This is a genomic window from Sporosarcina siberiensis, from assembly GCF_042681925.1.
Lineage (GTDB): Bacteria > Bacillota > Bacilli > Bacillales_A > Planococcaceae > Sporosarcina > Sporosarcina siberiensis.
Genome location: NZ_JBHUGI010000035.1, coordinates 1 through 57,671 on the forward strand (window position 1 = coordinate 1; position 57,671 = coordinate 57,671).

Annotated in this window: 50 protein-coding genes and 1 riboswitch (1 of these 51 running past the window's edge); of the genes, 14 read left to right on the top strand and 36 right to left on the bottom strand. The window is 38.1% G+C overall.

Features of this window, described 5'->3' with window-relative positions:
- Positions 1–705: 705 nt before the first annotated feature.
- The 8 genes from ACFSFY_RS15645 to ACFSFY_RS15680 all read right to left on the bottom strand — a co-directional run bounded on the left by ACFSFY_RS15645 (position 706) and on the right by ACFSFY_RS15680 (position 11,716).
- Positions 706–2,043, bottom strand: a complete 1,338-nt coding sequence (locus ACFSFY_RS15645) for an NCS2 family permease (RefSeq protein ID WP_381539657.1) — start codon at positions 2,041–2,043, stop codon at positions 706–708.
- Between the two features lie 121 nt (positions 2,044–2,164).
- Positions 2,165–2,266, bottom strand: a riboswitch (purine riboswitch).
- 17 nt (positions 2,267–2,283) lie between these two features.
- Positions 2,284–3,837, bottom strand: a complete 1,554-nt coding sequence (guaA, locus tag ACFSFY_RS15650) for a glutamine-hydrolyzing GMP synthase (protein ID WP_381539659.1) — start codon at positions 3,835–3,837, stop codon at positions 2,284–2,286.
- Between the two features lie 227 nt (positions 3,838–4,064).
- Positions 4,065–6,254, bottom strand: a complete 2,190-nt coding sequence (locus ACFSFY_RS15655) for a DUF4129 domain-containing transglutaminase family protein (protein ID WP_381539660.1) — start codon at positions 6,252–6,254, stop codon at positions 4,065–4,067.
- Positions 6,251–7,465: a DUF58 domain-containing protein gene (locus ACFSFY_RS15660; RefSeq protein WP_381539662.1), complete on the bottom strand. Its 1,215-nt coding sequence runs from the start codon at positions 7,463–7,465 to the stop codon at positions 6,251–6,253. The genes ACFSFY_RS15655 and ACFSFY_RS15660 overlap by 4 nt, the downstream gene beginning before the upstream one ends.
- Entirely contained in the window at positions 7,466–8,410 is a 945-nt protein-coding gene (locus tag ACFSFY_RS15665; RefSeq protein WP_381539918.1) for an AAA family ATPase, read from the bottom strand. It lies immediately after the preceding gene.
- 152 nt (positions 8,411–8,562) lie between these two features.
- Entirely contained in the window at positions 8,563–9,390 is an 828-nt protein-coding gene (gene nadE, locus ACFSFY_RS15670) for an ammonia-dependent NAD(+) synthetase (protein WP_381539664.1), read from the bottom strand.
- A 12-nt stretch (positions 9,391–9,402) separates the two neighbouring features.
- A complete protein-coding gene (locus tag ACFSFY_RS15675) occupies positions 9,403–10,872 on the bottom strand; it encodes a nicotinate phosphoribosyltransferase (RefSeq protein ID WP_381539666.1) in 1,470 nt (489 codons plus the stop codon).
- 82 nt (positions 10,873–10,954) lie between these two features.
- A complete protein-coding gene (locus ACFSFY_RS15680; protein ID WP_381539668.1) occupies positions 10,955–11,716 on the bottom strand; it encodes an exodeoxyribonuclease III in 762 nt (253 codons plus the stop codon).
- Between the two features lie 90 nt (positions 11,717–11,806).
- Here ACFSFY_RS15680 and ACFSFY_RS15685 point away from each other — a divergent pair, with 90 nt between their 5' ends.
- The gene (locus tag ACFSFY_RS15685) at positions 11,807–12,616 is read left to right on the top strand and encodes a CPBP family intramembrane glutamic endopeptidase (RefSeq protein ID WP_381539670.1); all 810 of its coding nucleotides are present in this window, start codon (positions 11,807–11,809) and stop codon (positions 12,614–12,616) included.
- Here ACFSFY_RS15685 and ACFSFY_RS15690 read toward each other — a convergent pair.
- The 4 genes from ACFSFY_RS15690 to ACFSFY_RS15705 all read right to left on the bottom strand — a co-directional run bounded on the left by ACFSFY_RS15690 (position 12,613) and on the right by ACFSFY_RS15705 (position 15,152).
- Complete coding sequence (locus ACFSFY_RS15690) at positions 12,613–13,131, bottom strand: methylated-DNA--[protein]-cysteine S-methyltransferase (RefSeq protein WP_381539672.1); 519 nt, start codon at positions 13,129–13,131, stop codon at positions 12,613–12,615. The two genes, ACFSFY_RS15685 and ACFSFY_RS15690, sit on opposite strands and share 4 nt — an antisense overlap.
- Before the next feature lie 25 nt (positions 13,132–13,156).
- A complete protein-coding gene (locus ACFSFY_RS15695) occupies positions 13,157–13,471 on the bottom strand; it encodes a DMT family transporter (RefSeq protein WP_381539674.1) in 315 nt (104 codons plus the stop codon).
- Between the two features lies 1 nt (position 13,472).
- Positions 13,473–13,817 carry a DMT family transporter gene (locus ACFSFY_RS15700; RefSeq protein ID WP_381539676.1) on the bottom strand — a complete coding sequence of 115 codons (345 nt, stop codon included), beginning with the start codon at positions 13,815–13,817 and terminating at the stop codon, positions 13,473–13,475.
- 201 nt (positions 13,818–14,018) lie between these two features.
- Entirely contained in the window at positions 14,019–15,152 is a 1,134-nt protein-coding gene (locus ACFSFY_RS15705; RefSeq protein ID WP_381539678.1) for a glycerate kinase, read from the bottom strand.
- A gap of 280 nt (positions 15,153–15,432) precedes the next feature.
- Between ACFSFY_RS15705 and ACFSFY_RS15710 the strand changes: the two genes are divergently transcribed.
- A complete protein-coding gene (locus tag ACFSFY_RS15710; RefSeq protein ID WP_381539680.1) occupies positions 15,433–15,858 on the top strand; it encodes a hypothetical protein in 426 nt (141 codons plus the stop codon).
- A gap of 81 nt (positions 15,859–15,939) precedes the next feature.
- Here ACFSFY_RS15710 and ACFSFY_RS15715 read toward each other — a convergent pair whose 3' ends face one another.
- Positions 15,940–17,517 carry an FAD-dependent oxidoreductase gene (locus ACFSFY_RS15715; RefSeq protein WP_381539682.1) on the bottom strand — a complete coding sequence of 526 codons (1,578 nt, stop codon included), beginning with the start codon at positions 17,515–17,517 and terminating at the stop codon, positions 15,940–15,942.
- A gap of 138 nt (positions 17,518–17,655) precedes the next feature.
- Here ACFSFY_RS15715 and ACFSFY_RS15720 point away from each other — a divergent pair, with 138 nt between their 5' ends.
- On the top strand, positions 17,656–18,627 hold the full coding sequence (locus tag ACFSFY_RS15720) for a polysaccharide deacetylase family protein (protein WP_381539683.1): 972 nt from the start codon (positions 17,656–17,658) through the stop codon (positions 18,625–18,627).
- A gap of 78 nt (positions 18,628–18,705) precedes the next feature.
- Entirely contained in the window at positions 18,706–18,876 is a 171-nt protein-coding gene (locus ACFSFY_RS15725; protein WP_381539685.1) for a hypothetical protein, read from the top strand.
- A gap of 174 nt (positions 18,877–19,050) precedes the next feature.
- On the opposite strand, the gene ACFSFY_RS15730 is transcribed toward ACFSFY_RS15725, so the two are convergent.
- Entirely contained in the window at positions 19,051–19,269 is a 219-nt protein-coding gene (locus tag ACFSFY_RS15730; RefSeq protein WP_381539686.1) for a hypothetical protein, read from the bottom strand.
- Between the two features lie 180 nt (positions 19,270–19,449).
- Here ACFSFY_RS15730 and ACFSFY_RS15735 point away from each other — a divergent pair, with 180 nt between their 5' ends.
- Positions 19,450–19,824 (top strand): carboxymuconolactone decarboxylase family protein, encoded by a 375-nt coding sequence (locus ACFSFY_RS15735; RefSeq protein WP_381539688.1) that lies wholly within the window; start codon positions 19,450–19,452, stop codon positions 19,822–19,824.
- 92 nt (positions 19,825–19,916) lie between these two features.
- Here the strand turns inward: ACFSFY_RS15735 and ACFSFY_RS15740 are convergent, their stop codons facing one another.
- Complete coding sequence (locus ACFSFY_RS15740; protein WP_381539690.1) at positions 19,917–20,999, bottom strand: hypothetical protein; 1,083 nt, start codon at positions 20,997–20,999, stop codon at positions 19,917–19,919.
- Positions 21,000–21,439: 440 nt separating this feature from the next.
- Between ACFSFY_RS15740 and ACFSFY_RS15745 the strand changes: the two genes are divergently transcribed.
- Positions 21,440–21,850, top strand: a complete 411-nt coding sequence (locus tag ACFSFY_RS15745; protein WP_381539692.1) for a DUF5412 domain-containing protein — start codon at positions 21,440–21,442, stop codon at positions 21,848–21,850.
- Positions 21,851–22,039: 189 nt separating this feature from the next.
- Here the strand turns inward: ACFSFY_RS15745 and ACFSFY_RS15750 are convergent, their stop codons facing one another.
- The 7 genes from ACFSFY_RS15750 to ACFSFY_RS15780 all read right to left on the bottom strand — a co-directional run bounded on the left by ACFSFY_RS15750 (position 22,040) and on the right by ACFSFY_RS15780 (position 31,997).
- Positions 22,040–23,341, bottom strand: a complete 1,302-nt coding sequence (locus ACFSFY_RS15750; protein ID WP_381539694.1) for a protoglobin domain-containing protein — start codon at positions 23,339–23,341, stop codon at positions 22,040–22,042.
- Between the two features lie 213 nt (positions 23,342–23,554).
- On the bottom strand, positions 23,555–25,297 hold the full coding sequence (locus ACFSFY_RS15755) for a sulfate adenylyltransferase (RefSeq protein WP_381539696.1): 1,743 nt from the start codon (positions 25,295–25,297) through the stop codon (positions 23,555–23,557).
- Between the two features lie 205 nt (positions 25,298–25,502).
- Positions 25,503–26,654 (bottom strand): Ger(x)C family spore germination protein, encoded by a 1,152-nt coding sequence (locus ACFSFY_RS15760; RefSeq protein WP_381539698.1) that lies wholly within the window; start codon positions 26,652–26,654, stop codon positions 25,503–25,505.
- A complete protein-coding gene (locus tag ACFSFY_RS15765; RefSeq protein ID WP_381539700.1) occupies positions 26,644–28,104 on the bottom strand; it encodes a spore germination protein in 1,461 nt (486 codons plus the stop codon). The genes ACFSFY_RS15760 and ACFSFY_RS15765 overlap by 11 nt, the downstream gene beginning before the upstream one ends.
- Positions 28,105–28,136: 32 nt before the next feature.
- Positions 28,137–29,225 carry a GerAB/ArcD/ProY family transporter gene (locus ACFSFY_RS15770; RefSeq protein WP_381539702.1) on the bottom strand — a complete coding sequence of 363 codons (1,089 nt, stop codon included), beginning with the start codon at positions 29,223–29,225 and terminating at the stop codon, positions 28,137–28,139.
- 141 nt (positions 29,226–29,366) lie between these two features.
- Positions 29,367–31,052, bottom strand: a complete 1,686-nt coding sequence (locus tag ACFSFY_RS15775) for a methyl-accepting chemotaxis protein (protein ID WP_381539704.1) — start codon at positions 31,050–31,052, stop codon at positions 29,367–29,369.
- Between the two features lie 234 nt (positions 31,053–31,286).
- Entirely contained in the window at positions 31,287–31,997 is a 711-nt protein-coding gene (locus tag ACFSFY_RS15780) for a ZIP family metal transporter (protein WP_381539705.1), read from the bottom strand.
- Positions 31,998–32,168: 171 nt separating this feature from the next.
- Between ACFSFY_RS15780 and ACFSFY_RS15785 the strand changes: the two genes are divergently transcribed.
- Positions 32,169–33,329: a PstS family phosphate ABC transporter substrate-binding protein gene (locus tag ACFSFY_RS15785; protein WP_381539707.1), complete on the top strand. Its 1,161-nt coding sequence runs from the start codon at positions 32,169–32,171 to the stop codon at positions 33,327–33,329.
- Between the two features lie 321 nt (positions 33,330–33,650).
- Here the strand turns inward: ACFSFY_RS15785 and ACFSFY_RS15790 are convergent, their stop codons facing one another.
- Positions 33,651–35,384 carry an ABC transporter ATP-binding protein gene (locus ACFSFY_RS15790; protein WP_381539709.1) on the bottom strand — a complete coding sequence of 578 codons (1,734 nt, stop codon included), beginning with the start codon at positions 35,382–35,384 and terminating at the stop codon, positions 33,651–33,653.
- Positions 35,385–35,530: 146 nt separating this feature from the next.
- On the opposite strand from ACFSFY_RS15790, the gene hpaB reads away from it, so the two are divergent.
- Positions 35,531–36,964 (top strand): 4-hydroxyphenylacetate 3-monooxygenase, oxygenase component, encoded by a 1,434-nt coding sequence (gene hpaB, locus ACFSFY_RS15795; RefSeq protein ID WP_381539711.1) that lies wholly within the window; start codon positions 35,531–35,533, stop codon positions 36,962–36,964.
- A gap of 74 nt (positions 36,965–37,038) precedes the next feature.
- Here the strand turns inward: hpaB and ACFSFY_RS15800 are convergent, their stop codons facing one another.
- Positions 37,039–37,656 carry an NAD(P)-dependent oxidoreductase gene (locus ACFSFY_RS15800; protein ID WP_381539713.1) on the bottom strand — a complete coding sequence of 206 codons (618 nt, stop codon included), beginning with the start codon at positions 37,654–37,656 and terminating at the stop codon, positions 37,039–37,041.
- Between the two features lie 373 nt (positions 37,657–38,029).
- Here ACFSFY_RS15800 and ACFSFY_RS15805 point away from each other — a divergent pair, with 373 nt between their 5' ends.
- From ACFSFY_RS15805 to ACFSFY_RS15815, 3 genes are read left to right on the top strand one after another with little or no spacing between them, the layout of a single operon-like run.
- Positions 38,030–39,592, top strand: coding sequence for a spore germination protein (locus tag ACFSFY_RS15805; RefSeq protein ID WP_381539715.1), 1,563 nt, complete (start codon positions 38,030–38,032; stop codon positions 39,590–39,592).
- Positions 39,585–40,664 (top strand): GerAB/ArcD/ProY family transporter, encoded by a 1,080-nt coding sequence (locus ACFSFY_RS15810; RefSeq protein ID WP_381539717.1) that lies wholly within the window; start codon positions 39,585–39,587, stop codon positions 40,662–40,664. The genes ACFSFY_RS15805 and ACFSFY_RS15810 overlap by 8 nt, the downstream gene beginning before the upstream one ends.
- A 3-nt stretch (positions 40,665–40,667) precedes the next feature.
- On the top strand, positions 40,668–41,882 hold the full coding sequence (locus ACFSFY_RS15815; RefSeq protein ID WP_381539719.1) for a Ger(x)C family spore germination protein: 1,215 nt from the start codon (positions 40,668–40,670) through the stop codon (positions 41,880–41,882).
- Positions 41,883–42,355: 473 nt separating this feature from the next.
- On the opposite strand, the gene ACFSFY_RS15820 is transcribed toward ACFSFY_RS15815, so the two are convergent.
- From ACFSFY_RS15820 to ACFSFY_RS15830, 3 genes are all read right to left on the bottom strand, one after another.
- Positions 42,356–43,498 (bottom strand): MFS transporter, encoded by a 1,143-nt coding sequence (locus ACFSFY_RS15820; RefSeq protein WP_381539721.1) that lies wholly within the window; start codon positions 43,496–43,498, stop codon positions 42,356–42,358.
- 130 nt (positions 43,499–43,628) lie between these two features.
- Positions 43,629–44,042 carry a universal stress protein gene (locus ACFSFY_RS15825; protein WP_381539723.1) on the bottom strand — a complete coding sequence of 138 codons (414 nt, stop codon included), beginning with the start codon at positions 44,040–44,042 and terminating at the stop codon, positions 43,629–43,631.
- Between the two features lie 13 nt (positions 44,043–44,055).
- Entirely contained in the window at positions 44,056–45,465 is a 1,410-nt protein-coding gene (locus tag ACFSFY_RS15830) for a SulP family inorganic anion transporter (RefSeq protein WP_381539725.1), read from the bottom strand.
- Positions 45,466–45,583: 118 nt separating this feature from the next.
- On the opposite strand from ACFSFY_RS15830, the gene ACFSFY_RS15835 reads away from it, so the two are divergent.
- Positions 45,584–46,126, top strand: a complete 543-nt coding sequence (locus ACFSFY_RS15835) for a recombinase family protein (protein ID WP_381539727.1) — start codon at positions 45,584–45,586, stop codon at positions 46,124–46,126.
- A gap of 32 nt (positions 46,127–46,158) precedes the next feature.
- Here ACFSFY_RS15835 and nadX read toward each other — a convergent pair whose 3' ends face one another.
- The 7 genes from nadX to ACFSFY_RS15870 all read right to left on the bottom strand — a co-directional run bounded on the left by nadX (position 46,159) and on the right by ACFSFY_RS15870 (position 54,271).
- Positions 46,159–46,941, bottom strand: coding sequence for an aspartate dehydrogenase (nadX, locus tag ACFSFY_RS15840; protein WP_381539729.1), 783 nt, complete (start codon positions 46,939–46,941; stop codon positions 46,159–46,161).
- Positions 46,942–47,121: 180 nt separating this feature from the next.
- The gene (locus ACFSFY_RS15845) at positions 47,122–48,084 is read right to left on the bottom strand and encodes an MBL fold metallo-hydrolase (protein ID WP_381539920.1); all 963 of its coding nucleotides are present in this window, start codon (positions 48,082–48,084) and stop codon (positions 47,122–47,124) included.
- Between the two features lie 242 nt (positions 48,085–48,326).
- On the bottom strand, positions 48,327–50,081 hold the full coding sequence (locus ACFSFY_RS15850; RefSeq protein ID WP_381539731.1) for a GMC family oxidoreductase: 1,755 nt from the start codon (positions 50,079–50,081) through the stop codon (positions 48,327–48,329).
- A gap of 26 nt (positions 50,082–50,107) precedes the next feature.
- Positions 50,108–50,911 (bottom strand): gluconate 2-dehydrogenase subunit 3 family protein, encoded by an 804-nt coding sequence (locus ACFSFY_RS15855; RefSeq protein ID WP_381539733.1) that lies wholly within the window; start codon positions 50,909–50,911, stop codon positions 50,108–50,110.
- 321 nt (positions 50,912–51,232) lie between these two features.
- Entirely contained in the window at positions 51,233–52,138 is a 906-nt protein-coding gene (locus ACFSFY_RS15860) for a DUF5996 family protein (protein ID WP_381539735.1), read from the bottom strand.
- A 126-nt stretch (positions 52,139–52,264) separates the two neighbouring features.
- On the bottom strand, positions 52,265–52,999 hold the full coding sequence (locus ACFSFY_RS15865) for an alpha/beta hydrolase (protein ID WP_381539737.1): 735 nt from the start codon (positions 52,997–52,999) through the stop codon (positions 52,265–52,267).
- Positions 53,000–53,179: 180 nt separating this feature from the next.
- Positions 53,180–54,271, bottom strand: coding sequence for a low temperature requirement protein A (locus tag ACFSFY_RS15870; RefSeq protein ID WP_381539739.1), 1,092 nt, complete (start codon positions 54,269–54,271; stop codon positions 53,180–53,182).
- A 287-nt stretch (positions 54,272–54,558) separates the two neighbouring features.
- Between ACFSFY_RS15870 and ACFSFY_RS15875 the strand changes: the two genes are divergently transcribed.
- A complete protein-coding gene (locus tag ACFSFY_RS15875) occupies positions 54,559–55,182 on the top strand; it encodes a cache domain-containing protein (RefSeq protein WP_381539741.1) in 624 nt (207 codons plus the stop codon).
- Positions 55,183–56,301, top strand: a complete 1,119-nt coding sequence (locus ACFSFY_RS15880; protein WP_381539743.1) for a methyl-accepting chemotaxis protein — start codon at positions 55,183–55,185, stop codon at positions 56,299–56,301. It begins immediately after the preceding gene.
- A gap of 507 nt (positions 56,302–56,808) precedes the next feature.
- On the opposite strand, the gene ACFSFY_RS15885 is transcribed toward ACFSFY_RS15880, so the two are convergent.
- The gene (locus ACFSFY_RS15885) at positions 56,809–57,009 is read right to left on the bottom strand and encodes a cold-shock protein (protein ID WP_381539745.1); all 201 of its coding nucleotides are present in this window, start codon (positions 57,007–57,009) and stop codon (positions 56,809–56,811) included.
- Positions 57,010–57,217: 208 nt separating this feature from the next.
- A protein-coding gene (locus tag ACFSFY_RS15890) for an SLC13 family permease (protein WP_381539747.1) crosses the window boundary here: on the bottom strand, positions 57,218–57,671 show its final stretch. Its footprint extends 974 nt past the window's final position; the window shows 454 of its 1,428 coding nt (coding positions 975–1,428); the start codon falls outside the window, past its right edge; it ends in the stop codon at positions 57,218–57,220.

Sequence of the window (57,671 nt, forward strand, 5' to 3'; positions counted from 1 at the left end):
CGTCCTGAGCCAGGATCAAACTCTCCATAATATCTGAAGTCTGATATGCAGCGCATTGCGTTGTCAACTTCGCTTACTCAGTCGGTCACGTACCCAAAAGTACGTGACCTCCTTCGTGCGCTCGTTTCCTAGCACTACACTACATCTCAGCCATCAGAGAAATTACAGAAACTTGAATAGCTCTAGTTTCTATGCTGGCATTAATGAAGAATGCGAACATTCTTCAATGATGTCATGTCGAAGGATTGAATTTCAATCCTTCTGGTTGTTTCTGTTCTCCTGACGGAAATCAGCTTACTTAGAAACGTTTATACTCCCTACACCGAAGTGTATTGAGTTTAAAAATTCTATCGACGTTTTGCTGTTCAGTTTTCAAGGTTCATTTACTTATTGTCTTATCTTGTCGCAAAACATAATTTGTTAAGTTGTTTTGGCTACTCACTAAATATAACAAGTCTTAGTTCTAATGTCAACACTTTTGAACAAGTTCTTTAAAAACAGAGTGAACCTTTATTATATCTCATTACTCCAAAATTTCAAGTAATAATACAAACTTCTTACCTGTAGGTTTTTCGCTCTTCATTTCAAATGTAAAGACGCCTAATCTATTAAACTCTGACCTTAATATGATTTCATCATTTACGTGCAGTTTATTATAAAAAACGACCTTTCTCCTAATTTACAAGAGAAAGGTCGTTTTAAGTATTACTTTTTGACAAATATAAAATACGCTAAGAAAATAAACCACATTCCATACATGATTGGATGAACTTCTTTTCTTCTACCACTTAAGATCATTGTAATCGGATAGAAGATGAAGCCCATCGCAATACCTGTAGCGATACTATACGTCAGCGGCATTGCAATAATTGTAAGAAACGCCGGTACCGCTATTTCAAATTGCTTCCATTCAATATTACCAAGTGTAGAAACCATTAATACACCTACGATTACGAGTGCGGGAGCAGTGACATGCGGAGTTATCACCATTAATAGAGGCGAAAAGAATAAAGCCAATAAGAAAAGTAATCCTGTAACTACCGCAGCAAACCCTGTTCGTGCTCCTGCAGCTACTCCTGCTGTCGACTCAATATATGAAGTCGTTGTCGAAGTTCCGAAAACAGCGCCAGTTACTGTTGCTATTGAATCTGAAAGAAGAGCCTTACCAGCACGTGGTAATTTGTTATCCTTCATTAAACCAGCCTGATTTGCAACGGCGACCAAAGTACCCGCTGTATCAAAGAAGTCAACGAATAGAAATGTAATAACAACTATGAGAAACGGAACTGTAAATAAAGATGCTGGATCATTGAATATCGGTTCGAAAGCAACACCAAATGTTGGTGCTACACTCGGAATTTTACCAATGACTTGTCCGGGTATATTAATCAGACCCGCAAACATACCAACAATCGTTGTTGCAATCATTCCATAAAAGATTGCTCCTTTTACTTTACGAACCATCATTATAACGGTTAGGACGAGCCCGAAAATGGCAAGTAGTGTTGGCCCTTGCGATAAGTCTCCGAGTGTTACGAGTGTAGCAGGATCCGCCACGATAATTCCTGCATTTTGAAACCCTAGAAATGTTATAAAGAGACCAATACCTGCTCCGACTGCATATTTAAGCTGTGCAGGGATTGCATTGATAATAATTTCTCGTATTCCGGTAAGAGATAAGATAATGAATATAAGTCCTGAAAATAGCACACCTGTTAAAGCGGTCTGCCAAGGGATACCATAAGTAAGGACAACTGTGTACGCAAAAAATGCATTCAACCCCATACCTGGCGCAAGCCCTATCGGATATCTTGCAATAATACCCATTACTAGTGAACCAACTGCAGCTGCTAATGCGGTTGCAACGAAGACCGCTCCTTTATCCATACGCATTGCTTCCGGTAAATCAGCGACGGAATCGAGTGACAGCATAAGTGGATTCACGACTAGAATATACGCCATTGCAAGGAATGTCGTAAGTCCTCCGATAATTTCTTGCCTATAGCTTGTACCTAGCTTCTCAAACTCAAAATACTTTTTCATAATTACCTTCCTTTAATTCGAATTTTAAGCACTAAAAAAACATACGACACTTCATCGTATGCTTCCCAACTACAAATCCAAATAGAAGGGATATCCCTTCTATTCTAAATTAAAGAAGAATTAAAATTCATCCTTCTTTCGTAGTCGGAACATTTAAGGTGTTCCGGTAGAGACTTCTACGCCATATCCGTAGACTTATACGATTTATTCAATTGTCATAGAGCTTAACGGAATTAGTAATTACTCCCACTCGATTGTTGAAGGTGGCTTGCTCGTTATGTCATAGAGTACCCGGTTAATTTGCGGTACTTCGGTCGTTATTCGAGAACTAATTTTTTGTAGAACTTCCCAAGGGATTTTCGCCCAATCTGAAGTCATACCGTCAACTGAATTCACTGCACGAACACCTATTGCATAGTCATACGTACGTTTACCATCTGTGACTCCAACACTTCGAATATCAGGAAGCACGGTAAAGTACTGCCAAATTGAACTTTCTAATCCTGCTTTTTTAATTTCATCGCGTAAAACCCAATCGGATTCACGAACAATCTCCAGTTTCTCTTCTGTTATTTCCCCTAATACGCGAATCCCAAGACCCGGTCCAGGAAACGGCTGACGTCTTACAATTTCTTCTGGAAGACCAAGTTCCGCACCGACCGCTCGTACTTCATCTTTAAATAATGCTGCTAGAGGTTCGATTAATTCGAACTCAAGGTCTTCTGGAAGACCACCCACATTATGATGAGATTTAATGGTCTGCGAAGTAACCGTTCCACTTTCAATAATGTCAGCGTAAATCGTACCTTGTGCTAGGAAATCAATGCCTTCAAGTTTTTTTGATTCATCATCAAAAACTGCTATAAACTCGTTGCCTATAATTTTCCGTTTTTGCTCAGGCTCTGAAACACCTGCAAGTTTGCTTAGGAAGCGTTCGCTTGCATCTACTTTAATGAAGTTCATATGGAACTTGTTGCTAAACGTTTCAACGACTCCGTCCGCTTCGCCTTTACGAAGGAGACCGTGGTCTACAAATATACAAGTGAGTTGGTCGCCGATTGCGCGGTGAATTAATGCCGCCACGACTGAAGAGTCCACGCCGCCACTAAGTGCACATAAAACTTTACGATCGCCAACTGTTGCACGAATTCTATCTATTTCAAGAGCTACAAAGCCAGACATTGTCCAATTATTTTCCGCTTTACATATGTTGAAAATGAATTTTTCAAGGAAGTCTCTGCCGTGCTCTGATTGCTGAACTTCTGGTTGGAATTGAATTCCGTATATTTTCCGGTCATCATCGCCAATTGCAGCGATTTCAGATGCTTCACTACTCGCGTACGATGAAAAACCTTCTGGAAGCGCCGTTACTTTATCACCCAGACTCAAGAGTACTTCTTGCGATTCAGACTGACCTTCGAATAATTTGGAAGAAGTATTTAAAGAAATCTTTTCAATTTCATACGCACGTTTAGAAACCTTTTCCAACTGACCACCAAAATGATTTACAGCCAAGTGCATTCCGTAACAAATACCAAGAATAGGAATACCTGATGTGAAAATTTCAGGGTCTATACTGTAAGCACCTTCGTCTCCAACCGAAAATGGACCGCCCGATAAAATAATTCCGACAGCATTCATTTTCTTAATCTCTTCAGCAGTTGTTGTATGCTGGTGTAATTCACTATACACACCGAATTCACGAATCGTCCGTGTCAATTGCGTATTATACGGACTACCAAAATCAAGTACTACAATCTTTTCTTGTTCGACCAACAAAGGAACTGTTGACAATGAATCCACCTCTTCCAATTTTATTCTAGTACCATTCGAAAAGAGAAAAACGCGTCAGAAAGGCCAACTCTCTGCGCGCCACTCTATCTACTTAATGGTGAAGTCAACCCTATAACGAACTGAATTCACCTTCATCATAAAAGTAATTTCTAGTGACATTGTAGATTTCACAATGAGGATATACTAGGTTATTCTTGTTTTCATTTTACTTCTAAAAACAATAAAAATCAACCTGAAGTCCTATTGATTAAATCTTCCCAAATTTCCTTCAAATGCAACCAGTCATGATCCAAAGTGTCGTCGCCGTATAATCCCTCTTCATACGTATTCGTTAATTGCTTCATTAAGTTGCCTCCAAAATAGGCATCTACTTTATCCGCGTATGCAGTTAAGGTTTCGTTATTCTTCCGTTTCATTCCAAAACGATCTAACTGCTTTAAAAGACTCATGTATCGTTTGGAATAATTTTCCCAATCTTGTTTGCCGGATCGATATGCCGGAACCAGAAGCTTTGGCAGCCATTTCCTTCTTGCAGCATATACTTTCCATCCAATGAACAAGACCACAGCTGTGACAATTAGAAGTACGAGCGCATTCGCCTTAAACCACTTACCTACATCACCAAATATGTCTACAACTGAGAAATTTTTCTTAGAGTCTTTCACTTTTTCTATTTCCTTTTTTTTCGGTTTTTCTTGTTCTTTCTTTTCTGGAATTTCCGGATCACTTAAATCTAACTCAATATCGTAATCAATTGTTGCAGGTCCTCCAAATCCGATTGTCGGCTCGAATGGCATCCAACCGATATCCGGCATATAAGCTTCTACCCAAGAGTGAGCCTCATTATTTGTAATTTGATACACTCGGTCCCCATCAGCGTTTCTGCCGGTTTCACCTGGTGCAAATCCTTTCACCCATCGGGCAGGAATTCCAACTGAACGCAACATAACGACCATTGAAGTAGAAAAATTGTCGCAATACCCTCTTTTCGTATCAAAAAGAAATTGGTCCACATAATCTTCGTCCTCTGTGGGTGTTGCGATATCGCTTTGATTGTAAACAAATCCATTTTTCGAAAAATATCTTTCAATTGATTTTGTCTTATCATAAACGCTTTCGTTCTCCTTAGTTATTGTTTCGGCAAGATCTCTAACTCTCTCGGGAAGCTCATCAGGTAATTGTAGGAATTCGGTAAATTCACTTGCTACTATCGAATCCATCCTGGTATCCCGTAATTCCTTCAAGCTAAAATCATGCTCTACAAATTGCATGCCATAAGAGTCAAGGGAACTTTCGCTTTCCCCAATTTTTGTACGGTACTGACCCGTATCATTTAAACGGACGAATAAAACATCATCGCTTGCAAAGGCCATTGTCATTCCATACGGATAAATTAAAAACGGATACTTCTCGGACATCTCCAATTCCGCAATAGACACCTCATCCTCAGAACCCTGATTCGGCGGTATCATTTCCATACCCGGAAAGAAAACCTCTTGTGTTTCATTGGTTGTTCGCTGTTCCCATCCTTTAGAAGTATACGTATTCTTAGTTTCGATTTTCCAATATTGTTTCCGCTCAACTTCCGCTTCAAAAACAAGTGTATTGTCTTTTGTAAAATCTCCACCTAGGACTGAATCATCCAGACCATATCCACTCTTTGCAATACCACTACCCGAACCACTGCTTCTTTCTTCACTACTATCAACAGCAGCTTTTAAAAAAGGAACAGGATCTGCCCAAATCGGGCCTTTGACTGGTAGAAGATTTGCAACAGCTCCACTCCCTACGACTACAAATAATAGAGGCACTGCAATGATCGCAAACGTTCCTGCTGAAATCGCAGTATTATGCCTTTCAGCAAGTTTCGAAATGTAGAGCAACCCAAGTAATAACAGTCCCGTTATCATAATTCTGAAAATAACACCGTCTGCCGAATACATACTAAATGTATCTATAAACGCAATATAGAGAACAGTTAGTGCGTAAAATAGGAAGATGTTTTTCCTAACTTCAATCCAGTAACGAATTAAATAAGTAGTCATCCATAGCAATATAAAAAACAGAACTGTTCGAAACGGGTCTGTGATACTTTCCCAGTTCCCATTGATGAGTACAGGAATATTCGAACTCATATTTGCAAATAAAACTTGAATAGAATCTTTTGACAGGAACACCTTGCCTAAATAGATGTAATGAATAGCTCCAAACACATATAAGACTTTAATAGGAGCAGATATCCACCAACTTACCTTTGCTAGCGAAAAAACAAAAGAGAGTAAAATGAAAAGCAGAAAAAGCGATAAATGATTAGTATTACTAAGCTCCATAACCGGTAAGAGCCATTCTCTTAAAAGAATAAATGCAAGTATATATAAGATTCCAAGCAACCATTTAGATGTTCGGATGCCTTTCATAAATGAGTCACCTCTTTAAATGCTTCTGGAAATTGTTTTTGAGTTAATGTTCTTACCGTTACCCCATGTAGCTTCGCAATTCGAATATCCTCTAGTAAATGTCCATTTTTTTCACCGTTTTCCTTCAAAACTGTTAAACAAGTAAAAGAACGTACATTTCCGGCATTTTCCAAAATTGATTGGATGAATGCCCAATTGGGATTCGCAGTTATCAAGATAATACTTCCCCCATGCTTAAGCTCACTTGCCTGATGAGAAGACATGCCTGTAGTTGAATCTCCAGATGGTTTCAATTTTGCCAAATGAATAAGTGCGTGTTGCAATTGTCCATCCGATTGAATAAATGGAGTTAACAGGCGTTCATTACCTGTCGTTACAAAACCCAGTCCCGCTTGATGAGCAGATGCTTCCATTACGATTGAAGCTGCAAGTTCAACTTGTTCTTCGAAAACTTCGGAAGGCCTACTATCGAGTACGACAATCAATTCTTGTGATCTTCGGTCTTCAAACTCTTTAGTCATCAACGTTTGAGTGCGCGCAAAAGACTTCCAATGGATCCACGATACACGGTCCCCAGACTGGTAATCTCGTATTCCAGTTGCCATTGTTGTATCTTTCACAAGATTTAATGGAGAAGCCATGGTCCCACGATCGTATTGTGTATCCATGGGAATATAGTTAACATCAGAAATCTTAGGATAAACGAGAACGATTTGCTTCAGAGGAATGAAATGCTTTTTACGAATCCATCCAAAAAAGTCGGACAGTTCTATTTCGACGCCTTCCAAAATATGCTCACCGCGAGGCATCTGTTCAATTTCATAATCCCATTCGACTTTGTTTTTCATACCAAAGATAAAAAGATGCTTCTGTTTTCCGTCTGTAAGTTCCGCAGTACCTGGATCTGCGAATTTATCCGTTGCTACCATATAGAGTAAAGGGAAACGAAACCTTCTATTTATTGATATTGAAACAGCGAGTCGTCCACCGTATTTAACAATGGGTGTACGAATAATCCTCTCCGCAGCAATGCTGGATAAAGGATAGAAAAACAATGCACCCGAATAAAGGATGAAAGGTAAGATCATATAAAACACCGTCCAACTTACTTTTCCTCCTTGGAACATTGCATACAAAAATGCAGAGACTAAAATAATGATTAGAAATAAGAACCGACTGAGAGCAACCAAAATACCGAGTGCATTTTTCATTTAATTTAATACCTTGTCTACGGGTACACGCACCTTCGTCATGATACGGTCAATGATTTCTTCTGTAGAAATTCCTTCGTACTTAGCTTCCGGTTTCAAGATCATTCGATGACCAAATACAAACGGTGCCAAGTATTGAACATCATCCGGCTTAACAAAACTCCTACCCTTCAACATTGCGTATGCTTGACAGGATCTCATAAGCGCAAGCGAACCCCTGGGACTTACACCCAAATACACATAAGGATTCGTTCTCGTTGCTGATGTACAATCTACAATATAAGATTTTATTGTCTCATCGACTCTGACATCCTTTACAGCTTTTTGAAGTCCGATGAGCTCCTCTAGTGAGATAGCTGGTTCTAAATTATCAATTGGAACTTCCTTTTCCGCTCGGCGTAAAACTTCCATTTCTTCAGTATGCGTTGGATAGCCCATTTTTAATTTGAATAAAAACCGATCGAGCTGAGCTTCTGGCAAAGGATAGGTTCCTTCATATTCTATTGGATTTTGAGTTGCCATAACAAAGAATGGTTGTGGAATAAGCATTGTTTCTCCATCGATTGTAACTGAGGATTCTTCCATTCCTTCTAGAAGAGCAGATTGCGTTTTAGGAGAGGTTCTATTGATTTCATCTGCAAGAATGATATTACCCATTATCGGCCCGGGTCTAAATTCAAACTCCATTTCTTTAGGATTATAAATTGAAACACCTAGAACATCAGACGGCAATAAATCTGGCGTAAATTGAATCCTTTTAAAGTTTGCGCCTATTGATTTAGCCAAAGCTTTGACCATCATCGTTTTTCCTACACCCGGGACATCTTCCAGTAATACGTGTCCACCAGCAAGAAGCGCCGTCATGCTGAGCTCAGCAATGTCACGTTTTCCGATCATTACTTTATCTATATTATTTAAAACCTGTTCAATTAGCTTTTTATGAATCACTCAAATTCCCCCAATTCACACATAATTAAATTTAACCGAAAATTAACAAAACACACTTTTATAATACAGGATAACCTTCCCAGCTACAACTTAAGCAGAAACACCCATAGAATTGAATGTAAAAAAAGAGCCCCAATTAATGGGACTACTCATTTCCAATATTCGTCAAATACCGTAATCGGCATATGCCTTTTATGTTGTGATCTTAAAAAGTGGCTTTCAATTCTTTCTTGCGCAGCTTCCGGTACATACTTACCCTCGAGATAATCATCTATTTGCTCATAACTTACGCCGAGTGCAACTTCATCAGGAAGTGCGGGTTTATCTTCTTCCAAGTCGGCAGTGGGAACTTTCATATAAAGATGTTCAGGGCAGCCAAGTTCCTTTAAGATTTCCTTACCTTGTCTTTTATTCAAACGGTAAATGGGCATTAAATCAGCTGCACCATCTCCGAACTTTGTGTAAAATCCAGTTACTGCCTCTGCCGCATGATCGGATCCAAGAACAACACAACTACTCATCGCAGCAATGGAATACTGAACCTTCATACGTTCCCTTGCTTTTTCATTCCCTTTTGCATAATCCGATAAAAGCACTCCCGCTTTTAACAGTTCCGCAACACTAGCGTCTACAGACTCTTTTATATTAACTGTGAAGATTTTGGATGGGTTGATAAAATCAAGTGCATCTTGACAGTCATCCTCATCAAATTGCTTACCATAGGGCAATCTAACTGCATTAAACTGATAGCGGTCCGTGTTGACTTCTATGTTTAACTCGTCGATGGCTTGCTGAGCAAGTTTACCGACGAGTGTAGAATCTTGACCTCCGGAAATACCTAAAACAAATCCATTTAAAAATGGATGTTTTCTTAAATAGTCCTTCATAAAATCGACAGATGTGCGAATTTCCTCTTGAGGTTGAATAACAGGACGCACTTTAAGTTCCGCAATAACCTTCTCTTGTAATTTGATCAATGTCAAACCCCCTTAGTTATTTATGAAGTCCTCCACCATTTCTTGCACTTCTTCGATGTTTCTCATTTTGTTTTCCCAACACTTCTGACTTAAATCGACTGGATATTCTTCTGGATTAAGCGAACGTTTATATTCATCCCATAAAAGGTTTAAATTCTCTTTTGCATACTCGCGCATTTCTTGAAGTGGCGGATTTTTATAAATGACTGTTCCGTCTTCGATTACTTTTACATGCAAATCTTTCGCTTCAAAATTCGTTACAAATTTTGAAATGAATGTATGAACGGGATGGAACATTTTAAGTCGCTTTTCAGAGGAAGGGTCTTCATCATGCATCGTTATATAATCACCTTCAGCTTTACCATTTTCACGATCGATAATGCGATACAGTTTCTTCCGGCCAGGTGTCGTTACCTTTTCCGTTGTTGATGAAATTTTAATCGTATCCACCATTTCACCGGATTCATTTTCAATGGAAACAATTTTATACACTCCACCAAGGGCAGGCTGATCGTATGCGGTTATCAGTTTTGTACCGATTCCCCATATATCTACTTTTGCGCCTTGTGATTTTAAGTTTAAAATTGTGTACTCATCCAAATCATTTGAAACAACAACCTTTGCATCTGTGAAACCCGCTTCGTCTAGCATTCGACGTGCTTCTTTCGAAAGAAATGCAATATCTCCACTATCGAGACGAATCCCGTTAAAGTTAATCTTGTCGCCAAGTTCCTTCGCTACTTTAATAGCAGTTGGAATACCAATTTTAAGCGTATTATATGTATCCACAAGAAACACACAGTCTTTATGACGTTTCGCATAAGAATGGAATGCTTCATATTCACTTTTATACGCTTGGATCATTGAATGAGCATGAGTTCCGGCTACAGGTATTCCGAAACGTTTACCTGCACGAACATTACTCGTCGCTTCTACTCCGCCAATAATTGTCGCACGCGCTCCCCAAACTGCCGCATCCATTTCGTGTGCTCGACGTGTTCCGAATTCCATAACGATTTCATCCTTAACAACTTGTTTGATACGACTTGCCTTCGTTGCAATTAAAGTCTGATAGTTAACAATATTAAGCAATGCAGATTCAATGAGTTGCGCCTCTATTAGCGGAGCTTCAATCCTTAGAATGGGTTCATTTGCAAATACAAGTTCGCCTTCTTTCATAGAATAGACATCTCCTGTAAAACGCAAATCCTTTATATATGAAAGAAAGTCTTCCTTATACCCAAGTTCTTCTCTCAAATACTCCAAATCAGATTCGCTAAAATGAAAATCTTTCAAATAATCAAGAACACGTTCTAATCCAGCAAATATTGCATAACCATTACCGAAGGGTAACCTTCTGAAAAACAATTCAAATACCGCTTTCCGATTTTGGATACCGTCTGCCCAATAAGATTCTGCCATGTTTATTTGATAGAGATCCGTATGTAATGCTAAGCTGTCATCTGCGAACTTCGTACTCATGTTATTCTCCTTCTTCCACTCAATTAGTTATCTATAGTATACACCATTCAGCCATTTTTCGACGAAATGCAACAAGTTTTACTTAAAACCCTTCATTCAATTCCAACACGATTGGGCAATGATCACTGCCAAGTATATCCGCATGTATTGCGGCATTCTTTAATAAGGGTTCCATTCTTTTAGATGTAATAAAGTAATCAATTCTCCACCCAATATTTCGTTCCCGGACTTTGCTCATATAAGACCACCAAGAATAGGCGCCCTCTAGCTCGGGATAAAAGTACCGAAATGTATCGGTAAATCCTTCATTCAAAAGAGTTGTCATCTTGCCTCGTTCTTCTATTGTAAAACCAGAGTTCCCCATATTCGGCTTGGCGTTTCGAAGGTCAATTTCAGCATGTGCCACATTCAAATCTCCACAATAAACAACGGGCTTCATTTCATCCAAACGTTTTAAATGCACTAGCAAATCTTCTTCCCATTCCAAACGATAGGGAAGTCTAGCTAAGTCGCGCTGCGAGTTCGGTGTGTAGACATTTACTAAGTAAAAGTCTTCGAATTCGAGCGTAATGATTCTACCTTCTGGCTCAACTTCTAAATCACCTACACCGTATTTAACCGACAACGGTTTTTCTTTAGTAATTACAGCTGTACCCGAATATCCTTTTTTCAAAGCATAATTCCAATATTGGTAGTAGCCTTCTAACTCTAAATCGATTTGCCCAGCTTGTAATTTTATTTCTTGTAAACAAAAGATATCCGCATCCATTTGTTCAAAATATTCAAGAAAACCTTTACGCACACACGCTCTTAAACCGTTTACATTCCACGATATTAATTTCATTTATGTATAACCCCTTTATGATTGTGAACATTTTGAAACCTTTCCCATCGCTCTTCGTAATAGTAAGCAAGATAGATAGGAGTTGTTCATATGTTTTCGGAAATGAGAATTCGTCATTTAATCGGTATTTCGCTTATATCTGTTCTTTTTGGAATTGTGTTTTTCATTTTACCAGTAAGTGTAGACTTTTCAATTACAATCCCAGGTCTATTGTTTTATATTTCGTTTATTTTTTATTTCAACTACCAACTTAAACAACAACATGTTCCTGTTCGCAAAGTAGTTTACACAAAAGGTATAGCCAGATGGATTCCTACGATTTTCGGAATCGTTATTGTTTGTATAGTATTTTCTTTAAGTACGTTTTGGCTTTTTATGTTTTCGTTAAATTCGGTTTTCCCAGCGATCGTAGACTTAATTCTAACTACGGATCCCCTTCCTTCGAGCCCTATATTTCTAGGTATCGAAATCATTGTAATCGTAATTCTTGCACCTATAATTGAAGAGTTCATATTCCGTGGCGTTATTTTGCATAGGTTAATTAAGAAGACATCCATTACCGGAGGCATCCTAATTTCCAGTATTCTTTTTGGAGTTTTGCATGCAGATATGATTGGTGCTTTTTTCTTTGGCGTTATTACTTCCTTGCTCTTTCTTAAAACCGGAAACTTGCTCATTCCTATTTTGGTTCATATGATCAATAACGCAATCGCTGTCGTCCTTAGCTTCATCACACCAACTTGGCCAGATTGGATTCATATTATCGACAAAACTGATATTATCGATAATGCTGTTCCGAATTTAATTATGCTTGCAATTAGTTCCGTTTTTATCGGATTAATTGTTTTCCGCTTAGCCAAAGGATTGGATCCTATGCGAATTAAACAATTAGAAGATTAACGAGAGGAGTTTACCTTCTCTAATTCCAGCAACTGTTCTTTCATATTTAAACCTGCGCGAAAGCCTGTTAAGGCACCACTTTTTGCGATGACACGATGACAGGGAACGGACATTAATACCGGATTTGCTCCAATTGCCGTTCCAACTGCACGTACGGATTTCGGTTTTCCAATGCGGTTTGCAATGTCTGTATAGGATACTGTTTGGCCATACGGTATTTCTTGCAATGCTTTCCATACGGATTGTTGAAAAGGGGTACCGTGCAAATCCATCTTCAATGTGAATTCTATACAATCCCCATTCAAGTACTCTATTAACTCCGATGTATATGGGGATAATTTTGATGCATCTTCTACTAATGTGTATTTGGGCAATCGTTTCTTCGCCCATTTTTCAAGCTCTTCGAATTCTGCATTTGGCGTACCTATATAAGAAAGTCCGTCTTTCGTTGCTGCAATATACATACTCCACTTTTTGTCGCTGAAGATCGACCAGTAAATTACTTCACCTTCCATTTCGTACACCTCCAAATTTGAATCGTTATCCGAACACTTTCAATCCAACAGCTCCCGCAATGATTAAAGCTAGGAATGAAAGCCGTTTCCAACCCGCCGATTCTTTAAAAAACAATATCCCCATTAATACAGCTCCCGCAGCACCAAGCCCTGTCCAAATCGCATAGGCTGTACCCATCGGTATTTCCTTCATTGCAAGAGCTAAAAACAGGAAACCAAAACCAAATGTTCCAACAATCATAAACAGTCTAATTGGAGATTTTTTTTGTAAAAACAAATTAATACTCATAACGCCAAATATTTCCCCTAGACTTGCAATAACCAGATAGATCCACGCCATATTATTCTCCTCCTTCATAAACAGAGGTCGTTTGTTTATCGTCTGTCGTCATTTTAATTCCGATGACACCTACAATAATTACCCCAATGAAGAACACTTTAGTATATGAAAAGTCCGCATTAAACACTAGGAAGTCTATAAAAACAATAGCCGCAGCTCCTGAACCGGTAAACACTGCGTATACAGTACCCGCTGGAATTTTCTCACATGCTTTTATAATCAAAAAGAAACTAAATATAATCATTATAATCGTTCCAGTCCATTCCAACACGGAATCGGAATAGCGTAATCCAATAACCCAAAAGACTTCGACAATTGCAGCAAATAAAACATAAAGCCAAGCCACGAAACATTCATCCTTTCGTAAATACAACGTACACATACATCTTATCTTAGCAGAAAAACAATTCTATATAAGGTTTCACATTTAATGTAACGACAAATCAACTAACTTGAAGTAGAATGAACCAGCATTTAGTTAGCTTTCTACATACGATTGCGACTCCATTTAGAGTTCAACAATACTAAAAAGCTCTCTACAGTCCGTTCATTTACCTTTGAAATATTCTTCCATGACGTACCATGTTTTCATTCGCAAAAGACGGTAAGCATCATTCATTGACTCCTCGCTTGAAATTTGTTCATCCGTTATTGAATGGAGCTCGGTAAAAATATGTGATAAGTCTTTTTTGCAACTCTTTTCTAGAGTTCCCGAAATTAGAATTACGGGTATCTCCTTTTCCTTGGCAACTTTAGCAATACCAAAAGGTGTTTTCCCTGATAAGGTTTGAATATCTGTCTTTCCTTCACCCGTTAGTATTAAATCCGCATTTTGGATATGTTTTTCAAATGAGATTGCATCCAAAACAACTTCTATTCCCTGTTTCATTTGTCCTTGAAAGAAAGCCTGAAACGCGCCACCCGCTCCCCCTGCAGCTCCTGCACCTTTTTTATTATGAAGCGAAATTCCAGTACAGTCCTTTACAAGATTCGCAAACTTCCTTAGGTTACCATCCAGTGTTTCCACCATTTCTGGTGTTGCCCCTTTTTGAGGTCCGAAAACCGCTGAAGCTCCGTCTGGACCCACAAAAGGATTTTCCACATCACAGGCGATGATGAATTCACTCGTTAAAATTCGTTTATCAAATTCAGTACTGTCTATTTCCATTAACTCCGAAAGTGCACCGCCGCCCCCAGGGATTTCAAACCCTTCTTTGTTCCTGAACTTCATACCAAGCGCACGTAACATTCCCATTCCACCATCATTTGTCGCACTTCCACCGAGACCGATTATGAATTTCCGAAAACCCGCGTCAAGGGCATCAAGAATCAGTTCGCCCGTTCCAAAGGATGTAGTCATTAATGGATTTCTTTCAGTTTCACTTAATAACAATAAGCCCGATGCCTCGGCAAGTTCAATCACACATGTTTCCCCGTCACCAAGAACCCCATATTCCGCTTCTCTTTTTCGCCCCAGTGGATCTAGCACTAATACAGACTTTGTATGTCCATCTGTTGCTTCAACCAAACTTTTCATCGTTCCCTCACCGCCGTCCGCTCCTGATAATAAAACCGTGGTGATGGAGGGATCATATTCACAAAGCCCTTCGGCCATAGCCTTTGCCGCTTGAGATGCTGTTAAACTTCCTTTAAAAGAGTCTGGAATGATAATTACTTTCAAAAAAATCTCTCCTTAAAATCGGGAGCCCGTTGACCAGGACCCAATTATTTTTCGAATAGATTATATGAATAAAATATTTAAAAATCATTATACTAAGTATATCGTTTTTCGGCTTCCTATTCACAGGAATTGTTCATAAAAGAGATGCACCGGTTACAATATTTCCATTGTCCATGATGACCTTGTTTAAAAAATCGCATAACTTCTTATTTAATGTCCCTGATTGTGCACAAACTATTTTCTGTAGTATATTAATAAGAAGTACGGTAGGAGGAAGTATATGAAGTTTTTAAAATTTCTTATTGCATTAGCAATCGTTGTCGGTGGACTTGGTTATGGTCTATATTATTTTGGAACGAATATTGCTTCTGAAAAGATAATGGGTGTTGTATCCAGTGAATTGGAAAACAGTGGCCAAATTGATACCCTGAAAAAGGAGCTGAATCAGAACCCTGAACTCAACAAACTTGTTGAAGAAGGTGCAAACATTGACGAAAGCCAACTCCCTTTTACAACAAAAGAGCAAGCAACCCGTGTTTTAATTAAGAAAATAGGTCTAAGCGAATTACAAAATTTACAGTCGCAAGCTCAAAATGGACTGTCAGAAAATCAATTGCTTGAACTTATAAATAAGATGACTGAAAAACTAACAGATGAAGAAGTTTTAGCACTCAAAGTGATTGCCTATAAAGAACTCAATAAATAAAACAGAGCCCGCAAAGGCTCTGTTTTTCTGTTCTTATGAAAACCACCCGCTCCTCACTATATGCTGCAAATAGGTGCTAACTTAATAGCCGGAGTCTTTTGAAGTTAGATTATCAATCATTTTATAATCGTATTTTTGTAACGGCTTTTCTGCAGGGCCCTCAATTACTTCACCAGTATACGAAAATCTTGATCCGTGACACGGACAATCCCACGTCCGATCCCCATTATTCCACTCCACTTCACACCCAATATGTGTACATGTAGTATCTACGATATGCAACTCACCATCATCGTCCTTATAAGCACCTTTTCTATGGCCATCCAAAGTTACAACGGCACCTTGCCCTATTTCTAATTCTTCGGGATTTGTTCTCGAAGACTCTAGTTTCCCCTTAATTAATTGCCCAACAACATTTGCATTTTGCACTAAAAAGTTTTTCAAACTCGGATTGGCGTAGAATCTGGAAGGCTTATATAGTTTCTGAAACTTATTTTCTTTTCCCAAAACCATATCACGAAATAGTAATGCAGCTGCTGTCCCATTAGACATACCCCATTTTCGAAAGCCTGTCGCTATCAAGATTTTTGGTTGCCCCGGAGTGATTTCTCCTATATATGGAAGTTTATCTAAAGTCACCAAATCCTGTGCCGACCATCTATACAGAATTTTTTCAAGACCAAAAACCTGTTCTCCGAATTCCTCCAACGCATTATAATGTTCCATCGTCTCGACCCCTTGACCGGTTTTATGATTTTCCCCAACAATCAGGACTATCTCTTCACCGTTCATCATTACAGACCGAAAAGACCGTGTTGGCTCATCGGCACTTATATAAATGCCAGGCGGAAACTTCTTTTTCGCTTTGACAGCAAGAGCATATGAACGATCTGCATGCATTCTTGCCGAATAAAGCCCAGCACCTTCGTAAAACGGAAAATGCGTACAAGCGAGAACGTAATTTGCGGTGATGCGATGATCTCCACGCGTGAGAACGGTAGGTCGATCACCCGTTTCAACATTGACTGCTGTTGTATTTTCAAAGACTTTCCCTCCTTTGTCCATAAACAACTGAATAAGATGAACCAAGTATTTAGTTGGGTGAAACTGTGCTTGATTTTTCATAACTAATGCATTTTCAACTTCAATATCGAATGGAATCGTGTCTAGTAAGCCCCCCTCAATATGAAGCTTTTCATATGCCTCAGCTTCTTTCTCAATTTTTCTTTTGAATTCCTCACTGGTCGAATAAATAATTGCATCTTGTGTAGTAAAATCACAGTCGATTGTATGCTTTCCCACAGTTTCCGCAATAAAATTTAGCGCTTCCGTATTCGCTTCGTAATACATTCTTGCGTTGCTTCTCCCAATATTTCGTATGAATTCATCGTAAATCAGATCATGTTGAGCAGTAATTTTGGCCGTTGTATGACCCGTTGTTCCATTCAATACTTTGTCCGCTTCTAACACAACAACCTTCAAGCCTTCATTTGCCAAAAGGTAAGCGGATGTAATACCTGTTATACCCGCACCAACAATAACAACGTCCACATCAAGATTTTCATTTAAACTTGGGAAATCAGGGAAATCCATATCTGCTCTCCAATAGGATGCTGTATCCTTCGGCAACAAACTATCTTCATTCGTATTACGAATCATATAAAATCCTCCAATTCAGACTTTTCCTTACTAGGATTCCCATAGAACCTTCACTTAATCAAAAACAGTATAGTCTTTTGCTGAAAGGGAACGCTACGATTACAAGCATCATTAAAATATTATGCAAGGAGAAGTTAAATGAATAGAAAATACTTCCTACCACTTACTGTCCTTTCAATTTTCTTCCTAGCCATTGTCGCTATAAGCCTATCGAAAACAAGCACTACAAAAACAAATCTCGGAAGTTCTATGACCGTTTTCTCAGAAATGAAAGAAGATCAGCTTTACAAAGAAATTGAAGAATACAATGGTATACATGAAATATTGCCGATTGATGCAAAGCTGGATCCAATTTGGAAAGCGATTCCCGGTTACAACGGTCTAAGTGTCGACCTCGAGGCCAGTTACAATAAAATGAAAACTTCCGGAAAGTTCGACGAAACAAAAATCGTTTTTACAGAGGTATCTCCTAAGATTCATTTGGACGATTTAGAACCATCTCCTATTTACCGGGGAAATCTTGAAAAACCGATGATTGCTTTACTTATTAATGTTGCTTGGGGTGATGAACATATCCCTGGAATTCTTAAAACACTAAATGAGTCCTCAGTTAAAGCAACGTTCTTTTTTGACGGCAGTTGGGTGAAAAAGACTCCACATTTGGCGTCTATGATTTACCTAGAAGGCCATGAAATTGGGAATCATGCGTACAGTCACCCCGACCTAAAGTTGCGGACCCCGGATGAAACAAGAATGGAATTACAAAAGACAAATGATGTCATTCAAGAAGCCCTTGAACTAACACCTAAATGGTTTGCACCCCCTAGCGGAAGTTTTAATCAAACAACAATCAATGTCGCCAATGAACTTAAGATGAAAACAATTCTGTGGACGGTGGATACAGTTGATTGGAGAAAGCCTTCAACGAACGAAATGGTCCAACGTGTTGTAGCTGCTGTTGAAAATGGCTCAATGATTCTGATGCATCCTACAAAGCCTACAGAAGAAGGCCTCGAGACGATGATTGATGAAATTCAAAATAAAGGATTTCAATTAGGTACCGTGAGTGATTTAATGAGTGAAAAACGTTTAGAAAATAAAAATCCCTAGATCAGACGGAATGGCTTTACTTACCATTAATAATAAATGTGTTATTGCACATAGTAGATGTACGGAGGTGAAACATCCATGACAAACAACAATAATAGAAACCAAAATCAAAACCAAAAACAAAATCAAAATCAAAATCAAAACCAGAAACAAAACCAGAACGACATGCGTGAAGAATTTGGTTCTACATTTGATGTAGATAAGTTAAAGGAGCAAACGAATACGAAACAACGCAAAAACCGCTTCTAAACGAATCTAAATATATGGATGATCATCACCTGCCGGCAGAAGTATATTCTACTGCCGGTTTTAGCATGTATTCGTTTCATAAAACCAAGGCGGCATTTGTTTTATGAAACAGGAATAAAGAAAGCTCTTGTTCATTAGTATTCGAATTCCTCGACCCTTCAGAGTAGAATCTAGTTATTGTAAATAATTCTCCATTAAACCGCGAACCTTCATTTCTACATATGTTAAATGCATTTCTCCAAGATCACTTTCAGGTTTGGGTTGATACCAGTTAATTGCGCCATCATCAAATAAGCCGTGGTATTCTGCTCCTTCATAGGTGAGCGAGAACTGATGGATCTGATTTATGCGTCCTTCAAACAATGGTTCCTTTACTTGAAAATTCTCAATCACACAAACAGCCTCCTTTTTTATTCTAACTGTAGTATGTTCCATTGCTTATCATACTAACCGCATAAAATTGCAGATACTTATGAACTTGCGGCGTTTTAGAAGTTGAAGCTCGATACATAATTCAGTGTCGAATACCCATACTACATATTGTGTAATCTTAATTAGAGCGGAGTGAACAAAATGGAAATGAATGAAGAGGAACTGCTTAATTATTTTGACCATTCAATCACAGATTATAAAGAAGGCAGCAGTAGACTACAAAAACTTCTACCAAAAGTTGCTCAGGGCTATTTTAATTTTACTGAAGCTTCTTTTGAAGAAGGTGCAATTGGAAAAAAGCAAAAACATCTTACCGCATTAGGAATCAGCATATTTGCTCGGGAAGAATATTGCATTATGTACCATACGAAGATTGCGGTTGAACTTGGCATGAATGAAAATGAATTAATGGAAGTAATTGCGATTAGTTCGGCTCTTGGTGGGGGAACAGCTTTCTCTCAAGGAGTTACATTGGCATTAGACACATTTGATTATTACAGTGAACCTGATCACTAAAGAACAACTTACTAAAATAAAAAGGTGTCTTGTTTCAACACAATTTCAATTCGTGTTGGACAAGGCACCTTTTTAATCTATATATTCAGCACTTATGCTGTAAAAGACTCGTTGTTAATGACGATTTGATCTGCACGGAATGGAATACTAATGTCTACTGTATAGTAGGAATCTAAAATGCTGTAGAATTCCATCCACAAGTCATCTAATGACTCGTACTGGGTACTTTCTTCTTGTTCAATAATCTGCGCATAAATCCCTTCCAATTTTACATAATCCTTATCAGAGATTTCATAATCATAATAAGAAATCTGTTCCTCAAATGTTGGCATTGGATAAGCTATAAGATAGTACGGTCGCATAGCTAAGTCAAACGCTTCCCATTTCTCCATTGCCTGCTCAAAATCTTCATCATAATTCGTTTGGATTGCATCCTCATATAATTGTTTGATTATAGGGAAATCTACTTCTGATATAACGAGCTCCGAACCTGAAATATACTCTTCAAATGTGGGCTCCACATAATAGCTATTGACGATTTTATCAAACTGCTCCATTTTAGTATAAGATGCTTCGTCCTCTCCGCTTTTTACTAGTGCAATCCACTCACTATACAATTTCTCCAAAAGAACTCGGTCCTCACTTGTAAATGGGTATTCAAAATAACGTATATATTCTTCAAATGACTCCGGTTCCCAATTTACAAGATAATAGGGTTGTGTAATTTTATCGATTTGACCCCATATTTCAGAAGATTCTTCCCACAACTCTTGCTTATCAAAAGCTTGTGCCTGATTATAAAGATTTTCTATTTCGACAAGCTCATGTTCCGTCACTCCAGCAGGAAGCCATTTTACATATACTTGAAATGTATAAAAATCTGAAACATTTTCCAAAACTTTACCATTTATTTCTAAGGATGCACCTACTAATAAGTTCATAGACTGTAATTGTTCATCCGTAAACGTATGAAGACCTACATGATAACGTTCTCCATCTTCTCCTAAAACAATTAGTTCACTTCCCCAGTTTTCAACAATTGTGCCTTTGATAAGCTGCCCAACTTGATCATCACTATCCGTGATTTCTAAGGATGCAGACGTTGAAAATGGCATTAGTAATCCGAACCAAAGCATGAATGCAGCGGTTGCTATAAAACTCTTTTTTCCTTTCACTTTGAATTTCCCTCCCTTTTTTAAAGTTATATACATTAGACGGCCGTTAATATATTTTGATTTCAAAATATTTAAACTATTACAATTAATATTCACTCTTTTCCTATTTGTTAAACATCTATCCCCTCTACAATATGCTTTGATGTTTATAAATCATCAAAAAATAAAAACTTTAAGTCCAATGGTAGGACTTGAACCTATGGCCCAATGTTAAATAGACCTGTAACTCTTCAAAACAGCTCATTTTATACCTGGATATTGTGAAAACAACAAGGGCGAGGCACAGCTGCTTAGTTTTCAACATTCTGAAAAGAGAAACCTTTCATACCTTATAAACGTATTAATAACAGAACTACTGGGGGGGTTATTCATTGAATCCAATCGTTTTAACTACCATACTTGCTTCTTTGCTAGTTTCCACCATAAAGGGGAGTATTTGAATGAACACTAAAGAAGATCTGGATATTATTAAAATAAAAAAGAAAGTTCTTAAAAATATGTTAATAACGTTCGCGATAGTCACTTTTCTTTTTGTTGCATTCGTTGGTTACGGAGTGTATTGGGCGTTCTTTGATATGAATAGATTGTCAACAGGAGAGTACCTCACCGAAGAAACATCTCCTGATGGAAAGTACACCCTAATAGCATATGTCGTGAACGGAGGCGCTACAGTGTCATATGCCGTTCGTGGTGAGTTGGTTTTTAATGAAAAAGTTAATAAAACCAAAACTATTTATTGGAATTATAAAGAGGAGACTGCAAATATAACTTGGACAGATAATGATACAGTAGTGATTAATGGGCATTCTTTAAACGTACTAAAAGATAAATTTGATTTTAGAAATCAATAATCTGTTATTCAATCGATGTACGTATTTTCCCTGAAATTAATTTGAAAGACCGCCATTCTATATAAGAATTGGCGGTCTTTTACATGTTCTATTTAATGCTTGGCACCTTTCACCAAACGAGTTTATAGTGTTGAATTGCTCCATTTATAAGTAGTTTGAGATATATTGATGCCCCAGCTATAAATCTTTTTAAAGCTCTTCAATTGTTTCTATTAAACCATCTGAAGAGTGTGCCAACGTTTCTATAGCAGCATTCAATTCGTTCAGAATTTGTGATATCATTATGACCTCGTCATTTGATCGTTCACTTTGTTCTTGAATTCCCGCCATTGCCTCGACAATATCATTAAAGGATTCAAAGACTTGATCTGTTTTTTCAACACTTCCATGGATTAAATTATGCATATCGGAAATAGAGGTTGTCATTTCACCAATTCCATCATCCGTTTGCTGAATGAGATGCGTTACTCCAACAATTGCACTTTTCGTTTCCTCTGAGAGCTTGCGAACTTCGGAAGCAACTACCGCAAATCCAGCCCCATGTTCCCCAGCACGTGCCGCTTCAATTGCTGCATTCAGCGCAAGTAGGTTTGTTTGATTGGCAATTGTCGTGACCAAATCAACGATTTCTCTAATTTGATCAGAAGAAATTTTCAGTTGTTCCATTTTTTTCACCAATTGCTCTATACTTTCGGCAATCGATTTCATTTGACTTGCATGTTCCATCATTAACTGATTGCCAATTGCTGATTTTTGTTGTGTCGCTGTGACAAATGATAAACTTTGAGTAGTGAAGTTCTTAATGGTCTCCGTTTGACTTGCCAACATATCAACCGATGCACTCGTTTCCTCGCTAACAGCCGCCAGTTCTTGCGCTGTTCCATATACGTTTTGTTTCACTGTTTCTTTTAATTCAGACTCTTTTTGTCGTATGGATGACTGGCCTTCTTCGTAAGATTCCAATACCAACTGTTGCTCCAAATTCAATATTTTATTAAAAGAATTCAAGGCATTTATTTTATCTTTTGAAGGAATCGATAATGTGCCAATAAAGGTAGAAAATTCATAAAATAGAGGTTCAAACGCAGCCATATACCATTTAGGCTCTAAACCAATAACCACATGCACACGAGCAATTGTTTTACGCTGAAGTAGATAATTTGCATCAATACGCCCTTCAAACATTTCCAATATATGTTTTCTTAATGTTACTTTTAAACGTTCAACACTACTATTATCATCAATGATTTTCATAAGAGAAGCCTCTACCTCAATAGCTTTGTAAAAGGAGTCCACTCCTTTTGCAATCATAGGTTCCATATAAGGTTTCAACTGTTTAAGCGTCGCTAAGTCCTTTTCTGTTAAATGAATCATAGCGAGTTGTTTTTGAACTTCGGGAAACTTTTCAACATCAATTTCACCCAGAACGGTATCCGAGAATTGAATAGATAACCCCTCTTTAGCCTTGAACTTTCTTGAAAAGATAGCCATTACGAATCTACATCCTTCTTATATCATTTAATCGTTTCATTTTCTTAAAACAGTACCCTCGGAATCTACTTTAGTCTTATTATTCTTCCTTATATAACAATCTTACACGAATCAGGTTCAACTTCAACAGTCCTATTGAACTATTAAAAAGTCGATTCAAACACAAATAGCCTGTCAATCCAAAATCAATTGACAGGCGCAACACTCTTTTAGTTATTTTTCACTGTTTCCAGAAGTATCGTCTTTCGGTTCATCGCTGCCGCGATATCGACTATACGGAAGTATATTCCAAGTCCGTTCCTGTACTTGGTCCGCATGAAGTACTTTCGGAATTTCTGTAAGAATCTTTTTAGCAATCTCAAGTTCTCGCAGAGACTCTTGCTTGTCTTGATACATAAATTCATCTGAAGCGGTATCTGGAGCTTGCTCTACTTTTTCTTCCAAATCCTGAATAACCATTTTCTGCTGTACCTTTAAGGATTCCCGAGCGTCTGTTATCCATTCAGGCTGTAAATTACGATTGGTATCGCCAACACTTGTGTACTCGTCAAAAATGTCTGTATAAATGCGACCCGCATTGGAACGAACATCTAAGTTGGCTGCCTCTAGATCTTGATTGGTCAGCTCTTCAACAGTAATCGGTGTCAGACGTTTTCCGCCACCAAGCCTCGTTCTTTCCAAGTAAAATGGGAAGATACTTTTAATTGTTTTCCCTACAGGTAAAACCGCATTTCCGCTTTCGTCTAATCCTTTAGGTTGTACTCCTTGCATAGCGATTCGAGCCGATTCGGGTCGAACAATTTCTTTCGGCGGCATAATACCATGACGCAACAATTCTCGGATACCTGTTCCAGAAATATTTATTCTAAAACGCTCGTCGTGTGGACATGATTGACCGGTAGCTGGGCTATCGCAACGCGTACAATAGAAGACCTCATGATATAAACGAACGTCTATCCCAAGCTCTACTGGATCAAACTCGTCGAATATACTATGACTTGCGTACTTATCGTAATACTCCCCAATTCCCGCATGATCCCGACCAATAAGTGCATGAGTACAACCATAATTCTTCATGATTAAAGCATGTAAAACAGTTTCACGGGGTCCTGCAAAAATATATGTTACTCTAAGCGGCGCTAAAATGGAGCGACCCTTTGGATAATACGTATCTAAAACAGCCCTATAGGAAAGCATTCGGAATTCATGACGCGTATACTCTCGCTTAGCCATTTCAACTAGGGGTTGCAGAAGTAAACCGTCGATTTCCTCCAATGCATTTTTATGAATGTATTCATGTCCTCGATGTAAAGGATTAGCCCCTGTAATAAAACCTGCTGTAGATCGAAACTTCTTGACCTCGTAAAAATCATGCCAAGTATCTTTAGGCTCCAATCTCAGTTTTTCAAATGGCCCCCAATCTACTCGTTGTAACAGTTTAATAGGTCCACCTAAAGCAGTATCACCCATTCGTCTAAAAACAGCATCTACGCCTGGATGATTTCGGTCTGTCGTACCAAATAGATGAGACGCACGATAGTCTTTATCGTATTCAAAAATGTCTTCTATTTGGAGAATCGCAACAGGATTGTTTTTTTCATCGGCAAGTGTCACTTCATCGCCAATCGATAATGTTTGAACAACTTCTTTATTACGATTTCCAATTGGGGCAAAACTGAGTGGTGCCGGCCATATTAATCCATTATCCAATCGGCCTTTTGTAAGCACCGATTTATAGTCAATTTCATTCATAAAGCCTTCATTCGGCGATAAAACTCCCGTCGCAATCATTTCAAGTGTGATAACCGCTTCCATATCTACCATAATTGTAGGCAGTTGCCTTGCTCTCACCAGTTCCTCTTCCCGCTCTATACCCGTCAATACTTTATCTATTAATTTACCGCCGTGTGGCTGTTGTGGATAGTTGGCAAATCTATTATCATCTGTAGTAGTCATATATTCTTTTCCCCCTTAAAATAATGCACAATTAGCATTCATCTCTATTTATAGAACCTTCCTTATTCTGAATATTACCATACTTTAGACTTAATAAGAAGACTAAACTTTCGGAAAGCACACAGAATTATGAACAAAAAGATGCCGTTTTTGAAAGTGAAAGACGGCATCTTTTTGTTTACCATATAGTTGCATTATGCAGTAGCTACTCTTTTTCAATTGTTTCTTTAAATGATTTCCTGTCCGATTTAAGCTGACTAATATGCACGGTCAGATTACGAATCGAATCTTCGTTTAATTCTATTTTGCCATCCTTTTGGTGTTTTTTCCATGCGTTCACGTTTTTTCGATACAGTTGCTCAGAGAAACGATAAACATCAACATCCATTTTTATCGCTTCTTCAAAAGTAGCTTTAATTTGATTTTCAACTTCTTTTTTCACACCCTTTTCAACATCATCAGCCGTCACTTTTCCTTCAACGACATCTAGAGTTACTTCCATATCTACAGCTACATCAAATCGAATCGTACTGCTTTCCACTATCGGTTGTATGTTCACCTTCATTTTTTCAATAATCGTCGTTGTATATGAATCGTCATTCGTTTTAAATGTAACCTGGCCTCTTTCTGTATCATTCGTCATCCACTGAAGTCCTCTCGCTTTATCCCCTTCGATGTATCCTTTAAAACCGTTAGGTGTCACCACGCCTACTCCTGACAAAACTGGAGCGTCAATCATCTCTTTATTCGATTTCCAATTTCCTTCAATGCTTATCAAAGGAATCAATGCTTCATGTCCTGGTTCATCCATGTCAATAATTACTTCACGGAAATTCATCGGCTTTATATAAGATTCCTGCGAATAACCGGCTTCAGGATCATTCAAGTTGGACAAAGTGATGGCCCTATTTAGGACTGGCCTGACCAATAGAACATCTTGCACGGAGTCTTTTGTAACATACACCCAAATTTGATAGCGCGTTTCTCTATAACGGACAAGACTGTCAATTACCGGACTAAATTTCATGTTGTTCATTGCTTCTTCGGATATGACTACATAAGAAAAATGACCCCAAAATACGGTTTGGTCCATTGAATGATACAAATTTATAACAGCTTCATTTAATGATTTCCCTTTAGAGTAGCCAACTTCGGCCTGAGGTTGGTCTGTTGTGGGCAATTCTGTTTTAGCGACATTGGCAAAACTAATTATTTGTGCATATACCTCATATTGTTCATCCTTGAAATCCACACCGAGCGCATTGACATAGAGCATACGTTCGGGCTCTTTACTATCCCAACAACCCGTTAACAGTAACGTGAGAAACAATAGTAAAAAAAACCTTTTATTTTTCATTTTTTCCCTCACTAGTTCGAGTTTTATCGATTGGATTTATTTCATTGGGTCGCTCTTTATAGGCTTCCGGTGGTAGACGCAAAAAGCTTTTCTTTATTGTATCCCAGCTTAAATCCGCTGAAGTATTAATATACGGAACACCAAACACTCGAATATTTGATAAATATAGAACCATCAAGAAGAAGGACATATAGAATCCGAATAATCCTAGAAATGCAGTTAGAAAAATGAAACAAATACGCATTACACTTACCGCGGTCACTAGCGTCTGATTCACAAGTGTAAATGTCGCAATCGTTGAAGTTGCAATGATGACGATCATTGCCGGACTTGTAATTCCAGCCCTTATCGCAGCATCGCCAATAATCAGCCCACCTACTACACCGATTGTGCCTCCGAGGGCAGACGGTAGACGTAAGCCCGATTCGCGAAACAACTCAAACATAACGACCATAAGTATCATTTCTAGCGCAGAGGGCAATGGCAAACCAGTATTCGCTTGTACAACTGTCGCTAATAATTGATAAGGCAGTTGGTCTTGATGAAACGTTGTCAAAGCAAGCCAAAATGCCGGCAAAAGTATACCAATTGCCATACCAAGTAAACGCAATAATCTTTCCAACGAACTGTAAATAACTGAAGTTTCTAGATCTTCTCCCGCTTTTAACAATAAAAACAAATTAACTGGTGTAATAATCGCATACGCTACACCATCCACCAATATGAGAAAACGTCCTTTAACAATTGATTGAACCGCCTTGTCCGGCCTCCCAGTATAATCATTTCTCGGGAATAACTTATCACTTTTATTCACTACTTCCATCAATGAATCTCCACTTAAAACAATGTCTGTATCTACTTTTTTAAGTTGTTTTTTTATGGCATACAATATTTCTTTACTCGCAATATCATCAAAGTATAAAAGAGCGACCTTCGTTTTTGAGCGTTTACCCAATTCGAACTTCTCCACACATAAAGAATTGGTTGGCAATCTCTTTCGAATTAAAGCAATATTTACGGAAATATCTTCAATGAAGTTATCTCTAGGTCCTTTTATGGGAGGACCTATTTTTGTTTCTTCAGGACTTCTATTTGGCTTTCTTGCTATATTACTCGATATCAAGATTTCTACATCCTCAAAATAGAGGAGCACATGTCCAGTGTAAACGAGTGATATGGCATCTTTTTTCGCTTTAACTTGTTGAAAACTCGGAAGATGTAACTGAGTAAGATTATCCTGGTCAATAGAGGTATCCTTCAAATCATCCATAAAAATGGAGACACGTTTTACAACAACTTCATTTAAGAGCTGTGAGTCAACCATTGCATCACATGTGATAAACGTAATTTTATGGTCGTTGAATGTATATTCCTGAAACTGAACATCTGCAGATTTTTGAAATATACTTTTAAAGGTGCTGATATCCAATTCTTTTTCAGCAGACTGCATATCTATTCACCATTTTCCGCATCATTTTTTCACTATACCTTCTTAGATTTTTTTCCTGAAATAAGGGCAATGAGTCCTAAAAACAGGGATAACAAAAACATAAACACAAAGTTTCCAACCAATAAATAATCTCCCTTAATCAGAGTAAAAACATGGTCCTTCAGAAGAAATAAGGACAAAGTTGCAAAGAAAAATACAGGTCCAAGTATTCGAGCAATACGTTGTCTGTCACCTGTCATCTTCAATAAATCTGCCGCTATATACAATAAGAGTCCCACCCTTATTAAGCCGCCCGTTAACCATTGATAAATCGATAAAAAATCGAAATGCTGAATATAAGCTCCAAGCGACCCAAGACCCCATTCCTCATAGGCAGGGTATCTTAGTTTGGTTGCTTCAATGGGACCAAACTCTGTAATTGCTCCAATTGTAGGGCCCAATGTCAAACCCATTAAAATAAAAAGCATGACTGCAAAATGATACCATCGAAAGCTGTCCTTAACTTTTTGTTGAATAAAAAGGAACAATAAAATTTCTACAAATCCAGACGCAGGAAAAACTGCTGATTTAAGAACAGGTTGAAGGCCATGTTCAAAAAATGGCCGAAGCAACTCGTAATTTTTCACTTGCATATTTGTAAACGCAATAAAAAAACCAAGTACTGTCACCCAAAAAAGTACGAATACGTTCACCATAGCGATTGTTTGTAAGTTTGTTGAAACAAGTAAGATGCATACAATGGTATACACGATTAACATTAGGGGAATAGGTGTCGTAGGTAAAAACATTGCCGAAATCCATTGCAAAGTCTCCGCCATTGTGAATGCGGCTAAAACGATTAATACAATTACTATTGTATAACGCACAATAGCCGTAACAGTTTTCCCAATCTTTATTTCCACCCAATCCATAAGAGGTTCTCGATTGGATTTAGTATGGATGTAAACTAATAGAAATATCCACGGAAAGGTAATTAATGCAGCCAAAAGAATTGAGATCCAACCATCTCTTCCCGCTCCTTTTAATACGGACGGTATGATTGTTACGTGGTTTTTTAAACCAATCATCGTCATTGATAGAAAAATAACGTGTAAAATGCTAATAGAACCGACACGATTCATATGAAAACCCTCTTATGTTTTTATAGTTACTAGCTTTGACAACTATATTTGGAATTATAAGCAATAGAACGTTTAATAAAGAAAACAAAAAAAGAGGACATCGAAATTATTCCGATGTCCTCTTTTCTGTTTACATACAATTTACACTTTAAATTCTTGAATCATTTCTTGTAAGTTTATTGCTTTTTCACTTAAATCTCTTGCAACAGCATTGATTTCTTCAATTGTTGCCATTTGTTCTTCCATAGCAGCAGAGGTCTGCTCTGTTTGTTCCGATGCGTTGCTGGCGTGACCTGCAATTTCTGTAACGGATGAAGACACTTCTTCCGCACTCGCTGATATTTCTTCAGTAGCAGCTGATATTTCTTCAATCTGACCACTCATTTTCTGTATCGCTTCAATTATTGACAAAAATGATTTTCCAGCTTCCTCAATAACTTCAACACCATGTGAGGCATTCGTTAAACTTTCCTGGACAGAAGACTCAACATCTTTTGTATCTGTCTGTATTGCAAGAGTCAATTTCGTAATTTGGCTTGCAGAAGTTCTGGATTCCTCGGCAAGTTTTCGCACTTCATCTGCGACAACCGCAAATCCTTTTCCATGCTCGCCCGCTCGTGCAGCCTCAATTGCGGCATTGAGAGCAAGAAGGTTTGTCTGTTCTGCAATACCTGTAATTACACTTGTAATGTGTTCGATTTCAGCAGACTGTTCGCTCAGTCTCTTGATCATGACATTCGTCTGGGTAGATGAATTATGAATGACAGCCATTTGTTGTTTAGCTGTTTCCATCGTTTTTTCGCTTGCGTATCCAATATTCATTGTCATTTCTGCACTTGAATGCAATTCCGACGTGGATTCAGCAATCCGTTGTACGCCAGATGCAGTTTCTTCCATTGCAAGAGAACTTTCACTTGCAGAAGCTGCAGATGTTTGTGAACCAATAGAGATGGCTTCAATTGATTTTGAAATCTCTTCTGAAGAATAGGCGACCTCATTCGTGCTTGCAGAGAGTTCCTCCGCCGAAGCTGTTAAATGAAGTGCATTGTCATTGACATCGCCAATCAATTTACGAAGATTATGCTTCATTTCATTGAACGTAACAGCTAAATCATGAAGTTCATCTTTCGTATTGACTACAACATCTTGTCCAGTCAAATCACCTGAAGCGATGACTGCAGATTCAATAGTTATTCGGCGAAGTGGTCTTGAAATAAGTCGAGTAATATACGTGGCTATCGCTCCACCTAAAATCAAAGCAACTACACTGGCAATTATTAAGCCAAGCTTTGCTGAAGAAGCAGTATTTTCCGCTTTAGCAAGAGCGATTTCTAGTTGTTCGTACTGATAACTTACCATCATGTCTACATTTTCACGAATTTCTTTATTCACGGTTGCCATTTCATTTTCCAACAATACCATTGCAGCTTTCATGTCATTTGCATCTTTTAACAGTATAACTCGGTCAACCAATACTCTGTATTCCTGAGACTTATCCGTGGTCTTCTCGAGATAACCTTTCATTTCTCCTGAATTGACCATGTTTTGAAGTACAGTAATAGCCTTTTGCATTTTTTCATAGTGACCATCAAATGTAGTCAAATCTTCCTTATTTCCTTGCAGTAAATAAGAACGGATATATAGGCCTTGCAATGCACTTTCCCTTTCCACAGCATTCGCTTGCATCGCTTGTGCAACTCGATATTCAATCATCTCTTTATAGTCCTTCTCAATTTCATTTAATTCATAATAATTCCATGTTGAAGATAACAGGATGATTATTAGGATAACTCCAAAACCCGTATATAACTTTCTAGCAATTGTCACTTTTCTTCCTCCTTGTTCGACTCGCTTTCACTATTATTATGTAGAATAATAGATTACGAATTCTCCATTTTATCTCCTTAATATCGGCTTTATTCTTCAAATAATTAGAAACTGAAGATATGTTCTTTTATTCTAAAAACATAAAAAAGAGTACTTGTGCTAGGAGCAAACATGAAATACAATCACGCTTCCACTTAACACACGTACTCTATTCCAACTATGTAGCCGGTTATCTTATTTAAAATAAAGCATATAACTACCCATTAGAAAGAACGTAATCACGGCAACTACAACGCTGTATCTATTGGAAGAATGTCGAATGGATTGGGGGAGAATTTCTTTCATTGTCACCATATAAATCATTCCTACAACCAAGCTCATTAAAAATGCCCACAGCAAATCATTGCTCAAATGCATGACTTCCCCCAAAAGGGCTCCAATCGCAACTGGAGAAGAAACAAGAAAAGATATGAAGAGCATCTTTATCATTCCAGAACCCGCTAAAAATAGTGGTACAAATAGGATCATACCTTCTGGAATATTGTGAAGGATTATGACTTTTAATAAAGATTGCCCAGCATCAGAGAGTTCTAGAGATCCAATAACGACACCCATCGGCAAATTATGAAGCGAGAATACAATCGCCAAATAATACATCGATGTATGGGATTTATTTAAACTCATGGATTTTTTCTGAATTCCTATATGTAAAAGTTTAAACAGTACTATGCCTAGAAAAAAACCTATTGAAAAAATACCCCAATTACCCATTTGAATTGCCTCAGGTGCAATTTCAAAACTAATTAAACCTAAAATAAGTCCTGTACATACTGCATAGATTGTCCCGATGCTTCTACTAAATCCGTTAATAAAATAAGCAATCCCACCACCTATTCCCACCCCAATAAAAGTAGCTAAAAACCCAATCAGCCAAGTATTCGTCAACATACCATCCTTCTAGTTTAGTCTCTATCTATATACGATAATGACACCGAATTTATGATGATACACAAATAAAATACTTTTCATTCATTTTATAAGCTCTCCTATATAATGAGAAGTTCGAGTATACTGAATTTAGGACGAATGATCAAAGTTTTGAAAGGGGAAGTATAAATGAGGAAGTATTCAACGCTCACAGCTATTATGTATGCCATTTTTATATTGATTGGAATGTCCTTCTTCACTGCTATTGCTCTCTTATTTTCAGCATTGTCCGGTTACGTCGAGTATGTGCCGGTAATTATTATAATCGCTATTACATTGTATAGTTGGTTTGTACTCCTCTTATTCCATTTCTTCCAAACGAAGAGGCGTAAGATTGTTTTTATAAGCATTGCAATTACAGCTATACTGATTGGTATGATTTCACCAATCCAGCATGCGTATAAGAACAACATTCCAACGATGAATACTGAAGTCTATGTCTATGAATATACTCCCTTTTCGAAGAATGCCCGTATAGCCACTTTAGATGAACCATCAACGTTACGTTTAAGCGATGATTTACCGAGAATGGACGGTGCAACTGCGCTATATCCTCTCTACTCCGCATTCGTGCAAGCCACCTATCCGGAACAGGAATACACTCCTTTTGATAGCGAGGTTATGGTGAATACAACCCCTGATGCGTATAGTAATCTGTTTGCTGGAAAAGTAGACATGATATTTGTTGCTGCACCGTCTAATTCACAGTTAAAAATCGCCCAACAAAAAGGCGTTGAATTGAACATGATCCCCATTGGTCGTGAAGCTTTTGTTTTCTTTGTAAATCAAAAGAATACAGTGAACGGACTAAAGTTCGCTGATATACAAGACATTTATTCTGGAAAAGTGACTAATTGGAATGAGGTTGGTGGTGCAAATGATTCAATCCGAGCTTTTCAGCGGCCGGCAGATAGCGGCAGTCAAACTGCTTTAGAGAAGGTCATGGGTGAAACACCAATCATGAAAGCTCCTCACGAGAATATTTCAAGTGGTATGGGTGGAATTATTAATGAAGTTTCACAATATAGAAACTATAAAAATGCGCTTGGGTACACATTCCGGTTTTATTCCACGGAGATGATACAGAATGATCAAATAAAATTACTAGAAATAGACGGTGTGGCGCCTACAAAAGAAACCATCCGCTCTGATGCATATCCTTTAACATCTGAATTTTACATCGTTACTACGGGAACAAAAAATGAAAACGTACAGAAATTTATTAACTGGATCCTGTCAGAACAAGGTCAGCTCTTGGTTGAAAAGTCAGGGTATGTAGCAATTAACTAGAATAAGTATTCTGTGTTGAAGATTATTCCAGAACGTTTCAATATGCAATCTAAGTTGCTTGGAGTGCAAGGCAGTCTAAAATCACGACGTCCTGTCGTAACGACTGCATGACCCACCTCGTGTGGGCCCGCGGCTAAAGGCGACCCTGGCGGGATCAGCGGGACAGGTAAGACCCCGCAGTGGAGCGAAGCGACCGAGGAGGCTTACCGCCCGCCCCGCAGAACGCGTCCGCCTGGAACGGAAAGTAACGTGGATACTCGTAAACCTATTTAACAAGGACTGGATAAGACTAAACTTAGCCCCAATCCCCATTCATGAATACTATGCCAATTGTTGTTCAGCAAATTCTCTGTAAAGTGAATGTGAGTTTATCAATTCCTGATGTGTTCCGCTCCCTGTTACTTGCCCATTTTCAATAAATAGGATGTTGTCCGCATCGACAATGGTAGACAGTCGGTGCGCAATGACCAATGTGGTGCGCCCTTTCATTAATCGGGACAACGCTTGTTGAACGACACTTTCAGATTGACTGTCAAGACTTGCTGTAGCTTCATCCATCATAAGCAACTTAGGATCACGTAAAAAGGCACGTGCAATCGCAATTCGCTGCCTTTGACCACCAGATAGCTTAACACCACGCTCGCCGACCTCTGTGTCCAGTCCTTCCGCAAACTCCTTAATAAATTCATCAGCATATGCCATTTTGGCAACTTCCCATAATCGTTCTTCTGTAACGTTCTCTTCTTTTTTCAATCCATAGCATAAATTCTCACGAATGGTTCCAGCCATCATGGCGCTTTCTTGTGAAACATAACCGATTTGGCTCCGCCAAGATTCAACGGATAAGTCTGTAATCGGAGTGTCGCCAATAAAAATTGCCCCTTCAGTCGGTTCGTAAAATCGCTCAAATAAACCGAAAATAGTTGTTTTACCACCGCCACTAGGCCCTACAAAAGCAATCATTTTACCAGGAAGGGCTTCGAATGAAACATTCTTTAGAACAGGTTCCCCTTCGCTATAAGCAAAGGATACATCTGAAACTCGAATTGTTTCATTTGTAATATCCATTTCCAATCCATCTTGTCCTTCTTCTAGGGGAAGATCCAATATGCCGATTATACGCTCTGTCGCTCCTTTAGCTTTCTGTAATTGTGTGAAGAACATTGCAAAAGTAGTTATAGGCATGATGATTTGGAATAAATAAAGCAAAAATGCGACGAGTGTACCTGTAGACATTGCGCCACTGGCAACGCGCATACCCCCATAACCAATAATCGACACTATAACGAGCATGACGACGAATTGCATAATAGGAGCAATCAAAGCTATAATTCGCGCTTCTTTCAAGCCGAATCCAAGCAACTTTTGAATTCCAGATATTCCGTTTTCTTCTTCATTTTGTTCAGCTGTTGATGCTTTCATCAAACGAATTTCACCTAAAGTTTGCTGAATATCACCTGTGAAAATTGCGGTCGCATCTTGTAATCCTCGCGATATTTTCACCATTTGCTTACCAAGTGGAATCATCACAAGTAATATAATCGGAACGGCTACGAGCATCAATAGCGTCATCTTCCAATCCATTATGAGCAACAATGTCACTGCACCGATTATGGAAATGATTCCAGTTACGAATCGTGGAAAATGCTCTGATATTAAATCCCTTACGATACTTGTATCGTTGATGACCCGGCTCACCGTTTCCCCACTAGAGTTCTTATCGTAGTAGCTAACTGGCAATCGTACGAGTTTCTGCCACATGCGTTCACGTAGGCTCGCAACAACTCTTTGACCTACCGCAGTAAGTAAATACAGAGAGATACCACTCACAATCGCCTGGACAATGAACGCTACTCCAATCGCAATGATTAGTGGGACACTAATAGAAGCTATCGAGAACCCGTCTACTAAATTCTTTGTTAATAATGGTACAACAAGCCCTGCTAATGTCGTAATTATACTTGTAAGCAAACCCACTATTAAAGCAGCTTTCGGTATTTTCGTTGAAAGTATTAAGGAAATAAACGGCTTTAGTCCTTCTTTTTCATTAGGCATATATTATAACTCCCGTTCTATTAATGTTTTTCAATCAATAATTGTTCATACTTTTCCGTTCAAAATCATCCCTGTACCCACATCTTTTTATCATATCCAAGTGAATCTTAATATACTATAGAACCGTAAGATTTAGGAGGAATGATGTGGGAGCTATAAATGGTAGTGAATACATTGATCGCATAGATCAACTTAATACTGAGATTTGGCTAGATGGCGCCAAAGTAAATGGACCCCTTTCAAAGAATGCAGTCTTTAAGGGGCTTCTTAAAACAAAAGCAGAACTCTATGATTTCCAAATGTCGCCCTCGATGAAAAAAGAGATGACCTATATATCACCAACAAACAAAGAGCAAGTAGGCCTTTCCTATTTACAACCAAAAACGAAAGTGGATTTAAGGAAGAGACGGATTATGATTGAACATTGGGCACGACAAACATGTGGGTTACTAGGCAGAAGTCCTGATTATCTAAACACTGTAATCATGAGCTTTGCCAGCTCCAATTCGCATTTAAATGGGAAAGAAAATTGTTTTCCCGAACATATTCAATCCCTTTATGAAATGGCAAGGGATAAGGACTTATCTTTCACACATACATTTATTACGCCTCAGGTGAATCGTTCACAAGCTTACTTTGAATCGTCAGAAGAACCCATTTCCGCTAAGATTATTGGGCAAACAAATGAAGGACTCCTTATTAAAGGGGCTCGGCTTTTGGCTACTCAAGGCGGATTAACAGATGAAGTTCTAGTGTTTAGTACCCCAAGGTTTTCTTGTCCAAACGAAGAGGCGTTTGCATTCGCAATTCCTTCGAATACAAAGGGCTTGCGTTTCATTTGCCGAGAATCCTTTGTAGGTGGAGATTCTTCCTTTAATTACCCACTTAGTTCAAGATTTGAAGAGATGGACTCCATGGTAGTTTTTGATAATGTACTTGTCCCATGGAATCGGGTGTTCTTTCATCATAATGCTGAAGTTGCAGCAGATTTCTTTTCAGTAAGTTCCTTTCATCCCTTCGCCTATCATCAAGTGATCATTAGACAAATCGTCAAAACAGAGTTTATGCTAAGTGTTGCTGAAGCAATGGTACAAACGATTAACGTGAGTGAGTACCTACATATCCAACAAAAAATATCCGAAATTATTATAGGGATAGAAACGATGAAGGCGCTTTTGGATAAATCCGAGTATGACGCGGCAGAGGATTCATGGGGATACATGCGGCCCAGTATAATTCCTTTGCAGGTTGCTAGTAATATCTATCCGGAAATATATCCACGATTCAGTGAAATCATCCAGCTCATTGGAGCAAGTGGTTTGGTCATGTTACCTACGGAAAAGGACTTTCAATCCGATATTGGTCCAGACCTAGTGAGGTATTTGCAAGGAGCTACCAAAACAGCAGAAGACCGCGTAAAGATATTCAGACTCGCATGGGATCTTACAATGAGTTCCTTCGGCACAAGACAAACACAATACGAACGGTATTTCTTCGGAGACCCGATTCGATTGGCGAGCCAATTATATAAGTCCTATCCAAAAGACAACGGGCGGGATATGATCAATAAATTTTCATAAAACAAAGCATTCAGCGGGCTTTTCATCCGTTGCATGCTTTTTAATGCTGTTTCAGAATATAATTTTCGGTAACATCAATAAGAAATACCTACCCGTGAACTATGATAATTGCATGAAATTAATTCTTCATATGCAAATGAAGCTGTATCTCCCACTGTGATTTCTTTGCCTTCTAACGGTAAAAAGTCTTTTTCGACACGGTAGTTGCCTTGTGCAGCACCATCAGGCAAATACGTTGGACAAACGATTGTCCAATCGAGTTCCGAATGCTCTAGTAGCTGAAAAACTTTATGATGCTCTTCTGCAGCAAACGTAAGTCGACGATTAGAGTCTCCCGCTTCATAACGCAACTTATCCGGTTCGCTTCTACTTTGTAATATCCCAGCTGTTCCAATCGTAACGATACGGCGAATCCCCGTATCTTTCATCGCTTGAATGATGTTTGGAACTGCTTCCGTTAATGTTGTTGTTTTGTCTGTTCCTAGTGCACTGAATACAACATCCGTACCTAAAATAGCCGTCATTACAGCTGTTTCATCACGTACATCTCCTTGAAGTATCGTTAACTGATTATGTACTTCGATCTTTTCCGGTGACCGAACGAGAGCTGTAACTTCATGCCCCTCTGCCAGTGCTTTCTTCAAGACTTCCTTGCCCACTCTTCCTGTCGCTCCAAATAATGTCATTCTCAAAGTCTTTCCTCCCTATCTTCTTATAGTTTCATTGAATTTAAGCATTCTTGATCTTCAATTATAGAAATGCAAATACATTTTGCTTATGTATATTTCAGCGTATTACACCCCAAGGATAGTGTCAATTTATCGTCATTTTACTATTGGTACACTGGTTTGTGTTTTTCTGAAAACAAAATGAAAAAGCGACTCTTCTTTTCCACTAATCAGGACATCTATTTTATTATAAGTAAATGTTATTAGGGAAGACTATAAATGAAATAATTTTAGTTCGGGCATGCATTAAATATGTAAAAAAATTGACGCTTTGTCTTGGTAACTATTCAAGTGGACATACTAGCATAATTAACACAACTATTTTGGGGGTCCAATAATGTTCAATTCTGGAGGTAAGGAAGATTTAATAAAAGGAAAAGAAGTCCTAAACGCCGAGGAAAAAACGAAGGATATTATCGAAGTAGATCTTCATTTCAATGTAAATAAAATGAAAGAAGTATTTTCATTTCCTGAAAATAATGCATTGAAAATAAGACAATTATACTTGCCACATTACAATAAAAATGTTGCAGTTTTGTTTATTGAGGGAACCATTGATACAAACATTATTGACTCACATATCATCAAACCTTTACTGGAAAAATCGGATAGACAAAACAAGAAACGTGACTTTGTCTTCACAATATTGACAAGTGTTCTAACAACGGCAGACGCAAAAGAAATCACAACTTTTCAAGACGTTGCTGCCGACTTAGTAAATGGAAATACAATTCTATTCATTGAAAATGAGAAATCAGCTATCTCTGTGGAAACAGCTGGATTTGAAAATCGTGCATTATCTATACCTACAAATGAAACGGATCTTGTAGGTCCGAAAGTTGCGTTCAATGAATCGGCCGCTATGAATCGTTCTTTATTAAGAAGAATACTTAAAAACCCAGGTTTAATTTGTGAAACAATAACAATTGGTAAAGGCAATCCAAGGGATATTTCAGTTATGTATTTGAAGGATGTTGCCGATGAATCGATTGTAAAAAACGTAAAAGATAGGATTGAAAAGATAGAAACCGATGCGGTACTTAGTCTTGCTCAAGTAGAACAATATCTTGATAAAAGCCCTTATTCCCTTTTCCCTTCTAGTTTGTTGACAGAACGACCAGACAGAACTGCTTCTTTTCTATTAGAAGGCCATGTCATTTTATTAATGGACAATGCCCCTGTTTCGTTAATTGCGCCGATTACGTTTTGGTCTCTTTTCCACACGGTTGAAGATCAATATTTACGTATGCCTTATGGAAATTTCCTACGAATAATCCGACTTACTTCATTGCTTATTGCACTTTTACTTCCCGGAATATACATTGCAACAACAACATTCCATCCAGGAATGATTCCAACTGATTTAATGCTTTCAATTGCAGCAACAAGGGAGAGAAATCCTTTCCCCATCATTATAGAAATCCTTATTATGGAGGTTTCATTTGAAATATTACGCGAGGCAGGCACCCGAGTGCCAACAGTACTCGGTCCAACAATTGGTATCGTAGGTGCACTAATTCTTGGACAAGCCGCCGTACAAGCAAATATCATCAGCCCAATTCTTGTAGTCATTGTTGCAATCACTGGACTGGCATCATTTGCAATTCCAGATATACAATTAAATATTTCAATAAGAATGCTTCGCTTTATTTTGTTGTTTTCAGCTGGTTTTCTAGGTGTTTTTGGATTTTCTATAGCTTTGGCAATTTTAGTTGCCTACCTTGTATCGCATAAGTCTTTTGGCGTTCCTTTTTTCGCTCCACTCACACCATACTATCCTTCATCTAAGGATACATTAGGAAGACCAATTATTTGGAAACAGTGGCTCCGTCCATTATCAATGTCACCTAAAGATAAAGTTAGAAAGCCTAGGCCAAAAGGGGATGCCGACCGTGATTAACAATGCAGACGAAAAAATTGGAACTAGGGAATTCTTCGCCATCATCTGGCTTACAATCGGAATGAAGCTTACATATACAACCCCATCTTTACTTTATAAAGTGGGAAACGTTGCAGCTTGGATGATTCCTTTTTTCTACGCAATAACAATTGGAATCCCTTTTTTAGTCTTATTATCATTACTTAAAAAACATGAAAAAGGCTTAACCGAACTTCTTACACAACTTACAGGGAAATATATAGGCTCATTTCTTTCTTTCGTTTTATTTTCTATTGTGTTTTTAGAGATTATATTAATTAATCGAAATTACATCTCAATTACGAATAGCTACTTTTACCCGGAGACACCCGTTTACATATTAATGATTTTACTCCTAGGAAGTAGTCTGTACATAGCCAAACGGGGATTTTCCGCCATTAGTAATGGAACATGGTTTATAACTCCAGCACTCTTAGTTATATTGTATACTTTGATATTTCTCTCCTGGAAGGAACTTAATTGGGTTCGTATCTTCCCCGTTTTCGGACCTGGAATAGGAAAACTAGTGATGAATAGTGTCACAAATAGTTCCATTGTTGGGGAGATTATTTTACTAACGGCCTTTTTCCCTTTTGTTCGTTCATATAAAAGCTTTAAAATTGCTTCCTTTTCTGGTTTTGGAATTTCGTTGTTCTCAGTAGCTGTTTTTATTATTGTTTATATCATGGTCTTCGATTATCCCTCTGTATTAAACATGGGATATCCTCACCATGAATTAACGAGAATGGTTAACATCGGAATTCACATCAATCATATTGAAGGTATGTTTTTTATATTTTGGGTTATCGGGTCAGTTTTTCGTTTCGCCATTTTATTATATTTAGCCGTAGTATTTTTGGGAGCGTCCTTATGTATAAAGCAATTCGAGTCGTTATTAATTCCTGTAACTGGATTAATATTAATAAGTAGTTTATTACCGGAAAACATTTTTACGATGGCACTATTTCGAGATATTATCATTAAGACCAGTTCTGGAGTATTGATCATCTTACCATTTATTTTATGGATTATAGACAAGTGGAAAGGACGTTGAAGAATGAAATTCCGTATCCTTATTACGGCTATTGTTAGCATCTTGTTTACTCTTCCCCTATCAGGATGTTGGGGGAAAGTCCAATTGGAACAACAAGGTTTTGTTGTCGCGATCGGACTTGATAAGAATGAAGACAATTTGATTGATGTAACTTTTCAAATGGCGAATCCACAAGTTGGAACATCTGACATCGCAGATGCCCCAAATGAACCTTCTAGTGATATCGTTACATTTACAGCACCTGACATCATATCGGCAAAAGAGCTTGCAAATGTAGTTGTCGCTCGAAAGATCTCGTTTGACCATTTACTAGTAATTATCGTTGGGGAGGAATTGGCTAAAACAGAATTATTTCACCATGTCATTGCTTCCTCCTTAGTTAGTCCCGAAATGAGGCTTGCAAACAACATCATCATTACGAAAGAAAAGGCTAGTACATTTATAAGGGAAAACAAACCGAAACTAGAAACACGGCCTCATAAGTATTATTCTTTCATTATAAAAGAATGGAAAGACGCTGGTTATGTTCCTATCTCTGATTTGAATAGCTATTTCCAACAGCAGGAGGGACAACTCTTTTTGTCTGCCTATGCAACAACAGAAAAACAGGAAGAACTTCGAAAAAATGAAGCCGATTATTTGGCAGGCCAAGTTCCAGAACATGGCGGGGATCCAGTGCAGATGATTGGATCAGCTGTTTTTAACAAAGGGAAAATGATTGGGACGTTAACTGGAGCAGAAACAAGAACAGCACTACTACTAAGACGAAAAACAGTAGCAAACTATTATGCTCAATCATTCCCCGATCCGATTCAAGACGAATATCGTATCGCTGTCCAAATAATGAAGCAAGGAACAAATAAAGTGAAAATGAACGTAAAAAGTGACATTCCTAAAGTTAAGGTAATGATACCTGTAAAGTTACAAATATTCTCCAATCCTAGTTTGGAAAATTATTCAACTAACTTAAGTAACCAAAATAAGCTTAAAAAGTCCATCAAAGAAAGTTTGGAAAATGATGCAAGGAAGCTTATCAAAAAAACACAAAAGGAATTTGAGAGTGAACCGTTTGAGTGGTATTTGGAAGCACGGCGCCATTTTTGGACGCTTGACGAATATAAAAATTATAATTGGGAAGAAAAATATAAAGATGCGGAAGTTGAAGTGACTTTTGATATAAAGATTGAAAATCTTGGGGCACAGGATAAACCAGAATAAATTATTTAAAAGGCGGGAATGATTAGTTTGATTTTTACCGTGGGCTTAATTTCCATTTATTTAATATACTATACATGTAAATTAGCATATTCAACCTGGAAAGAAGGAAATAAATTCGCGGGTTTCAGCATAGCTTTTATGGCCATTTGCTACCCGATTTTATTCGTGCTATTATATCTACGGCAATATTGATTGTGGTTTTTTAAGTTTCATCGCCAATATCTACTAGTATTTCCTACCCTATTTTTGGTAAACAAATGAGAGTAGTAACTTCATGACCTTCTGCCAAAATTTTCTTCAACACTTCTTGTTGCTCAATATCATGATACTTTTATATACTAACCTTCACGTACTTCCGTATTTTTATTAGATGAAAGTAATAGTGAAAATCTGAAGATTTTGCAAATTAAATAGGTGAACTCGATTGAGTCCACCTTAGTACAATACATATGACATTTTTAATTAGTAAGCTTTCAATTACTCTTGCGTGTTCTTCTTGAAGAAATGAACAAAATTAAAGCAATCAATAACATTGTAAAAGCACTTGAGAGAAATGGAAGACCAAATATTTCAGAAGTAGCTCCCGAAACAAAAGATCCGACTACCGCGCCCAATGAGAAGAACGCATAAAATATTCCATATGCCTTTCCACGATCCATCTTCGTTGAAGCCTCAGCAACGATTCGATTCATTGCTGGGAAGATAAAGGCGAACCCTACTCCGTACACCAACATCAATAGAAGAATAATCCAATACGTATTCACAAAGTTCAGCATGACATGCACAAATCCAATAAAGCTGATTCCTAAAATAACCAATCCAATAGAAGAAAATCGGTCATATATACGATTCAATGGTGTTAAAAAGATAATGAGAGCGACCACTCCGTATGTACTAAGTAAAATACCTGTCGTAGCCGAGGACATTCCCATTTCATTCACTTTTAAAGGAAGAGCAAATGCCAAAGTTCCATTACTGATCATAAGTGCAAAGGCTGCTAAAGATGCTTGTATGATCAATGGATGTTTAAGGAGTGGAGTAAATTGAGTAAAAGTAAATTTCCCTTTCTCGGTTGTCACAAACGATTCTTTTACAAATTTACTTATTAAAACGGAACATATTAAGAATAATATCGCAACGAACCAAAAGACGTATTCTACTTTCCCATTGGCCGCCATAGCGCCTCCGAGTGCAGGTCCAACAATCGCTGCAATACCGATCGCGCCACCCGTTAAAGCCATCGTCTTCCCTCTAGATCCGGTTTTCGAATGATCTCCCACATATGCAAAGGCCGCGGGAATCAAAACACCGCCAAACAAACCATGAAGAAATCGGATTAAAAGCAGTTGTTCTCCTGTTTGTGCAATCGGATAAAATAGCAATGTGATGGACACTGTAATCATACCTGTAAACAGCAGTTTTTTACGTCCAAACCGGTCAATCAAGTGACCACCCACAACGTTACCAATCATATTGCTTAACGAATAGATAGCGACAATAGAACCTGCCAATAAATGCGTTGCGCCTAAACTTAGCGCGAAAGGAGTTATTATAGGAAGCTGGATAAAAGTATCCAGAAACGAAACAACGATAATGAAATATAGTAAGTTAGTCAAACAATCTCCACACTTTCAGCTAATCATATGACTTAAATATACATGGCTTAGCTGTCACTTCCAAGGAAACATGACCCACTATCTCGAAAAAACTGGGTGTATGAGCACTAATCCGACATACAAAAGACAATTACTTCACAATCGTTACTGGACAACTCACATGTTTCATTACTTTATGACTGACGCTTCCAAGTATCATCTCTTGAAAAGTACTTAAGCCGCGACTTCCAATAACGAGTTGGTCGATTCCCTCTTGATTTACATACTTTATAATTTCCTGACTTGGATTACCTTTTAACATCGTAACCTTTGTCTCCACTCCAGCCGCTTTTGCTAATTCCAAAACAGGATTCACTTTTCTCTCCCGTTTTAAGGATAAGCTTTCTGGACTTTGGGTGAACAGGCGATCCTCTTTCGCTTTATCATAATCCAGTACGCATATGATATCTAATTGAGCTTCTGGTACGTATTGTGAAAGTGTAATAGCATGCTTTGCAGCCCTTGTTGCATTTTCAGAACCGTCAATTGCTACAGCAATCTTCATGTCAATTCCTCCCTCATATTAACTTCTGATATAATTGATTGCTCGAAGAATTTAACCCTTGAATCTGTACATTTACACCTTTTTGCTCAAGCTTCTGTTTCACTTTAAATATTGCACCAACTGCGGATTCATCCCACAATTGACTGTTTTCAAAATTAATAACGATTGCATTTTCTGTAACGTTATCAAAAGATTCTATAAACCTAGTCGTTGATGCAAAAAACAAAGGTCCCCTTACGCTATATACTCCCGAATCATCCACCACAGTTACGCGGGAAATCTTTGCAACAAAGAATAACGCACTCAATATCACACCCACTACAACTCCAATCGCTAAATTATGTGTATATAAAATAATAGCAACTGTAAGCAGCATAACGAGTGATTCCGATTTAGGAGCTTGTTTTAGAAATTTAAATGAACCCCAATTAAATGTTGTCGCACTTACCATAATCATAACACCTACAAGTACAGGCATCGGGATCTTTATAACAATATCCCCTAAAACGATAATTAAAAACATAAGAAATGCACCTGCTGTAAATGTTGATAATCGTCCTCGACCGCCGGATTTAACGTTAATGATTGATTGACCAATTAAAGCACAACCTGCCATTCCGCCAAAAAATCCAGTGACAAAGTTCGCGATTCCTTGACCACGTGCTTCTTTGTTTTTGTTACTAGATGTATCCGTCATATCATCTAAGACTTGAGATGTAAGAAGAGATTCCAATAGGCCAACAATCGATAATGCTAAAGCATATGGAAAAATAATTTTAAGTGTCTCAAAGTTTAGCGGAATATCTGGAAAGAAAAACGTCGGCAATGAATTCGGCATCGTCCCAAGATCACCTATCGTTTGTAACTTTACACCACTGAAAAGCGCAATACTGGTCATGACGACAATCGCAATGAGTGGTGCAGGAATAGCTGTGAAAAATCTTGGAATTGCATACACTAATATTAATGTTACAATCGCAAATATATAGGTCATACTTGTCGACCCGAGTAAATAAGGCATTTGCGTTATAAATATCATGATTCCTAACGCATTCACAAATCCAAGCATGACGGAGTTCGGGATGAAGCGCATTAAATTCGCCACACCTAATCCTCCAAGTATTAACTGTATAATCCCTGTTAAGATTGTTGCTGCAAGTACATATTGCAGACCATGGTTTGCCATTAAACTGACGAGCACTAATGCCATCGCGCCTGTCGCAGCTGATATTAAGCCAGTTCGTCCACCAACAAATGCAGTAACGACTGCCATTGTAAAGGAAGCATATAGAGCCACACGTGGATCTACCCCCATAATGAACGCAAAAGCCAATGCTTCAGGAATGAGTGCCAGTCCAACGACGATACCTGCTAAAATATCGGCACGGGTATTCCCAAACCATTCTTGTTTTAAAGTATGCATACTGTTCCCCTCTCATGATGACTAAGGTTACAAAAACCCTATACCAATGTTAGAATGTAGATATCATATCATTTTTAATCCCAAAAGGGAATGGTTTTGGGAAGTTAGGAGAGAGTAAATGAGATACGGTTATATCCGCCCAATTGTCGAGGATCAGAAATGCACACAACAATTAACAGAACTTAACTTAGATACATTAGTTATAGAGAAACACGGACTAGCTAGAAAGAGAACAGACCTTGAGCAGTTATTAATGAACGTTCAAAAAGGGGACGATTTGTTTGTCCAAAATCTTCTCGTATTAGCAGATTCTCTTCAGCAACTTTCAGATATTTTAAGACTTGCAGAACGGGATCAAATTACGATTCATTTCCTCGATGAACAGTTAACGAGTCAATCGTTGCAGAAAGCTTCGTTACTTCAAAGTGTTGCCTTTTTCGTGAAACTTCAGTCTATGTTTCATAGTCATTCTTCTACTTTTACACTTCAAGCCGCCAAACAACAAGGAGTTTCTATAGGTAGACCACGTAAATCAGACGACAATTTACAAAGGGCTTTTGCTATGTATGATAGCAAAAATTATACACTCTTTGATATTAAAGAAGAAACAGGGATTAGCAAATCTACTTTATATCGTTATTTAGATGAACGACCAACATGACTTCTTTGTGCTATTTCAATCGGGCAGAGCATTTAGCTTCCGATTGAAATTGACTGGTTTTTATTTTGCAATGTAGATAATATGCTCAATGCTGCAAGATAACTGGTTTTTGGATTGTCAGGCATCGGATTGTTTTCTATTGTCAGAAGCATAGTCCCAAAATCACCATCTGCTTCTATTGTATGTGTATTACGTTCAATTGTTGGATCTACAAGTACTCGAACCCTCGTTTTCTCTGCACCTATTCCTGCGATAGAGAGTAACAGGGCCACATTCATGTTCTGCGGAAACTTTTCAATTGCGTCCCGCGCAGATCCGTCAAATAATAACTGTTCTTTAGTAACTCCTTCTAAACCTAATGATTCTGGCGACTTTCTTGTAGTAATGCTTACTTCTTTAAGACCGTTTAATGAATTTGCAGATTGCAAAAGATCCAATCCACCAATTGCTCCTGACGGCAAGTAGATATGTTTGGTATGCAACTGAGCTGTTTCTTTCATTTCCTTCAAGAATTCATTGTCATTGAAGGCACCAATGCTACTTATGATGACGTCTTTTTTACTTTCTAAAACTTCTTTAATGTATTGAACCGTGACGCCAATTGTTGCTGCTTCAACAACAATATCCATTTCCGAGTTAATAAATATTTTGAAATCTGTGAAAAAGTCTGCATTGTACTGTTCAGCTAACAACTGTCCGACTTTTTCATTTCTCCCAAATAGGGCAACAATCTTACCTTCTAACTTTCGATTCTTATTTATGTTTTCCAATAAATACTTCGCAATATTACCCGTGCCTATTATTCCTATTTTCATTTTAATATCTCCTTTGGATGAATACATGCGCACTATTTAAATACAGTTATATACAGCATATCTTCCTCCAGTATACAGAAAAATACACAATCAGAAATGCTTGAGGAATTTATCCCCTACCATATTTCCAACTGCGTACTTTAGGAAGGCAAGTCCCGATATGTTAATAAATTGAATAAGTTACTCAAAAACCAATGGTACGTTTTCTTCGGCAACAGCCAACAAGGTCTCCCCGTGCTTAAGCAATCGTAGACGAGTTTTTTCGAATGCTCTCTTCTCCCACTCCATCAACAACCGATCCAATGCTTCTTTTGTTGTGTCGTCAGCCAATCGATATGCCCCATAATGCATAGGAATAAACACCTTTGCACCAACATCAACGAAAGCCTGCAACGCTTCCTCCGGGGTAACATGCTGAATGCCCATGAACCATTCCGGCTCATATGCACCAATTGGCATAAGGGCATAGGATATATGAGGGAATCGATTCCCAATGTCTTGAAATCCAGTAAAATAACCGCTATCCCCGGCAAAGTAAATCGTGTCGTCCTCTTGACTGTCCTCATGCGAGGATTCTGTGATCTGTTTAATCACCCATCCGCCCCAAAGAGATGTATTCGTATCGGTAAGTGTACGCTTTGTCCAGTGCTGCGCAGGAACAAAATGGAATTCGACAGCACCAATCATTATTTTGTCCCACCATTTGAACTCGTGTACGACTTTCCCCTTCATAACTTTTTGCATCTTGCGTCCAAGCCCAACTGGTACTAACACCACGGGCGAGCCCTTAAGTTTCTTCAAAGATCCGATATGCAAATGATCGTAATGCGAGTGCGATAGCAATACAACATCAATCGTTGGAAGTTCATCCAAAGTGAGGCCCGGTTCTTCAAGTCTTGGGCTAAATCCCATTCGCTTTGCCCATACAGGATCCGTTATAATCGTCAAACCAGCGATTTGCAAAAGAAATGTGGAATGTCCAATCCAAGTAATCGTCAGTTCATCGTGTTTGCTGGCGAGCATCTTTTGTTGTTTAAATTCAGCTTGTCCGATTTTATAGCTTTCATCTTTCACTTTTGCCCTTCGCTCTCTTTGCCAACCAATTAGATCTTTCAAGGTATTTGGTGTCGCCTTTGGATCCATATTGCTGTACCTTTTTCGCGCCACAATTTCCCCTCCTATTGTAACCAATATTAAAAAAACACAACAGATCAAACGAATCTGCTATCTACTATTACCATTATATAGGATTTGGAGTAATTACGGTAGGAGTGAACTTGCTATCCTTTGCACAGAAGGTAACGTACTTAATAAAATGTCTCTTTAACGTGAAAGTGAACTGTACCCTGAATTCAAGATTCGGGGTACAGTTCACTTTTTAATAATCATGCATTTTCTGCTTGCTTCAATTCGGTCAGTAAACCACCCGTTTTCAAATAGGTAATCATTCCTTCAGCAGCACGATAGGCAAAAGCTCCAATTGTTCCAGTAGGATTGTAACTACTCGTGTGCGGAAAAGACGAGCCCCCAACTACAAATAAGTTTTCCATATCCCACATTTGCGAGTAGGTGTTGACCGCAGAATTTGCTGCACTCGGACCCATAATCACACCACCTATAAAGTGATCTGTATAAAACTTATGGTCAAATTGTAAGTCGTCTTGAACTACGTCTACATCAACAATATCCGCGCCCATATTGTTCATGATTTCTTCACATCGGGCTACCCCATATTTAGATCGCTCAATATCCTCTTCCATATATTTAACAGTTACACGTAAGAGTGGATTGCCAAGTGCATCTTTATAGGTTGGATCTAAATCTAAATAACTGTACTTATTAGGTAGAAATCCAGTTTGTGATGTGATAAACAAGTTCCGATTCGTATAATGCAATGAGTTTTTCTTAAACTCCTTACCCCATGTAGGCGTTCCTTTTGGTACCTGATTATTAGAAATAGGTCTTGAACCTAACTGACTAAAGTGGATTTCAAAACCATGCAAGAAATCGAGATTTGTATGATCTTCATGATCCCCTGAAAAATCATCAATGGTAACACCCATCGCACCCGTTCCCATATAGAGGTTAAATTTCTTATCTTCAAAGAATCCGCGTGCCCCGATATAAGTAGAGAGATTTGAGAAATGACCGGTAAAGTTTTTACCGATAATACCTTTACCCGTTTCTGGATTGTATGGAACACCGATTTTAGATAATAAGAGTAACTTTGTATTCGTAAAGACAAATCCAGCAAGTACTACAATATCAGCGGGTTGTTCGTATTCTTGTCCAGTGCTCGTATCCACATAAATGACGCCAGTCGCACGTTTTCCATTATGGCTGACCCCCGTTACATTTGCTTCGTTACGCAGTTCCATGTTCCCCGTTTTTCTTGCAGTTGCAAGCACTGTTATAATCGGGTCCGCTTTTGCACCAAAATCACAACCGTATTCTTCGCAAAATGCACAATACACGCATCCGTTCAGCTTTTCTCCGTCAGGGTTTTCATACGCTTGCGATACATTGGCAGATGGCATCCGGTAAGGATGGTATCCTAATTCTTTAGTTACTTTAGTAAACAAGTTAATAGCTGGTGTAGTTTTTAGTGGTGGATTTGGATATTTATCGGAGCGTGGCGGTCCAAGTGGATTTTCTTCTCCCGATATTCCAGCGGTTTTCTCAAACTTATCGAAATACGGTTCCATCTCATCATAGGTAATCCCCCAGTCCTGGATTGTTGAATGGCTTGGAATCTTCTCCTTACCATAACGCTCGACTGTTTTACTGTAGATTTCAAAATCATAAGGCAGCCAACGAAAGCTCCATCCATTCCAGTGCACGCCGGCTCCTCCAGTGTTTTCACCCAATCTTGCGTTCACATTATTTCGTACCGGTAGTGCCGTTTCAGATAGTTCACTTCTTGATGTGATTGTTTCTTTATGAAGATTTTGCATCAAATCATAACGTTGTGAGTAACGAAGTTCGTCCTTTGTACCAATAAAATCTTCGTGCTTTTTATCTTTACCACGTTCAAGGATGATAACTTTGTGGCCTGCCTTTGTAAGTTCAGCCGCAATAATTCCACCTGTCCATCCTGATCCTACTATGACCACATCGACTTTACCGAGTTTTTTTACCATGGAATTTCCTCCTTATGAACATATGATTAATGTCCCTGATAGTTTCTTAAACTAACCGGATCCATTTTCACAAAGTCTTCACTTTCAATTACTGCAGTATAAGATGCTTGTGCGCCAGGAAATTCCTTCATTCTCCAACCGTCCATGTTTTTATTACCGCCGTATAGTGGATCCGAGTAAACGCCTTCTATTGTAGATCTTTGAAGTAAGAAGAAGAATTCCTGTGATAATAAACCATTCAATTTTATTTCCCCAGTTTCAAAATCTTGAAGTATTTCGATTTGTTGTGTTTCATTGGCTTTGTCAAAAGTGATATTGAATCGTTTCATGCTTTCTTCATTCATTTTTCTTAGTCCAAGTAGAAAAATACTTCCTCGATCCAAAATCGATTGTTCTCCTCGCTTTTCTTCAGGTCTTTCACTAATTTTAGTCTTAGTAATAAATGGGCCTAATCGATAGTCTTTAGCATTTACTCCCCACTGTCCGGCTAACTGCTTGTCAATATAATAGGGTGCTCTCAATTCAATTGCACCCGGTCCATTCTCATCTTTTGGAAAGATTTGTTCTGTAGCCGCCTGAAGTACTGCAAAGTCCTCGTTACGCGTAAAAAACTGCAATGCTTCTTGGAAGTCTGCGGTATTTTCTGTACCAGGTTTGGCTACTATTTCATTTTTCTTTGTGTAATTGTTCGTTAATAGTCCACCTAGAAACGAACCCCCTACAACTCCACCAGCTACTAATCCTGTATTCTTTAAAAACTTTCGACGGCTCGGGTCATATGTTTTATGATCCTTCATTTGCTTTTCATCTTCCGGATATTTTTCATCCATTGTAACCCACCTCTATTCAGTGTTTTCGTGTACCTTTAAATACTATTTTCAAGGTCTATTTAACCCCATCTCCTTTATTATTAGACTACAAATGGTATTTTATACAGGAGAACAGCGGAATCCTATACTTAATTCTAAAATTAGTAAACCTAGCTGATTATTAATCCGTGTTGATCACTAGTAAATAACTAAATGAGTTTGAAAAGAGTCCAATTCATATACGAATTGGACTCTTTAGTAAGAAGCAGTATGTGCAAAATAATTTTTGAACTATCGGAGTATAAAAAATACGCCTTGGAATAAAACCAAGGCGCATCATGTTCATTGTTTTTTATTCTTTTCCATTTTCAACTCCACAAAGCTGTGTTCTGTATTTTGCCATTTTAAATATTCGAATGACTTTCTACACGAAGCTTCCATGAAGCGAATGACTTCTCCAGATTCAGCTTGGTCGATGCTATCTTTCATTTCATAAATGTATTCAGCCATCTTGGAACTGAAGTAACTTTCAGGTGGGAACGAATCATCCGTTTCCAACTCCACACCTTCCACAAAAGGATAAGGAAGGGTGAAGAACGTAGGATGTTCGAAATCATCATCGCCCAACCAGAAACCGAACTCTATCATATGCTCATCGAAAGCTGCCCGTTCAATTACTTTACTGTCATCTGGAAAAGGTTCGAACTCGTTATAAATAACGATGCAAGATACGTCGAAAGTCCCCCAGAAAAGTCCAGGATAAACCTTTCTTTGTCTGAACGGCGCAATGAACTGCTGTTCAGCATCCCATGCAAACTGGAACCACTTGAGAATCTGTCTTGCCACATCTTCTTTATAGTGATAATGAACAATATCATCTTCAAACGGCGTTTTCGTCTCCATTTCCTGCGGTTTTGTATGGATAGAAAGTGCCAATCCCACAGCGGCTGCAGTGTTCATGATCTCTTGATAGTATTCGCTAATCGACTTTCCATCCGTAAGCTTTATATCCGTGTCATTTTCTTCTGTTTTAATCACGATTATACTTTTAATTAAATCCACTTCGATTTCAAAATGTGAATCATTGTATTTAAGTAGCCCCGTGGAAAATCCACGCGGAGTAATATCAAGAATCACATGCGCCCACTGCGGTTCCTGTGCAGCATATTCAACCTTGACTTTACCTAGGATTTGAGAAATCAGCTGAAGTGTGATGATTTCCTTCTTATTTTTTTTGTAGAATCCCATTAATATCACCTCTTAGGGGAAACATTCCCCTCTTTAGATAAACATAAACTAGATATTCTCAAAAGATTTCAAAACAATTAGGAAAGCCAATGGTTCCAAAAAAGTTATTGTGATTCATTTATTTAATCAGGCTTGCGGACTGAGAAATTGATGTATTTGCTCAAACAATCGATCCTTTTCCTTACTTAACGTCATCAGATGTGATGTATTATAAAATTTTTCCAATTGAATTGTTTTTGAAGAAACGTTATCCGCAATTTCAAATGCACTTTCTTCGTAAGTAACTTCATCTCGCCCGCCATAATAAACAGCAATTGGAGCCGTAATCTTATCTAATTCATTTCTTGTTTCACTAATGAATTGCTTAAAGCGTTCGAAGGAATCCAAAGGCATTGAATCAAACCTCTTTAATTCTATCTTTATCTGCTGATCAGATTTATTTTCAAGTTTCTTATAACGGAATGCAAAATCAATTACACGTTTTTTCAATTCCAATGGCTGACTGTTCATAGGCACAGACATGACTATAACCTGTTCAATTGGAAATTGTTCCGCTAATTTCAAAGCGAAAACACCACCTACTGACAATCCAATGACTGTTACTTGTTTATATTTCTTCGCAAGTTCCTGGTAGCTTTCAAGAGTATCCTCCCACCAATCGTCAATTGTATAAGGAATTAATGCCTCCGCTTCTTCTCCGTGGCCCCTATATAATGGAGCGTAACAAGTAAATCCAAATGACTCATGAATTGATTTGGCAAGCATATTCATGTCACGTGTATGACTCGTAAATGAGTGGAGTAAGAGTACAGCTGTATCATTTCCGGCTATAAATATCGACTGGGCTTTTTTAATACGCATTTTCTCACCTCATACTAATTTTTTCTCTAAATGCTATCACAGCTATAGGTTCCCTAATCTAGTATGTGTAAAACCACAAAAAGGTATAATGGTTTTATATTCTCCCCGTACTTTTTTAATAACAACTACTTGTACAAGGACATGTGCACGATAACGGAATGAACAATACTTTTAAATGCACTATTTGGTCGTAATAATAGTGTATACAATAAAAAAGATCAGCAACTCGGTCAATAAAATAAGCACCGAAACGGGAAAAAGAAGATTGAATACGAGAAAAGTAGTTAAAATAGCGAGGAATAATAGTAAATGCCATATCTTCAACCGATGCTCAGGTATACGATATTTATGAAACACTGCCGTCGTAGATAAAAAATAGACAAAAGCAGTACCAAAAGTCAATATTAACAGGAATGTTGGGTTTACTTCATACAGGTAACTCATCTGAATTACAGCAGCAAACAAGCTCAACGACATCAAGATAAATAAGTGACCATAAATAATCACTTGCCCAGAAGTAACGGCCTCTTTATCGATTTTCTTCTCAAGGTTATCGAAATACTGCCACCACATCGTAATGATCAATAAAAACGCCAAGAAAATAAGAGATACTTCACTCCACAGAAACGCTTCTGTCTCAAATATAGCGACAAGGCTTACAATGGATTCCCCGAATACAATAATTGTCAACAGACCAAATCGTTCCAATAGGTGTGGCGTGTTGACCGGTACTCTTTTCAAGTATTGTCTATTTAGGATTGGAACTAAGATATCCACAAAAATACCCAGATACAAGAGAAAGTATCTTACCCAAGTATCGAAGAACAGAGATGAAAGAGAAATACTGATTCCAATCAGAAACCCGAACCCTAATCTTTTTGCCACCTCACGCTCTCCTCCGTGGACATCACGGATGGTGTAAATGTATTGCAGTGACGTTACGAAACGAACACCAATATACCCGATTAAAAATGGAATATAGTAGCTATCAAAGTCTGGTGACAGGCTCGCTGTCAACATAACCATAAAAAACATTTGCACAATCATAAATAAGCGATGCGATAGTTTCTCTTCCCCAAACCGGTTCGTATAAAGTGTATGACCTACCCAGGACCACCAGATTGGGATGAAGATCAAGGCAAACTTGAACAGGTATTCTAAGGGAATCACTCCGTTTTCCAAGTGGAGCAATACGCGTGTTGCTTTCGCTATTGCCGCAACAAAAATTAAATCAAAAAACAACTCCAGCCACATCACTCGCTTATGGGTCACCAGCCATCACTCCTTTTAAATTAACGAATTCTTTCACATCTGCTTCCCTCATAACAATGTCGAAGTTAACCGCTCCAAAGAATAAAACCACTAAAATCCGACATTTTTTATTTCTTTTTAAATTATATAGTTTCCATAATAATTGTGCATTATTTAGTAAACAGATTATTAAAATTGGATTTAGAAGTTGAATGATCATTTCTTTGTAAAATAAGATGTAAGAACACTTTTAATTGCCGATATAGATAGAAGAATCAGTTACTATATTAGGATGGGGTTGTTTAAAGTTGAGAATAAAAAGTATTAAATCAAAAATAATATTTGTTTCCGTCCTACTCTTAGTTGTTCCAAGTTTAATTGTCGGTTTAATGAGTTATAAATCTGCAAGTCAAGGGTTAGATACTGCAGGGAAAGTAACCATTCAAAATGCCGTGACAATGGCTATGCAAACAATTGATGCCTTAAATAATGAAGTTGAAGCAGGAAATCTAAGTTTAGAGGAAGCCCAGGAACAAGTAAAAGTCTATTTGCTTGGCGAGTTGGATGAAGAAGGAAAAAGACCTATTAATTCAGATATAAATCTCGGAAAGCACGGATATTTTGTTGTTTATGATGCAGAAGGAAATGAAGTTGCCCACCCTACAATCGAAGGACAAAACGTTTGGGAAACACAAGATAAGAGTGGTCAATATTTAGTTCAAGAACAGATTAAAGCTGCCCAGAACGGTGGCGGATTCACAACTTATCTTTGGAACTTCCCAAATGAGCCGGATCGTATTGGAGAAAAAATTATGTACAATGATTTAGATCCGAATTGGGGTTGGATAGTAACAGCTGGATCTTACTTAGAAGACTTTAACGAAAGTTCGAGTCAAATACTATGGACCTTCTTAATAACACTTGCTATTTAGGTGGTTGTTGGAGGGATTGTCGTATATACATTTGCAGACAATATTTCCAAGTCCATTATCCGTGTGAAAAATCAACTACATGAATTAAGCGAAAATAATTTAACTGTTGAAAATTTAAATATGAAAAGAACTGATGAAATTGGTGAACTAGGAGATAGTATGGATCTCATGAAAAATAATCTTTCTCATGTAATCGAAAACATATCCGATGTATCTTCCACTTTGGCTGCCTATTCTGAAGAACTTGCGGCAAGCGCAGAAGAAACAAATAGAGCAACGGATCAAATTGTGGGCTCCACTCAAGATATTTCCGAAAGTGCAGAGTCACAATCTACGATGGCACAAGACTCAGAAAGAACGGTGCAAACAATGGCCAAAAGCATTAATGATATTCAATTCTACATGGAACGCGTAAGAGAAGCAGCAGATGAATCCTATAAAAAAATGCAACTCGGTAAGTCAGAGTTAGAAAAGTCTTCAAGGATAATGGAAGAGATTCAAACAAAAACTTCTCAAGCTGGTTCCTCTATTCATCAGCTCGGAAGTAAATCCAACGAAATTGGAAAGATTGTTGGGCTAATAGCGGACATTTCAGCGCAAACAAATCTACTCGCATTAAATGCCGCAATCGAAGCGGCTCGCGCTGGTGAGCATGGAAAAGGCTTCGCAGTAGTTGCAGACGAAGTAAGAAAGTTAGCAGAAGAATCAAATCGATCAGCTTCACAAATTAACCAGCTCGTTCTCGGTATACAAGGAGATATTGAGCAATCGGTTCAAATGATGGTTGAAGGTGAACAGTCCGTACAAGATGGTATTGAATCTCTACGATTTACAGGTCAAGAGTTTGAGCAAATCGAACAGTCTACAATGGAAATCGTAAAAGAGGCCAAGCAAGTATCATCTTCAGTCCGTCACGTGAATGATGGCACCGAGCAAATGGTACAAGCAGTCGAAGAGACTGCTAAGATGGTCAGTCAATCTGCTGAATTGACCGGTACCCTTGCTGCCGCATCAGAAGAGCAAAGTGCATCTATCCAAGAAGTAGCCGCTGCATCTACTTCTTTGTCCAACATGGCCGAGGAGTTAGGGAAACTTGTTGGGACGTTTAAATTAAAGTGATTTGCCGGCAATATATGTTAAAGACACCAAGGTATTAAAAAACTAAATTAAATACAAAAAGAGAGTCCAAATTCGCATACGAATTGGACTCTCTCTTTATTTTCCTAAACAACATCCTTTAAGATTCAAAACCATTGCAATAGATATACTCCTAACGCTTTGCTACCAGTTGGCTGTTTCATCTGTCCTCAGGACGAATTGGAATTCATTCATCTTTGAGTATGCTTTTAGCTGTTGGCCCATACGGAGTCAGTCATGCAGTGGTTATGACAGAACGTCTTTATCGCAGACGTCGACGCCAATAGGATCAGTGAAAGCCGGAACAAGCATAATTAAACTATTGATACGAACATTAGGGTAGGAAAGGTTTCGCTTCTCGATGGACTCCGCATAAAAAAACACATTTCCTCACTTTTATTCGAATGAATAGCTGGTACCATGTCCAATAAAATTATTTTAGGGGAAAAAAAAGACCCTACATAAATGTAGGGTCTTTTTAAGCTATTATTAAGCTTTTTGAACGTTTGTAGCTTGTAGGCCACGTTGTCCTTCTTCAATTTCAAATGTTACACTTTGACCTTCGTCTAAAGATTTGAAACCTTCGCTTTGAATTGCTGAGAAATGTACGAAAACGTCATCCCCTGCTTCACGCTCGATAAATCCAAAACCTTTTTCTGCATTAAACCACTTAACTGTACCTTGTTCCATATATGTTGCCTCCTATGTGTGGATATCCACACAATATGTTACTATCCTTGCTCAAATACCTTAGACGAAAAACAAAATCTTTTCTCAATCTGAAAACGAACAAAAATAACTCTTCTTAACAATAACCCATATATGCTGAAATAGCAAATGAAATGATTTTCAATTCTAATTAAGATATTAAAATTCAACCTAAGTAAAGACATCTTTTTTATATTACTAGCAAACCAATCCATCTCCACCAAGTTACCGCGACAAGGATTGTTGCAAGTATTGTAATAAGTGTTGCGTACAAACCAGGTTTCAAAAAGTCTTTCTGTGTGATCATCCCAGTACTGTGCGCCAAAATATTGGGCATGGATTCTACAACCAATATGAAGCCAAACAAACAGGTTAATCCTGCTACAAATCCGACTAACAAAGGATCCGTTCCTGCATTCGCAGCCACACTTATAAGGATTGGCACCAATGTTACAACTGCCGTCGAGACGTTTGATATCATTTTATGAAAAATCTGCGCAGTCACCACAACAACAATAACTGCTGACAACGGATTTTGAAGTAACGACATAAACCAATCCGCACTTAAATATTCACTTATTGTTTCTGCTGCACCTGATTCGACAAATGTATACCCCATTGACAAAGTGACGCTCAACAATAAG

What these genes read in the sequence shown, in the direction of transcription:
- ACFSFY_RS15645 (WP_381539657.1), bottom strand. Translation starts at nt 2,043, where the DNA reads ATGAAAAAGTATTTTGAGTTTGAGAAGCTAGGTACAAGCTATAGGCAA.
- ACFSFY_RS15655 (WP_381539660.1), bottom strand. Translation starts at nt 6,254, where the DNA reads ATGAAAGGCATCCGAACATCTAAATGGTTGCTTGGAATCTTATATATA.
- ACFSFY_RS15660 (WP_381539662.1), bottom strand. Translation starts at nt 7,465, where the DNA reads ATGAAAAATGCACTCGGTATTTTGGTTGCTCTCAGTCGGTTCTTATTT.
- ACFSFY_RS15675 (WP_381539666.1), bottom strand. Translation starts at nt 10,872, where the DNA reads ATGAGTACGAAGTTCGCAGATGACAGCTTAGCATTACATACGGATCTC.
- ACFSFY_RS15680 (WP_381539668.1), bottom strand. Translation starts at nt 11,716, where the DNA reads ATGAAATTAATATCGTGGAATGTAAACGGTTTAAGAGCGTGTGTGCGT.
- ACFSFY_RS15685 (WP_381539670.1), top strand. Translation starts at nt 11,807, where the DNA reads ATGTTTTCGGAAATGAGAATTCGTCATTTAATCGGTATTTCGCTTATA.
- ACFSFY_RS15690 (WP_381539672.1), bottom strand. Translation starts at nt 13,131, where the DNA reads ATGGAAGGTGAAGTAATTTACTGGTCGATCTTCAGCGACAAAAAGTGG.
- ACFSFY_RS15695 (WP_381539674.1), bottom strand. Translation starts at nt 13,471, where the DNA reads ATGGCGTGGATCTATCTGGTTATTGCAAGTCTAGGGGAAATATTTGGC.
- ACFSFY_RS15710 (WP_381539680.1), top strand. Translation starts at nt 15,433, where the DNA reads ATGAAGTTTTTAAAATTTCTTATTGCATTAGCAATCGTTGTCGGTGGA.
- ACFSFY_RS15715 (WP_381539682.1), bottom strand. Translation starts at nt 17,517, where the DNA reads ATGATTCGTAATACGAATGAAGATAGTTTGTTGCCGAAGGATACAGCA.
- ACFSFY_RS15720 (WP_381539683.1), top strand. Translation starts at nt 17,656, where the DNA reads ATGAATAGAAAATACTTCCTACCACTTACTGTCCTTTCAATTTTCTTC.
- ACFSFY_RS15725 (WP_381539685.1), top strand. Translation starts at nt 18,706, where the DNA reads ATGACAAACAACAATAATAGAAACCAAAATCAAAACCAAAAACAAAAT.
- ACFSFY_RS15735 (WP_381539688.1), top strand. Translation starts at nt 19,450, where the DNA reads ATGGAAATGAATGAAGAGGAACTGCTTAATTATTTTGACCATTCAATC.
- ACFSFY_RS15745 (WP_381539692.1), top strand. Translation starts at nt 21,440, where the DNA reads ATGAACACTAAAGAAGATCTGGATATTATTAAAATAAAAAAGAAAGTT.
- ACFSFY_RS15750 (WP_381539694.1), bottom strand. Translation starts at nt 23,341, where the DNA reads ATGGCTATCTTTTCAAGAAAGTTCAAGGCTAAAGAGGGGTTATCTATT.
- ACFSFY_RS15755 (WP_381539696.1), bottom strand. Translation starts at nt 25,297, where the DNA reads ATGACTACTACAGATGATAATAGATTTGCCAACTATCCACAACAGCCA.
- ACFSFY_RS15760 (WP_381539698.1), bottom strand. Translation starts at nt 26,654, where the DNA reads ATGAAAAATAAAAGGTTTTTTTTACTATTGTTTCTCACGTTACTGTTA.
- ACFSFY_RS15765 (WP_381539700.1), bottom strand. Translation starts at nt 28,104, where the DNA reads ATGCAGTCTGCTGAAAAAGAATTGGATATCAGCACCTTTAAAAGTATA.
- ACFSFY_RS15770 (WP_381539702.1), bottom strand. Translation starts at nt 29,225, where the DNA reads ATGAATCGTGTCGGTTCTATTAGCATTTTACACGTTATTTTTCTATCA.
- ACFSFY_RS15785 (WP_381539707.1), top strand. Translation starts at nt 32,169, where the DNA reads ATGAGGAAGTATTCAACGCTCACAGCTATTATGTATGCCATTTTTATA.
- ACFSFY_RS15790 (WP_381539709.1), bottom strand. Translation starts at nt 35,384, where the DNA reads ATGCCTAATGAAAAAGAAGGACTAAAGCCGTTTATTTCCTTAATACTT.
- ACFSFY_RS15805 (WP_381539715.1), top strand. Translation starts at nt 38,030, where the DNA reads ATGTTCAATTCTGGAGGTAAGGAAGATTTAATAAAAGGAAAAGAAGTC.
- ACFSFY_RS15815 (WP_381539719.1), top strand. Translation starts at nt 40,668, where the DNA reads ATGAAATTCCGTATCCTTATTACGGCTATTGTTAGCATCTTGTTTACT.
- ACFSFY_RS15825 (WP_381539723.1), bottom strand. Translation starts at nt 44,042, where the DNA reads ATGAAGATTGCTGTAGCAATTGACGGTTCTGAAAATGCAACAAGGGCT.
- ACFSFY_RS15830 (WP_381539725.1), bottom strand. Translation starts at nt 45,465, where the DNA reads ATGCATACTTTAAAACAAGAATGGTTTGGGAATACCCGTGCCGATATT.
- ACFSFY_RS15835 (WP_381539727.1), top strand. Translation starts at nt 45,584, where the DNA reads ATGAGATACGGTTATATCCGCCCAATTGTCGAGGATCAGAAATGCACA.
- nadX (WP_381539729.1), bottom strand. Translation starts at nt 46,941, where the DNA reads ATGAAAATAGGAATAATAGGCACGGGTAATATTGCGAAGTATTTATTG.
- ACFSFY_RS15845 (WP_381539920.1), bottom strand. Translation starts at nt 48,084, where the DNA reads ATGGATCCAAAGGCGACACCAAATACCTTGAAAGATCTAATTGGTTGG.
- ACFSFY_RS15850 (WP_381539731.1), bottom strand. Translation starts at nt 50,081, where the DNA reads ATGGTAAAAAAACTCGGTAAAGTCGATGTGGTCATAGTAGGATCAGGA.
- ACFSFY_RS15855 (WP_381539733.1), bottom strand. Translation starts at nt 50,911, where the DNA reads ATGGATGAAAAATATCCGGAAGATGAAAAGCAAATGAAGGATCATAAA.
- ACFSFY_RS15860 (WP_381539735.1), bottom strand. Translation starts at nt 52,138, where the DNA reads ATGGGATTCTACAAAAAAAATAAGAAGGAAATCATCACACTTCAGCTG.
- ACFSFY_RS15865 (WP_381539737.1), bottom strand. Translation starts at nt 52,999, where the DNA reads ATGCGTATTAAAAAAGCCCAGTCGATATTTATAGCCGGAAATGATACA.
- ACFSFY_RS15885 (WP_381539745.1), bottom strand. Translation starts at nt 57,009, where the DNA reads ATGGAACAAGGTACAGTTAAGTGGTTTAATGCAGAAAAAGGTTTTGGA.